Consider the following 57,671-nt stretch of genomic DNA (forward strand, 5'->3'; position numbering starts at 1 on the left):
GTAATGCAGTATCCGGTGACTGGCTGAATAAACGTGTTTTTACCTTATGCGCGGGCGGTGCTTACAGCGAGTATGTTGCCGTTGATGCCGCGCAAGTAATGCCGTTACCTGATGAAATGGCAATGGCAGAGGGCGCTGCTATCAGTGAAGTATACTTAACGGCTTTCTCTGCCTTATTTCAATTTGGTCAGCTCAAAGCGGGGCAAACGGCACTGATCCATGCGGGAGCTAGTGGTGTCGGAGGGGCGGCAATTCAAATGGCAAAACGCGCGGGTGCACAAGTAGTGATAACTGCAGGTAGCGATGAAAAGTGCGAACATGCCAAACAGCTTGGCGCAGACCACACCATTAATTATAAAACCACTGATTTTGTAGAGTACTTCAAAGCCAATAATTTACAGGCCAATACCATTGTTGATCCTGTCTCAGGACGCTATTTAAATAAAAATGCTGCAGTTGCAGCAATGGATTGCCAAATTGTGATGTTAGCCTTTTTAGATGCGCGCTTTGCTGAGGTTGACTTTGCAAGGCTGCTTAGCAAACGAATTTCCTTTCATGCATCAACTTTGCGTAACCGTTCAATTGAATTTAAACGTGATTTAAAAGAGCAGTTTATTTCGCGCTTTTATGATGACTTGGCCAACGGGCTGTTCGATTGCAATATCTATAAAACCTTAAATTGGCAAGAAGCAAATGAGGCTCACCGTATTTTAGGTAACAACGAAAACTCGGGAAAAGTGGTGATGTTAGTTGAATAACATCAATTTGCCCATATTATTGGTTTTATTAGTAGTTAAAAGTAAAGGTTAATATGAACCCTATTATTGCAATGCTCAAAGAGCACAATGTAAGTGACGAAAAAGTGCGTGAGCTGTTTCAAGCGTTTATGGAAAACCCAATGATGGCAATGGGTCTGGTTCAACAGTTGGGTATCCCACCAGAAAAGCTTCAACAGTTGATGGCATTAGTGATGACACAGCCACACCTTATTAAAGAAGCAGCTGAATCAGTAGGTATCAGTGATGATGAAGTTGAGCAGGCCAAAGCGCAGTTCAAAAATCAGCAGTCATAAAATTAAATGATACGAATATAAAAAAGGTTAGCTCTTCGGCTAACCTTTTTTGTTAATTACTGATACGAAAACACGTCGTCTAGTTTTTTATCAAACAGTTGAGCAATCTTAAAAGCCACCTCGAGCGACGGTGAGTATTTACCTTTTTCAATCGCTACTATGGTTTGCCTTGAAACTCCAACAGCCTCTGCCAATGCTTGCTGAGTCATTTCATTGTGATGAAATCGAAGTTCCCGAATGGTATTACTGAGCTGTTTTGTCATCTAGCTGTCTCTTCGATATAAATACGCTTTGCTGGCAATAGTAATAATTTCACTGACTAAAAAACCAATAATAAGAAAGTGCATAATATTATATAGATCTGAGACCTCAGGTAACAGCATGCGTCCAGATACGCGCTCAATTTGCGTCGCTAAAAATACACATATTAAGATAGTTGCAGAGCAAAACCAGTGACCAAGCTTGGTGCTTTTTAGGTCAATGAGCTTATCACGCTCATCATCCCCTAAGTCTGCTTCTTTGTGTTTAATACCAGCAAGTACAGATTGCATAATTATCTCTAGGATCACCGCAACTACGACAACCCTATACAAATAAGACACCATGGTCTCTTGGCTTAGAGCACCCGCGGCTTGTAGTGAATTAATACCTAACAGGTAATAGCTTAACAGGCCTAGGGTTACCACCAAGGTGCCCCAAATTGTCATTTCTTTGTAGCTCATTTTCTTCCACCCTATGTAAAAAATATTTGACTTGGTGTTAAGTAAACTACTCATTGCTTGCTGTGTCAAATATTTTTAACATCATGTATGGTATTTTTATCATTGACGCATTTCGTTACATTTAGTTAAGAACTAATTTGAACCGCTCAGACTCCTAATGACACAAACAATAAATAAGGAACGAATATGAACTGGCTTTTAAAGGTATGGAAAAATAACCGCTCATTGATTTTATTTATCTGCTTGATGAGTGTGTTTAGAAGTGCAGTGGCTGATTGGTATGAAGTGCCAACAGGTTCTATGAATCCGACCATCGTTGAAGGGGACCGTATTTTAACGGATAAAATGGCTTATGATCTGCGTGTACCATTTAGTCATATTTCGCTAATGCGTACTGATGAGCCAAAAGCCGGCGATATTATTGTATTTGATTCTAAGGCTGCAAATAACCGTTTGATAAAGCGTGTTATTGGCGTGCCGGGCGATACAGTGACTTTAGTCGATAATAAATTGATCATTAACGGTAAAGCACTTGATTATTTATTGGCTGATGACAAGCAACAGCAGCAAACACTGATTGAAAACCTTGCCGGTGTTCAGCATGCTATTCAGGTATCAAAAACGCCTTCGGTGATGCAGCATTTTGCACCTGTCGTTATTCCAAATGATATGTATCTAGCGATGGGCGATAACCGAGACCACAGTGCAGACTCGCGAGTGATTGGGCTAGTGCCTCGCAGTGAGTTATTAGGCAAAGCTAAAAGAGTCATAGTGTCACTTGATTATGATGATTATTACTTACCTCGAAAAGAGCGACTCTTGCATGATTTGTACATAGCACCCTAGATAAAAATCGTACAAAATTGGCAATTTATAATTTTATGTTTCAATATTAACGACATAAAAATAATAAGCCAAAAGGTAAAGTATGATAAATGATAAGTTTGCGAGATTAATTCGATCTTTTTTGTTACTCGTCTTTTCGATCAGTCTGGTTGCATGTGGTTCGAGCTCAAAAAACGAATCTACAAAAGTTGATGACACTAACAGCTCAACACCGGATACAGGTGTTGAGCTTGTCGATAACAGTGGTAGTGCTGACTATAAAATTATTATTTATGGCAATAGCCATAGTGCTAGATTAGGGGATTTGCTTGAACAGCTTATTTCCAGTGAGTTAACCAACTCTCAAGTTTCAACGCTTACCGTCAGTGGTCGTTTTTTAGATGAAATAGTGAACACATCGGGCAATGTTGAAAAGCTACAGCAAGCCAATTGGAGCCATGCTATTTTTCAAGGTCAAAAGTATTCTCAGTCTGGCTCTGTTAATTATTCTACAAGTGAGGCTGAGCGATTAATTGCCAGTGCAAAAGAGCTGGAAATTACACCTATTTTGTTTCCTGAGCATCCGCAAAGAGGTGATAGCAAAGAAGGGGAGCTTGTTTATCAATTGCATTTGTCGATTAGCGAAAAAGAGGCAAGCTGTGTTGCACCAATCGGCTTAGTTTGGGACAAAGCAATCGCCGCATTACCTGAGCTTAATTTTTACAGCGCAGATGGTAATCATGCATCAAACGCAGGGCACTTACTGACCGCGATGACTTTTTATGAAGTTATAACAGGTGAGCTTGCAGATACCCTAGCTTACAATGCTGCTTTTGCGATTACCGAACAGCAACACCAGCAGTTTGGGCAAATAATTACACAAGTGCTTGCTGAATATCCTGCATGCCCCAGCTCTTAAGCTAACAACATTAATCTAAAGCATTCATTAAATACAAAAAAACCGTTGTGTCTGAAACACAACGGTTCTTTATATTAACTAGCAATTGTGTAATTACATTACACGCATGCCAGGCTCTGAGCCTTCATCAGGGTTAAGAATATAAATTTCTTTTCCGCCAGGGCCTGCTGCTAATACCATGCCTTCAGACATACCAAAACGCATCTTACGAGGCTTAAGGTTTGCTACCATTACCGTTAGCTTGCCTTCGATGTCTTCTGGTGCATACGCCGATTTAATACCTGCGAATACTTGGCGCGTTTCGCCACCTAAATCTAAAGTTAGTTTTAATAACTTATCTGCGCCTTCAACGTGTTCTGCTTTAGCAATTTTTGCTACGCGTAAATCAACTTTCGCAAAATCATCAAATTCGATTTCTGGGCTGATAGGTTCTTTTGCGAGTGGGCTGTTTGGATCAATCTTGTCTTTTTCAGCAACTAGACTTTCTTTTGACTCTTCAATCATTTTGTTTACTTTATCCATTTCAACACGTTGCATTAACGGTTTGAACTTATTAATTGCGTGACCAACCAGCGCTGTTTGCGCGCCTTGCCATGTTAAACCGTCGTTTAAGAAGGCTTCAACGTTTGCAGCCATACCAGGTAGAACAGGTTTTAAGTAGGTGATAAGTACACGGAACATATTTAAACCAAGTGAGCATACATCGTGTGCTTCTTGTTGTTTTGTTTCGTCTTTAATTAACACCCATGGCGCTTTAGCGTCGATGAATTGGTTTGCTTTATCAGCAAGGGCCATGATTTCACGAATTGCACGGCTGTAATCACGGTTTTCGTAGTGATTTGCAATGCTTGCAGAAGCCGCTTGGAACTCACCTAATAGCGCTTCGTCCATTACGGTGTCGCTAAGCTTGCCGTCAAACTTCTTGGTGATGAAGCTTGCACAACGACTTGCAATATTAACCACTTTACCTACTAAGTCTGAGTTTACACGTAGTGCAAAGTCTTCAAGGTTTAAATCAAGGTCAGTAATGCCGTTGTTTAGTTTTGCTGCGTAGTAATAACGAAGATACTCAGGATCTAGGTTATCAAGGTAAGTGCGCGCCTTAACAAAAGTGCCTTTTGATTTAGACATCTTCGCGCCATTCACAGTTACAAAACCATGGGCAAATACATTTGTTGGCTTTCTGAATTTTGCGCCATCTAACATTGCAGGCCAGAATAAGCTGTGGAAATAGATGATATCTTTACCAATGAAGTGGTAAAGCTCTGCATCTGAGTCTTCGCTCCAGAATGCATCAAAATCAATCCCTTTTTTATCACACAGGTTTTTAAAGCTTGCCATGTAGCCGATTGGTGCATCGAGCCACACGTAGAAATATTTACCCGGTGCACCAGGGATTTCAAAACCAAAGTAAGGTGCGTCACGGCTGATATCCCACTGCTGTAGGCCATCTGCAAACCATTCATCAAGCTTGTTCGCCATTTCTTGTTGAATCGTGCCTGAGTGTAACCACTCTTTAAGCATGTCTTCAAAAGCAGGTAGGTCGAAGAAGTAATGCTCAGAATCTTTTAAAATTGGCTCAGCACCCGACATTACAGAGCGTGGGTTAATAAGCTCAGTTGGGCTGTAAGTTGCACCACAAGAATCACAGCTGTCACCGTTTTGATCTTCAGACTTACACGTTGGGCAAGTACCGGTTACAAAGCGATCAGGTAAGAAGATACCTTTCTCTGGGTCGAAAAGTTGAGAAATAGTATGCTTTTTAATGTGACCCGCTTCATTTAAACGGTTGTAGATTAACTCGCTGAAATGACGGTTTTCTTCACTGTGCGTGCTGTGATAATTATCAAACTCAATGTTGAAATCAGCAAAGTCACGTTGACGTTCAACACTCACGTTTTTAACCATCTCTTCTGGCGAGATCCCTTGCTTTTGCGCATTAAGCATAATTGGTGTGCCGTGAGCATCATCCGCGCAAACGTAATAGGTTTCATGACCTTGTTGTTTTTGGAAACGCGCCCAAATATCAGTTTGGATATATTCTAGTAAATGACCTAAGTGAGTCGGGCCATTGGCATAAGGTAATGCGCTAGTAATCAGGATCTTTCGCTGTGCCATAATCATTCCGAATTGAGATTAGTTCGATGCAAATATGCTCGAATATCATTATTTAATTCATTGTGAGTTGCTTATATGCAACCTAAAGCAATGATATTATCTAATTGTCTGGTTTTAATGCCTTGAATGTTACATAATTCCGCAGCACTTTTCATCAAAGAAACGCTAATTTATTGCTATGTTTGGACTGTCAAAACTATTCTCAAGTAAATCGGCTGAAAAAGCACCTATCATTGCTGCCTTAGCCGCTTATCGTAGTAGCGCATTTGCCATTGGTATTGAGCAAGATTGGCTCGAAGAGCTTAATCAAAACAGCGATAAAAGCTGGCAAGTCAAATTAAACCTCCCTTTTGCAGGCTTGGGCGAAATCAACGACATTGAAAAATTTGTCGCCGATAAACTATCAGTGCCTGTGTCAATTAGCGCTAAAGTGAAATTACCAAGCACATTTAGTTTTAAGCAAATCAAACATATTGTGCTCGTTGCTTCAGGAAAGGGGGGCGTTGGAAAGTCAACCACAGCGGTGAATCTTGCCTCAGCTTTAGAGCAAGAAGGTGCCAAAGTGGGTATTCTCGATGCCGATATTTATGGCCCGTCTATTCCACTGCTTCTGGGCCTACAAGGGGCTGAGCCTAAAACAGCCGATAATAAAAACTTACTTCCTTTTGAGGCGCATAACCTCAAAGCGCAATCGATTGGCTTTTTAGTACCAAGCGATGATGCAACCGTTTGGCGCGGACCAATGGCATCAGGTGCACTTAATCAATTAATGAACGAGACCGCTTGGGGAGAGCTTGATTATCTCATCGTTGATATGCCTCCAGGCACGGGTGATATTCAATTAACCATGAGCCAAAAAGTGCCAGCCAGTGGTGCGGTGATCATCACCACGCCTCAAGATTTAGCCCTAGCCGATGCACAAAAGGGCATTGCCATGTTCAATAAAGTGAACGTGCCTGTGCTTGGCTTAATTGAAAACATGAGCTACTTCTTATGTGGTCATTGTGGTGAGCCTAATCATGTATTTGGTAAAGATGGTGCCGTAAAATTAGCACATCGTCATGGTGTGCCTGTGCTGGCAAATATTCCACTGGCCATTGAAATTCGTGAAAGCTCGGAGCAGGGCGATTTAATTGCCAAAGACAACGCGGCTCAAATAAGCGAAACCTACAAAACCGCTGCCCGTGTACTTGCCAGTAGCTTGTATTATCAACAGGCGCACACAAGCGCAGTTGAAATAGTCATTACTGAAGATTGATTGTTGCAAAGATTTTGTTAATGGGTTTTTCTTATTAACAAAATCTTGGGTGGTTCTTTATCATTAACTTTGCTCTTAACCCCTCATTTAGCCGTATATAGCCTACATTTTCGTTAAATATGTCTAAAAACAAAATCGCCACAAATGTTAATATTTTATTGACGTTTTAATAACCTTATCATAGTCTAATGAAAGCGCTTACATTTACAGGGCTTTTTATTAACCTTTAAATGTAAGCGCTTACAATTGACTGGTTAGAATAATATTCATATAAATCAGTTGAGTACTAACAAACACATAATGTTAGGGTTCAATGCAATGAACAGATTCAAAACACACTTAACACAACTTACAATGGCGCTTTCAGTAGCGACATTAGCTGGCTGCGGCGGCTCTGCCACAGATACGAAAATTGATACTGTCAACCCAACTGAGCCTGTTTCAGACTGGGTGATGGTTTGGGAAGATAATTTTGATGGCGATGCTATCGATGACAAAAAATGGAGTTTCGAAATAAACTGTGCGGGTGGCGGTAATAACGAAAAACAATGTTATACCGACAGTGACGAAAACGCCTTTATTGCAGACGGTATTCTTAATATCGTTGCATTGCCTGCAGAAGAAGGGGCTGATAAGCCTTATACCTCTGCGCGTATTAATACTCGTTACAAAGCTGATTTTAAATATGGTCGCTTTGAAGTACGCGCAAAGCTGCCTAGTGGGCAAGGTTCTTGGCCTGCGTTTTGGATGATGCCTACCGATGAAGTTTATGGTGGATGGCCTCGTTCAGGAGAAATCGACATTGTTGAGTCGGTTAATTTAAAAGTACCAACCGAAGACGGTGTAGAATCAAATATCTACGGCACATTACATTACGGCCAAGAGTGGCCAAATAATGATAGCAGTGGCAAAGCTTATACCTTCGCGCAAGATTCTAATCCTGCTGATGACTTTCATACTTATGCTATCGAGTGGCAAGAGGGGGAAATTCGTTGGTACGTAGATGATTATTTATATGCTACACAGCGCCAATCAGAGTTACTTTACAATGCAAATGGTGAAGCTTTAGCTCTTAAACATAAGGGTTGGTACACAGAGTACTTTGATCAAACAACCGGAGAGTTAACGACTTTTTGGGATGCATCTCCTTACGATCAAGAGTTTTATTTAATCTTAAACTTTGCGGTAGGTGGTGATTGGCCTGAAAACGTTAATGCCCTGGGTGTTGATGCAACTGCATTCGAAAATGGTCAAACTTTTGAAGTTGACTATGTACGTGTTTACGAATGTGCACAAGACCCTGACACAGGTAAAGGTTGTGAAACCGTGCGCCCGGGTTACGACAACTTAGACGATGCACTTGTGCAAGGCAAAGCACCTGCTCCAACACCACCAAGTGATGGCACGGTAACGCCGCTGACTATTTTTGATAGCAGCTTTAACCCTAACTGGCCGGCATGGGACTGTTGTGGTGGCACAACGCCTGGGTTAGTTGAAGATGCAGACCGTGGTAATGTGGTTGAATTTAGTGTGGGTGCAGAGCCTACGGTAAATGGTTTTATTAGCCGTGATGCCTTTATTACCGATGAAAACGGTGAAGCCACTCCTTATGACGCAAGCGCTATGCTAGAAGACGGTTATGTGCGTTTTGATATGCAAGTGACTTCATTACCTTCTACTCCAGATGCACCTTGGCTTTTCAAAATTGAAAGTGATGAAGGTGCGACAGCCGTTGAGTTAAACCTGAGTGCTAGCACTGAAGGTGTTAGCCCTGTAGCTGGTAAGTGGCAAACTTATACCTTCCCACTGCAAACATTAGCTGATGCGGGTTTAAATGTATCGCTGATTGATGTGATCATGATTTTCCCTGCGTGGGGTCAAGGTGAAGGTGCAGTATACCGTGTTGATAATGTTGAAATTACCAATGGCGGCACAACAACATTGCCTTCATTAACCTTATTCACCGATGAAACGAATCTTGATTGGCCGCTGTGGGATTGTTGTGGTGGTTCAACACCTGTTGAAGTAGTCGACGACGAAGAACATAGTGTGACTGCTGAATTCTCGATTGGTGCAACACCTACCGTAATGGGCTTTATTAACCGTACTTCATCAGGTGGTAGTGGTACGCAGTTTGATGCATCAGCACTGGTTGATGATGGCATGTTGCAATTTGAGATGAAGATCACCTCTTTATCATCAACGCCAGATGCGCCTTGGCTGTTAAAAGTTGAGTCAAATGAAGGTGCAACAGCGGTTGAAGTTAACCTAAACACAAGCACAGAAGGCGTTGACCCTGTAGCGGGTGAATGGCAAACCTATACATTCCCGATCAGTACTTTATTAAACGCAGGTTTAGATGTAAGTGCGATTGATGTCATCATGATTTTCCCTGCATGGGGTCAAGGTGACGGTGCTGTTTACCGTGTTGACAATGCTCGGATCTATGCACCAGAGCAAGAATCTACAGCATCAGAGCTAACGCTATTTGCCGAAAACGTGGCAGATCTGTGGAGCATTTGGGATTGTTGTGCAGGGAGTACACCAACAGTCGAAACGGATGACGAAACCCATGGCTCAGTGGCAGAATTTCAAATTGGTTCTACCGCTACGGTAATGGGGTTCTTAGCTGATGATGGCGTGAGCTTTGATGCATCTCACTTATTATCTGAAGGTGTGGTTCGTTTTGAAATGAAGATCGTTTCAAACGCCAGCAACCAAGATGCTCAGTGGTTATTCAAAATTGAATCAAACGATGCAGGTCAAGCTGTGGAGCTTGCGTTAAGTGCAAGCCAAGAAGGTGTCGAGCCAGTTGTGGGTGAGTGGCAAACCTATACGTTTACACTTGCTGACTTACTCAGTGCAGGTCTTGATATTAGTGCAATCGACGTTGTCATGGTGTTCCCGTCATGGGGGATGGGTGAAGGTGCGGTTTACCGTATTGATAATGCAGTTATTTCAAACCCGTAATTAACATTGGCAACAAGTGATGGGTGCTGAATACGGCACTCAGTATCCATGACAACATATTGCAAAAGCAGGTAAATCATGAAAAGCACAAAATTTATTAAAACACCTCTTGCAGCGTCAGTTGCGATGATCTTAACTGCAGGGCTGGGCACTATGTCTGCTTATGCACAAGATGAACAAGAGAAAGCTGATAACGATATTGAAGTTATCGAAATTAAAGGTATTCGTGGCAGTATGATCCGCGCCATGGATATGAAACGTGATGCAACAGGTGTTGTAGATGCGATTTCAGCAGAAGAGATGGGTAAATTCCCAGATACTAACTTAGCTGAATCATTACAACGTATTACCGGTGTATCAGTGAGTCGTTCTAACGGCGAAGGTAGCGAAATTACGGTACGTGGTTTTGGTCCTGAGTTTAACCTCGTAATGCTGAATGGCCGTCAAATGCCAGGTACGGGTTACACCCGTTCTTACGCCCTTGAGAATATTGCCGCTGACGGTGTCAGTGCACTTGAAGTAGCGAAATCAGGGCAAGCAGATGTACCAAGTGGTGGTCTAGGTGCTACGGTAAATATTATTACTACGCGCCCATTAAATAGCCCTGGCGAGAAATTTAGCTCGTCTATTAAGGCTATTCACGATTCATCTAATGAGGCCGGTGATGATGTAACCCCAGAGTTTTCTGCAATGTACAGCAATACTTATGTTGATGATACATTTGGTTTTGCGGCATCATTCTCACATCAAGAACGTGATTTTCAACAGCAAAACGCCAATATTCAAGGTTGGCAAGCCAATGTTGATTTACCGACCCTTGATGAAGCTGACTACATTGACCCTCGTGCAGTCGATAGCGAAGGCAACCGTGTCGGTAATCATTTCTTTCCGAAAGACATGAACTACAGCATTGCTGATGTTGAACGTGAGCGCACTAATGGCCAAGTAACTTTACAGTACTCGCCAATTGAAAGCTTCACTGCAACGGTTGATTACACGGCGAGTCGTGCAATCACCGGTGTGAATACCGTGGGTTGGGGTATTTGGAATGAGTTTGGCAGTAACATTAACAGCTATGAGCTTGATGAAAATGGTACAGCGATTTATGCCGATATCAGTGGTAATGATGGTTCATTCACAGCAAGCCGTGGCACTACTGAAGTTAAAGCACGTTCAATTGGTTTAAACCTAGAGTGGCAAATTAACGACCAGTGGGAAGTTGAGTTCGATTATCACGATTCGAAAAACGAAACAGATAACGGCGCAGATGATGGCTTAGGTTCTGATGGTCAAATCATTCTTGGCTCAGATCAGTTACAGAGCAAAGTATATGATTATCGCACTGGTGAAGTTCCGCATGCCTACGTTAATTGGAACAATGGCACTACGGTGCTTGATCCAAGTGAGATTGATTCAAACTTCAGTCAGTTTATTTACTCGCCTGGTGAGTCTAATGTTGAGCAAGCTCAGCTTCATGCAACCTGGTTTAATGAAAGCTTTGAAATTCCACTTGTTAAAGTGAAATTCGGTGCTGCCAATACTAAGCAAACTATGGGCGGTTTTACTGCATGGAGTGGCTTACGTGGCGGCCCTGGTTTTAACCCATCATTCACCGAAATCTTCCCTGATGGCATGTTCACTTATCATGATACAGGCGACATGCTAGATCAATTCTCTGGTGGTGGTAGTGCCCTTGAACCAAATTACTATTACACCTATAGCTTTGAAGAAGCGTTAGCGCGTCAACTTGCTTATTTGAATGAAGACTTATTGGGTGATAATCAATACTCAATTGATCCATTCTTTGATGGTATCGACAGTGAAAGCTACGTAGAAGAGAAAACGCAAAGCTTCTATGTGAACAGCTTATGGGAGTTTGAATTATCTGATTACTTCGTACAGATTAACGCAGGTCTTCGTTATGAAGAAACAGATGTGATCAGTACGGTTCGTCAACGTGTTGAAAGCCAAGTTAACTGGGTGAGTGCATCTGAGTGGATCATGCAGTACGAAACTGGCGGTACAGATAACTTTTATCAAGAAGAAGGTAATTATGATATCTGGTTACCAAATATCGACGTAAAAGTTGAAATTACAGACGAGCTTGTTGGTCGTGTTTCATGGGGTAAAACCATGGCACGTGCGCCGCTGGGTAATTTGGCTGGTGGCCGTAGCTTAACGGGTAGCCCGAAACCAGGTTCGCGTACAGGTAGCCAAGGTAATACTGATCTGTTGCCATTTGAATCAACTAACCTCGATTTATCACTTGAGTACTACTACGGCGAAGGTAGCTATGCTTCGGTTGGTTACTTCAAAAAAGACGTAGATAACTTTATTCAAACGCAAATCACTGAAACAACCATTGATGGTTTATACGATATCTTAAATGGTCCTCGTTACCTTGAAGCTGTGGCATCTGTAGAAGCTCGTGGTGAGCAAGCTACAAGTGACGCTGTGTTCAATGAAATGCTGGCATTAGGTTATGGTAATGCAGATGGTGCTATTGAACCAACGAGTTCTGATCCACTGATGGTATGGAATATTTCTCAACCACAAAACACGGATAGTAAATCGGTTGATGGCTTTGAACTAGCTGTTCAACACTTATTTGGTGAAAGCGGCTTTGGTTTAGGGGTTAATGCTACGTTTGTTGATGGTGATGTTGAATTTGATGTAGCAAGTTTGACTCAACAAGCTCCTTTATCTGGCTTAAGTGACTCAGCTAACTTCCAAGCTTTTTACGATAAAGATGGTTTATCTGTGAAAGTGACTTACGCATGGCGTGACTCTTACTTAATTGGTGTTGGTCAAGCACAAGGCTCATCTGATGCGCCGCCACAATTTGGCGATACATATGGTCAGTGGGACTTGAGTGTTAACTACGACATTAACGAAAACACGACTGTTTTCTTTGAAGGTATAAACCTTAACAACGAAACTGAGCGTGGCTATGGCCGTTACGAAGAGCAGTTCTTATTTGCTCGTCAATATGGACCACGTTACACAATCGGTGCCCGTTATAGCTTTTAATATGTGATCTCAAAAGGAACAAAAGCCGCTCGTTGAGCGGCTTTTTATTATCTATTTTAATTAATTAATAATTATTGAAGCAACGCACAGTTGATTTGTGTAATATATGCCTCACTAAGTCCACTATAATTAGCTTTTCGTAGACGCAAAAGGTTTGTGTTTTTTGTTAAAGTTATCGTTTTTTCCAACTTTAAATCAAATGTTTAAGTTGTTTAGGTAGAATAATAAATGAGATTATCAGATACCCATATTCAGCAATATATTGACGAAGGCCGCATTGTTATAGAGCCAGCACCAAGTAATGAAATGATCTCGGGTGTCACGGTTGACCTGCGTTTGGGCAATAAGTTTCGTGTTTTCCAGGATCATACTGCTGCGTATGTTGATTTAAGTGGCCCTAAAGATCAGCTTAATAAGGCAATGGAATCAATCATGAGTGATGAAATTGTGCTTGATGAAGAAGAAGCTTTTTTCCTTCATCCAGGTGAATTAGCATTGGCTATTACTCATGAAAAAGTTACTTTACCAGCAGATATTGTTGGTTGGTTAGATGGTCGCTCGTCGTTAGCACGCCTTGGTTTGATGGTACATGTAACAGCGCATCGTATTGATCCAGGTTGGTCGGGTAATATCGTTTTAGAGTTTTATAACTCAGGCAAGCTGCCACTTGCGCTTCGTCCAATGATGAAAATTGGTGCCATGAGTTTTGAAACCATGACAAGCCCAGCACAGAACCCTTATAACACGCGTAAAGATGCTAAATATAAAGATCAAAATACGGCAGTAGCAAGCCGCATTAGTGACGATAATAAATAATCCTTCAACATGTGGTCTTTGGGCCACATATCATTATTTGTTAAACTTTTTACTTATTTGCATTCTCATAAATTGGCAATTTAAGCGTATTCATCCCATACTTTTAGCTGGTGTTTAAAGCACGGAGCTAAAATGCACTTTATTGGCAAGCTGATCCATCAGGTTATAAAAAATTTGCTCGTTTTACTGGGCTGCGTATTGCTTCATAGTGCCAGTATTAATGCTGCAAGCAATAACTTACCGGTATGGGTACTTGATTCAGAACAGCCTTTAGCCAAACTTAGTCAGACCCTTGAAGTATCACTGCAAAATGCTGAGCCTTTAAATACTTTAGAAAACAATACGGTTCGCCTCGCAGCACAAACCTCCTATTGGTTAATTATCGATTTACAGCAATTGCCTGAAAATAAAAACTATGTTGTTTATCTTAGTGAGCCTAACTTAACGTGGGCAAAGTTTTATCTGTTAGATGAAAATTATCAGTCCACCAATGATCAGCGGCTTGCTTCTCTAGAAAGTTTATCGAATGTGCGACCTCATTGGTTAATAGAGCACAGCCAAGGAGCTCGCTGGGCGCTAGTTAACTTCGTGCACAAAAGATCGCTAACATTAGAACTAGGTGTCGAAACAGCAAAAAGTTTTGAAGTTGACTTACATCAAACTATTTTGAGTTACGGTGCGATTTTAGGGGGGCTGATTTTGTGTATGTTTGTTTGTGGTGTTTACTTTTTTGTATCCCAGCGAACAAAATACTTAGTCCTAAATGCCTATTTTATATTGGTCACCATTGGGTTTTTAATCGATAACGGATTAATAAATTATCTAATTGGTGGTTTTAATTGGGAATCTAAATGGCCTGTTAATGAGTTCGCATTATGTTTTGTGAGCTATTTTTTATATCATTTTTTAGCGATCCATACCTATACAGCAAAGTTTAAAAAGGCCTGGCAAGCAATGATGCTGTGTTTATTCAGTGCAGCTTTATTGTCATCACTATTGCCTCATTTTAATCGTCAGTGGTTATTTATAGTCAGCTGTTTGGGCTTTTTGTGCTTTGCCTCTGTAATATTTTATAGTTTGATTAAGCGTAAGGGTAATCGTACTCATCTGCGTATTTTTATGCTTCTAATTATTGTTATTCAGGTGTTAAGTCTGTTTTTATGGAATGGATTTGGTATTGGCTACCATGGAATTCATAACACCATTTTATTGCTCACATCATTGGCGATCTGCTCCGTACTGTTATTAAAAGACCGTCAGCAAATTTCAGCATTTAGTTATTCGATGCTGCACGATGCGGATACGAAGCTACCAAATAAACAATTTTTACTCGCGCAAATGATGAAAAAAGTGTCGCAAAAGCAACATTTTTCAGTTTTATTATTTAAACCTCATGTACTCTCAAATGCACGTTCTACCTTTGGGTTTGAGCAAGCTAATATTTGTATCAATGAAAAACTAAGTATATTAAACATTCAGATGCAGACCATGAATACATTAAAGTTGGAAGTTCAAGCCACCAGAAGCACATGGCTTGCTCATATTGACGATAGTACATTTGGATGTTTGATCTTGGGCGAACTAGAATTAAGCCATATTGAGCAATTTGCCTGCATGATCCATGGTGTGTTTGAAGAGGGCCTTACTCATGAAGAAATTAACTTAGTCGACCGTGTTGATATTGGTGTTGCTTATTACCCGATGCATGGCAATACCGCGAAACAAATATTGCAATGTGCAATACAAGCAATGACTGAAAAGCGCCTACAAGGTGAACGTTGGCGTATGTTCGACTCAGAAAGTGCGCGGCTTTCTGAACAAAGGTTATCCATTGCGGCAGCGCTTAAAATTGCGATTGATGAAAATCAGCTAAGTTTGCACTTTCAACCGCAGATATGTTTGAAAACGGGCAAAGTAGTTGGCTGTGAAGCATTACTGCGCTGGACACATCCAATTTTTGGTATTGTTAGTCCTGAGATATTTATTCCAATTGCAGAGTCAGCAGGGGTGATCAATCAGCTAACAGAGTGGGTCGTTGAAAAGGGGGTTGAATGGCAAGCGAAGTTTTGCAAACTGATACCCGATCATGTTATTTCCATCAATATTTCTGCAAAGGATTTATTAAATAAAAATTTACCTGTGCTGCTAATTACCATTTTAAATGAGCAAAATGTGGCGGCTGAATCAGTGATGTTAGAGCTCACTGAATCAGCGACCTTAGAAGAAAGTAAAAAAATTAAAGCCATGCTTGATGATTACCGTTTAATAGGTTTAAAACTCGCTATTGATGATTTCGGTACAGGCTACTCATCACTTGCCTATTTAAGCCAACTTGGTTTTGATGAAGTCAAAATAGATAAACAATTTGTGTTAAATCTGCCGTTTTCGGTTAATGATCAAAGTATCTGTAAGGCAACCTGTGATATCGCCACTACTTTAGGTGCACATGTTGTTGCTGAGGGTATTGAAGATGAGCAAAGCCTCGCTATGTTACAAAGCTATGGTTGCCAGTTTGGACAGGGATATTATTTTTCAAAACCCCTTGCCGCAGATGATTATTTAGACTGGATAAGCAAGGTGCAAAAACTTGACCTTAATCTTGATGCAACAGCGAACCTAGCTGATTAAAATATTTAAGCAAGGCTTCAAAACAATTCATCGTATGCTGCTCATCCGGGTAGATTAAGCCACTTTTCGATAAGCCACTCACTAAAAAGCTATTTTTGATGTTAGGGTGGACGCTAATACACTTTTCAAAACAGCGGGCAGCTAGTTCCTCAGGCATACTCATATAAAGTTGCTTTACTTGCTTATCAAAAGCGATAGATTGTTTTACGAATTCATTTGGATTTTTACCAGAGTTATCTAAAAATACCTGATGATAAAACTCATTTAAGCGTTGATTAAGTGGATGACTCAAGTCTGGTGACTGTTCTAGCCACAGCGACGAACAGAATTGCATGCTCTTTCTGCCGCTAAATAAATGCTGACAAATATGATGGTCAAAAGCATGAAACCATTCATGGGCGAGTGCGCCACCGCCAGCATTTTTAGCCAGCGCAAGGGTTTGGCTGTGAGCATTATAATGAGCCTGCACACCTTTTTGTCCGCCATGACCAAAAGCAAAATTGAGTTTCCCTCTAAGGCCAATTGCCGTTGGCGGTAAAGTCAGTATTTGCGCAAGATCGGCTAAAGCATCGTAAATTAAATTCGCCGCTAATAGCCGTTCTTGCTTATTAACCCAATTACCAACCACCATAGTGCGAAAACCAAAGGTGTCGCGAATATCGTCAAAATCGACCTGATCATCAAAGCGATAATCGGGTCCCTTACGATGAAAACCTGCGCTTAGTCGTTTTGATACACGCATTAGAGATAGCGTGCCTTAACATCATCCGGCATATGCTGGGTTTGCTTATCGACCAGTGCTGTTAATAATCTGTATAGTGGTGTTACATCAATGCCTTCAATTAATTTAAGGCTATGAGCTACAGCTTCTAAAGTTGATAAACTATCTGCTCGAGGTGCTTTACGGATGACATATTTGTTTTGTGGTATGTGCTTAAAACTCACCGTTTGAAATGCACGGAGGCTAGGGGTTAATTGCAGCATTTTGTAGGCTTTTTTCCATGTACCATCAATTACGATTAAATGATTTAAAGACTGTTTGAAAGCATCTGTAGTGGCAGTGTGCTCATCTAGACTTAAGGCATCCTCAGTAGGGTAAAGAACCGCTGTTGTTGCTTTTGGCAATGTTGCAAGCTGTAAAAAGTCTTGCTCTGACTCACCAGCGATGATCTGGCAATTTTCTAAACCTAAATTCAGTAAATTGGCCGTATTTTTAGTGACTTTTTCCTCACTTGGGTGGCGTAATATAATGATTTTTAGTTTATTATTGATTATGCTTATTGAATCACATAAACAGGTTTTAATTGAAAAGCCACAATGTGAGCATAATTCTCTAGCCATAGATACTCTTGTATACATTTGAAGTCTCTTTAGTATACATGAGCTAGAGCTGTAATTTTGCATTTTTAAAGCAGACAGCTAAAATTGCGATTTAAATATTTGGTTTTATTAAGGGATAAAGATGACGACTATCACTATCGATGAAAGTGCGCTTGAAGGAATGGAGTCGCTACTGGGTGATCAATTTGCTGACACGCTTTCTTTTTGTTGTAGCGAGTTTCAAAGGTTAGGCTCTGAAGTGCACGCTAATCTTGGTTCAGACAACGAAGCTGCAGCGCGTCATGCTCATAGCTTAAAATCAAATGCTGCCCAATTTGGAGCCCAAAGTCTATCTGAGCTCGCTCAATCAATTGAGCATGCACTCAATGAAGGGAATGCTGATATAGCACAGCAAAACAGTGCAAGTATCGATCAGCAAGTTTCTGGCTCTGTAGAAAAATTACAAGCTTGGTTCGCTACTCGCTAAAAACTTGAATTTATTTCAGTTATAACCGCAAAAATCCTCTGGCGTGGTGGCCCCTTACTAGGTTAGTCTTAAGGTTAATTAGTAGAGGTAACCATGTCACAAATCAAAAAGAGTCACAAACTAGACGGTGTCTGTTATGACATACGTGGGCCTGTGCTTGCACAAGCTCGAAAAATGGAAGACGAAGGGCAAAAAGTATTAAAGCTAAACATTGGTAATCCAGCTGCCTTTGGCTTTGATATGCCTGAAGATATGCACAAAGATATCATTCGTAACTTATATTCAGCCCAAGGCTACTGTGACTCTAAAGGCCTCTACTCAGCCCGTGTGGCAGTCTATCAGCACTATCAGCAACGCGGCTTATATAACCTTGATGTCGATAATATTTATATCGGCAATGGGGTCAGCGAACTCATTCAAATGACCACGCAAGCACTACTTGATAATGACGATGAAGTGCTTATTCCTGCACCGGATTATCCGCTATGGACTGCATCGGTTAAATTAGCAGGGGGTAACCCTGTGCATTATCTTTGTGATGAAGAACAAGATTGGTTTCCTGATATTGCTGATATTAAATCGAAGATCACCTCAAAGACCAAAGCATTGGTGCTTATTAACCCAAATAACCCAACCGGTGCGGTATATAGCGATGATCTGTTGATGGAACTGATCAACATTGCTCGCGAGCATAAATTATTGTTATTGAGCGATGAAATTTACGAGAAAATCTTGTACGACGGTGTCAGCCACAGCTCAATTGGCGCACTGTGTGATGATGTACCAATTATCACCTTTAATGGCCTAGCAAAAACGTACCGCGCTGCGGGATTGCGAATGGGCTGGATGGTGCTAAGCGGTCGCACTAGCATGATGGACGACTTGAGTCGTGGCCTAGATATGCTGGCATCCATGCGCTTATGTGCCAATGTACCAGCACAATATGCTATTCAACAAGCTTTAGGTGGTGTGCAGTCAATCGATAACCTGATAAACCCAGGTGGTCGGCTTTATGTTCAGCGTGATATTGCATGGCGTGGTTTAAATGCCATTGATGGTATTAGCTGTAAAAAGCCTAAAGGGGCGCTTTACGCATTTGCGAAAGTAGATACCGCGCACTTTAATATTAAAGATGATGAGCGCATGATTTTAGATTTACTCAAAGCGGAGAAAATCTTATTAGTGCATGGCCGTGCATTTAATTGGCCAGATCCTGATCATTTCAGATTGGTGTTTTTACCAAACAAAGATGATTTAACAGAAGCCATGAGTAAGATGCAGCGATTTTTCGCTGATTATCGACAAAGCTAAAAAAAGCGAGCCGAGGCTCGCTTTTTTAATACGCTTTATCAACACGTACCGTGTTATCGGTGAGGTACACCAAGCGTACTTTATCACCTTGGTTAAACAGCATTTGGTTATCTTTGTCTTGCACAACCATAAACTGTTCGCCGCTTTCTACTTTGATCATCAATTCAACGAGCTGATATTGTATGACGCGACTGTTTTGTTGGCGGTTGTGAGCAACAGAGCCACCAATCATCGAACCTAAAATGGTTGCTACAGTGCGGCCACTGCCGCCACCAAACTGATTACCGATAACACCGCCAATAAGCGCACCACCAAAGGTTTCCCAGCCGTTGGTTCTGTCTTTGACCAGTTCTTGTTCGGTAATGGTTCGTACTGATTGTACTGAGCCAAATAACACCTGTTGTACTGGTACTGCTTTGTTACGCTGGTAGTCAGCATAACTAGGCGAGCTCAGTAATAAACAGCTTGCTAAGATTGCTACTAGGTATTTCATAAACCCTCCTGGCTACCAGCCAAAAGTTGATTTCTCACGTGTTTTACGGATTTCAGTTTCATCAGCCCACTCAACTAGCCCGCTTTTTAAATCCATTAAACGCATAGTGAATTTGTAATACACATCAGCCTTGTCAGCATTTGATTTAACAATGCTCGATAAGTTGCCGTATAACATATATTGCGCACCAACTTGCTGGCCAAAGGCAATAGCGGTATTTGGATCAACTAGTGGATCGACGTTTTGGAAATTAAGTTGTTCGCGCACAGCTTCAACACGGGTCATATCAACAAAGCGGAACTTACCACTGCGTAATAACTGTGTTGAGATTGAATCAGTAATTGATTCAGTATCAATATGCTCGCTCGTTTTGTTTTTAATACGCTCAACAAACACGATAGGGCGAGTATTTGCTGTCATGGTGCCAACCACAGGTGAAGCAAGTAACGAGTCTGTCATTTGGCTTGCTACTTTTTGTAGATCCGTTGAGCCAAAATTGATATCTGTGGTTTCAACAGCTTGCGCATCACCATAGCTAACAACGGCTTTATTAGCACAGCCAGATAGTAACAAAGCGCTTGTCATTGCAACGGCCGCAGCCGACTTAACAGAAAGTAATTTCATTGTAGTATCCTTAATCTTCAAATTCTTGTGCTTCTGTTGACACTTCACGCACTGCAAGCGAGAAGGTGACAGCATTTGCTGTCGGGGCTAGGCCCGGTAATTGAGTTTTAGCAAATCCAAATAAAGTAATGGGTTGCCAAGGTGAGTGGTTGCCACGAATAACAAAGCCATCAGCGTCATACCAAGTAAATTGATATTGTAAGTATTGAGACTTTTTATATTGGCTTGCCAGTGTCACAACCACATCAGTTAAGCCGTTCGTTTGGCGTGTTTTTACATCTGTAATGGCTAATTTCTTGCCAAGTTCAGGGTTATTAACAATCAGTTGTTGGTTATACTGTTGTGATGCCTGCTCAACCCCAATGCCAGAAGTGGTAGGGCGTGAGGAGCAAGCCGCAACAAGTAAAATGGTTAATAGTGGCACTAAGTATTTCATCATTGCTCCTAGAGTTGTACAACGTGTGTGTCGTAGTAGTTATTTATGGAAGTTAGAAAAATCAAGGTTAACCCTTGCTTACCAACCGTAAAAGTTATTTCGCCATGCCCTGGCACAGTTAAAGTGTGCTGACCTGTGGGCATTGGGTGCTGAGCAATGCTAAGTTGGCTTGGTAAAGTCAACCAGCTTCGTGTATCAGCTTGCTCAGATGCAACGTTATAAATGTTGGCTAAAATGTTACCAACATCGCCGCCACTTCTTGCTAACTCTGCACGTACCTTTTCTTTTGCTACCAGACGCATTACTTGTCGGGTTATTCTGCCAGCACTTTGATCCTTTAATGTCTTCGCCGCTAGCGCTTCGAGCCTAACAATGGGCGTCAGTGGCAAATTTTCGCCATCGAGAGTCACTGTTTTATCACTGGCCGCATAGGGCGCAGCGCGATAAACTGGCATGGCAACACTATAAAAGCGTGCATCGCCACGCGAAGTATAAATAGGTAACCGTAAATTAAACTCTTGCCTTGCTGGTATTAAACCTTGCTCTGCAATTACAATTACTTGGCCTGTGTTTGCTTGAGCTTGCTTTAATTTGCCAAAGCGTTTGCTAAATTCTTCAAAGTCCTGATCAAAACCTTGTTTTTTGGCAAGGCGTAACACTGCTTGCTGTAAGTAGCTATTCTCACTGTTTATTTCGAGCGCTTTCTTATAGTCGATATAGGCATCATCAAATTGTTTATCTGCCTCATAAAGTAGGGCCGATAAATAAAACGTAAAAGCATTTTGAAAGCCATTTTTGACATTACCAATTAACTCGGCCATATCAGGGTAGCCTTCAGCGGAGTTTTCCGCTTGTTCATCAAGTGCGGCTTGATTATCTTTTAGTGCATCTTCTTGCACTTTATTAGCGCGTCTAACTTCAACTAATGCAGATTCAAGTTGTTTATCAAATACATAACTCAGTGCTTTGTAGCTATGCAGCATGGTCATTTCATAGGCTGCTGGCTCATAACCAATCACTGAGTCATTGGTTAATAATGAATTTGTTTGCTCAAGGCCTGCACTTAGCTGTACTTTGGCTGCTTGACGCTTTTTTTCCATATTTTGATAAACAGCTTCAAAGGTCTCATTGGCCTGAGAATTTTGTTTAGCCAAAAACTCAAGACGGGCCGTTTCAAGCTGATTTAACAAATAGTTACTATGGCCTCGGCTGTTACTTGGCAAAAGCTGCTGAGCACTTGCTATGTTATTTTGAGAAACAGCTTGGCGCACAGGTCTTAGCTGCGTCGCATAATCTTGGAATAGATCAGTAATACCTATGGTACTGCAACCAGATAACAGTAAAGCAGCTCCAATAAATAAACGTCGATGCACTGAACACTCCTTTTAAACAATGTACTCAGATTAGCATACGCGGCTTAACCTTATATGATAAATTATGTAAAAAATCGTAAGTTAATAGACAACTTTCTGGTCTTTTTATTTTTTATGTTAAAGGAACACCGCATTTGTTAAGCACTGTACTGTATACCTTTATTGCACTTTGTGCGTTTGCAGCTAACTCTTTGCTGTGCCGAATGGCATTGCAAAGTGGTGATATTGATCCGTTAAGTTTTACCGTCATTCGCTTAGCGAGTGGGGCGTTTATGTTGCTTGGTATACTTTTATGGCAAACAACTCTATTGAGATCAAAATCACAATCAGCACAACCTTTAACCGATAAAGGTAACAATATCAGTGCGCTTAGTTTATTTGTTTACGCGCTGTGCTTTTCAGTTGCCTATGTTGATTTAAACACAGGCACAGGCGCACTTATCTTATTTTCGGCAGTGCAGTTAACCATGATAGGTCATAGTGTTTTAAATAAAGAGCCACTCAGTAAAGTGCAGTGGGGGGCTTTGTTTGTTGCTTTTGCGGGTTTTATTTACTTAATGCTGCCCTCAGCCACCGTACCTTCATTCATGCCTGCAATGCTCATGGCGTTAAGTGGTGTGGCGTGGGGTGTTTACAGTATTCGCGGAAAATCATGCAGCTCACCTTTGCAAGCAACCAGCTTTAACTTTCTAAGAAGTTTAATACTTGTGCCAATTTTAGTCTTTCTAGCCGTGGTTGATTGGCAGGGTATCACAGCAACTGGCGTTTATTTGGCGATAGCTTCAGGAGCGCTTGCATCTGGGCTTGGTTATAGCATTTGGTACATTGCACTACCTAGGCTTAAAAGTAGCCAAGCAGGTGTGGTACAGCTAACCGTGCCCGTGCTTGCCACATTAGCTGGGGTGGTGGTATTAGATGAGCAATTAACTGCGCGTTTAGTTGTAGCCAGCGCCTTAATTCTTGGCGCTGTACTGGTGTTTTTAATGGCTAAAAAGCGCAGTGTCTAGATTAGGGCTTATTAACATTTAATACGTAGCGTTCATACAGGGTGTTTAGTTCGGCTAGTATCGCTTGTTTGCCGCTAAGCTCACTTTGTTCAATACATTGCTGTAATGTTGCAACTGACAAATACTGCATCATCTTAGCAGCTGCACCAATATGACTAATATGCCAAGGCTCAGGGGCAACCCCACCTTTGTATTCTTGGTAAGGGCGATAAAAACCATACTTTTCTAGGTTATCGTCAAGCCATGTAGCAAGCTTGGCAAAGGGCCCTGTGGGCGAATACTCATCAGGGGTTAATTGCAGCTGATAATCATCGTCAATAGGGCGGGTATCGTAAATGTCGAGGTCGGTACCAAAGTGGTGCCTACTTGCCCCAGGGAGTGCTGAGTAAAGCATAATAGCGTGGCACTTTTCAGTATCACTTAGGCTTTTTAAATCTACTGCTTTTTGCTCAAGGGTGTAAACCGGTCGAAGGCCCTGAAATTTAGCATTCCAAATTGCACTTTGACGATAAAAATCGCGAAAGCTTGAGGCAATTGTCAGATCAATACCTGCTTCTTTTGCCCCTTGCTGCAGAGCTAAAAAATCATCGACAATATTACGATGCAAGCGATGATTTTGTAGCTCAACTAAATGTGAGCTACTCAACCCAGTGGCGCATTGCTTAAGCTCTGTTTGGTTCATGTAAGCAGCTGCTCTAAAATCACTTCGTAAATATCAGCAAGTTGAATTAAATCATCGGTGCTAACACATTCATCTACTTTATGAATGGTTTCATTACGCGGACCAAGCTCAATGACTTTGGCACCCGTTTGCGCGATAAAGCGACCATCAGAAGTACCGCCGGTGGTTTCAAGCGCGGTGTCGCGTCCAGTTACCTGCTTAATAGCGTGCACGGTGGCATCAACTAACGGGCCATGATCGGTTAAAAACGGCAGTCCATTTACAATCCAATTTAGCTCGTAATTGAGGTTGTGTTTCTCAACAATTTCTACGACTCGCTGTTGTAGCTGTTGGTGAGTTACTTCGGTGCTAAAGCGAAAGTTAAATTGAATCTCAAGTTCACCTGGGATCACATTACCAGCACCGGTGCCACCGTTAATATTCGAAACCTGAAAACTCGTTGCAGGGAAAAATTCGTTACCTTGATCCCACTCGGTTTGACTTAGCTCAGTTAACGCAGGAGCAGCTAAATGAATTGGGTTTTGCGCTAGATGCGGGTAAGCAACATGGCCTTGCACACCTTTCACTGTTAAAAAGCCAGTTAATGAACCGCGACGACCATTTTTTACCACATCGCCTAGCACATCACGTGAAGAAGGTTCGCCGACGAGGCATAAATCAATCTTCTCACCTCGTGCTTCAAGGGTATCGATAACACGGGTTGTGCCGTTGATAAACGGGCCTTCTTCATCAGACGTAATTAAAAACGAAATTGACCCTTTATGATCAGGGTGTTTAGCGACAAAACGCTCGGTGGCAACCACCATAGCAGCTAAAGAGCCTTTCATATCGGCTGCACCACGACCATGTAACATACCGTCTTTTACCAGTGCAGAAAAAGGCGGGTGCTGCCAATTTTTTTCAGGACCTGTTGGTACAACATCTGTGTGACCAGCAAAACAAAAATGCGGTGACGCATCTCCTTTACGAGCCCAAGTATTCAAGGTATCAGTGAAAAACAGTGATTCAATATTAAAGCCTAGTTTTTCAAGGCGTTCGTTCATTAACGCTTGGCAACCAGCATCTTCAGGCGTTACTGATTCACGCTGAATAAGCGCTTGAGCAAGTTCAATAACAGGGTGAGTCATTAGGCAAAAATCTCATCGTATTGAGGTGCTTTAAAACCTAAGTGGTATTGGCCGTTATGCACAAGTACCGGGCGCTTGATCATCGCAGGTTGCTCAATCAGCAATGCTAATGCAGATTCTTTATCTAGGTTTTGCTTTTGCTCATCAGATAATTGACGGTAAGTTGTGCCGCGTTTATTAACTAAATCTTGCCAATCAATGTGCGCTGCAAACTCATTAACTAGCTCAGCACTAATGCCGTCTTTACGGTAATCATGGAAAGTAAATTCTTGATTGTTATCAGTTAAATATTTCTTGGCTTTTTTGATTGTATCGCAATTGCTGATACCGTACATGATAGTCATAAATTCTACTTTTTAGTTACAGTGAGTAATGTGTCTACCCCAGCAGTGACCTGAGATAGTGAATAATATAGGGGTCCAAGGTGTTGGCTATTGAGAACACATAGGGTGCCAAGCATAGGGCTGCTCAGCTCGCGTAAATCAAAATAGGCCAATCGTTCACCTTGGTTAATTTTACTGCCGTTTAATTTAGCGATATTGGTGTGGTTGATATGTTCTTCAACCGATGAAAACGATAAGTTTAATAAAACTTTTAAACCGTTTTTTGCCTGTAAAATGTATTCTTTACCGGCATTTTTAACTTGTAATAAGGTGCCATCGAATGGCGCGATTATGTTGTGGCTGGTTAGTTCAACACTAATGCCTGGGCCAAGGGTGGCAAAACGAAAAAATGGCTCAGGGTGCTCGCTAATGCTTTTTACACGCCCAGTAAATGGGCTTTTAATGGCCATGCAGCGCGCTTTTCTGAGGCTGCGTTCGGGTAAGTATTGAACTTCGTTAGTCATGGCTTATTTAACATCACCTAGCACATGGTAACCGTCTTTTTTCAGAGCTGTAATGGCTTTGGCCATACTTTGCTTTTTCACCAATACATAATCGGTATCGTAAGTTGATAAAGCAAAAATCGAAATTGACGCTTTTGCTAGCACGCCAGAAATGTTCGCCATAATACCAGTTAACGAAAAACCAAGTGGGCCAATGACTTCAAGTGCTTGCCAGTCGGTTTCTTGGTCCAGACTGTCGAGCTGGAAACTACTTGGGCAGACAATAGACAGCTCATCAGCCGTTTTTGCAACAAAGAAAATAGCTTGTTTGAGTAAGGCTGGGTCAATCGTCGCATCGACATCTAAACTATGAATGGTAAGTTCTTCACTATGAAGTTGTAACGTTTGTTTTGACATCTGCGATCCTATCTTTGAAGCCTTTGAATTTATAGTATAGGTAAACAAAGTTAAGATAAAGCGCAATAATTTTGATTGCTGAGGTTTTACTCAATATCGCTGTTGAGGTTGTCCACAGATTCTGTGGATAAATATGGGAATAGGTCAGTATAAAGAAGCTAATAGGCTAATTTATAAAGGGTTTATAAATTAGCCTAAATTTTGAAGGGTTAATTTTCTAAGCTTTCAACTTGCTTAGCTTGAATCGCTGTAAGGGCAATGGTGTAAACAATATCGTCTACTAATGCACCTCGGCTCAAGTCATTTACCGGCTTACGCATACCTTGCAGCATAGGGCCAATACTAATTAAATCAGCACTACGTTGTACGGCTTTATAAGTTGTATTACCGGTATTTAAATCGGGGAATACAAACACTGTTGCTTTACCTGCAACCGGACTGTCTGGTGCTTTCTTAATTGCGACGTTTTCCATAATTGCAGCGTCGTACTGAAGCGGGCCATCAATCACTAAATCAGGACGCTTTTGCTGGGCAAGTTTAGTGGCTTCACGCACTTTTTCTACATCAGCACCTGAACCCGAAGTACCTGTACTGTAGCTGATCATTGCAACACGCGGTTCAATACCAAACGCAGCCGCTGAATCCGCTGACTGGATCGCGATATCGGCCAGTTGCTCTGCTGTTGGATCAGGGTTGATTGCACAGTCACCGTAAACCAGAACTTGATCAGGTAACAACATAAAGAACACTGACGATACCAACGATGAACCTGGTGCAGTTTTAATTAACTGTAGCGGTGGGCGAATCGTATTCGCTGTAGTGTTAACCGCACCCGACACTAGGCCATCTACTTTGCCTTGCTCAAGCATCATAGTACCAAGCACCACGTTATCCAGTAGTTGTTCTTGAGCAACTACTTCTGTTAAGCCTTTGTTTTTACGAATTTCAACCATAGGCGCAACGTAATCGTTGATCACATCACTTGGCTCAACAATAGTTACGTTATCGTTAAGCTCCACACCTTGTTGCTCAGCAATACGTAAAATCTCTTCTTTGTCACCAAGTAAAATTGTTTTTGCAATGCCACGTTGACCACAAATTGCCGCAGCTTTAATTGTGCGCGGCTCATTACCTTCTGGTAAAACAACCGTTTTATTCGCTTGACGAGCTTTGTCTGTCAGTAAGAAGCGAAACGCTGGTGGAGACATTTTACGAGTACGACCAACACTTTGTGCCAGGCTGTCTAACCAGTCAGAGTCAATATGGCTGGCGTTGTGATCTTTTACTTTATCGATACGTTGGTCATCATCACACGGTACTTCCATATTGAAGTTGTGCAGTAATAAAGATGTGCGCCATGTATCTTCTTCTGTAGCAAGAATTGGCAGGCCAGTATCCATCGCTTGTTCGCATAATTTCATGATGCGATCTTCAGGTTTAAAGCCACCGGTTAATAAAATAGCCCCAAGCTTGGTACCATTCATAGCCGATAAACAAGCGGCAACGAGTACATCAGAGCGATCGCCCGGAGTGACCAGTAATGCACCCGGGGTAAAGTGGCTTAAAATATTCGATACAGTACGAGCACAGAAAGTAACGCGACGTAAACGACGGTGAGCCATGTCGCCTTCATTAATAACTTCAGCCTTTAGGTATTCACATAAATCACGCACACGCGGCGCCACTAGGTCGAAATCCCACGGGATTGAACCTAATAACTTAAATGGGTGTTTTCTGAAAATAGGCAGTGATGCTAAACGGTTTAATTCGTTTTCAAGTTGCTCAGGCTCATGGGCTTCAACAAGGTCAGCACGGGCACGACCTTCGTCATCTAAAGGGGCATTAACTTTATTGAAAATACAACCTAACACGCGAGGGTGGTTAACACCGCCATAGTTGCCTGAGGCAATTTCTAAACGGTCTTCAATTTGGTCGTTGCTATCGTTACTAGGCGTTAAAACAAAAACAATATCAGCGCCCAGTGTTTGCGCGATTTCACGGTTTACACGGCCAGCATACGGCTGACGACGTGTAGGCACCATACCTTCGATAATAGCAATTTCGTCTTCTTTAATGGTACTTTCAAAGCGCTCTACGATTTCTTCTAGTAAGTCGTCGCCTTTACCATCACCAATCATTTGCTCTGCATAGCTAAGCTCAAATGGTGTCGGCGGATTAATTGGCGAGCCATGGGTGACAATTTGCGTCGACTTTTCAGGACCTGTATCGCCAGAACGCGGCTGTGCAATTGGCTTGAAAAAGTTCACTTTAAGCGCTTTTTGCTCAAGCGCACGCACTAAACCAACAGAAACAGATGTTAAACCAACCCCAGTCGAAATAGGGATCAACATAATTCTACGTGCCATTTACTTAACCCTCCTTTGCAATGCGGGCTGCATCGTTAGCAATAACCCATTCTTCGTTGGTTGGGATCACAAACGCTTTAGCATGCGTTTGGCCTTTTGAAATTAAGCCTTCTTTACCAAAACGTGCCGCTAAGTTTGCAGCTTCGTCACACTCAAGGCCTAAAAAGCCTAATTGGGTGATCACTTTGTCGCGAATGATATCTGAGTTTTCACCAATACCACCGGTGAAAATAAGCGCATCAAGGCGTTGTACAGGCACTAAGAATGCGGCGATTTGTTTTGCTAAACGGTAGCAGAAAATATCGAGTGCAAGGTTCGCTTGCGGGTGGCCTTCAACAGCGGCTTCTTCAATAGTGCGACAGTCATTTGATAGTTCACTAATACCTAATAAGCCACTTTGCTTATTAAGTAAGTCATCAATTTCTTGCACTGAATAATTAAGTTGCTGAGTTAAAAAGGTGAATAAACCCGGGTCGATGCTACCACTGCGGGTACCCATCACTAAGCCTTCAAGCGGTGTAAGGCCCATACTGGTATCAACGCTCTTACCATCTTTAATCGCACACACTGAACAACCATTACCTAAATGCGCACTGATCACATTGGTTTGCTCGCGCTCTTTGCCGAGCATTTTTGCCGCTTCACCTGCAACATAATAATGGCTTGTACCATGGAAGCCATAACGTCTTACGCCGTGCTCTTTATAAAGCGAGTAAGGCAGGGCGTATAAGTAAGCAATATTTGGCATGCTTTGGTGAAATGCCGTATCAAATACAGCAATTTGTGGCAGCGCTGAGAACGCTTGCTGTGCAGTGCGAATGCCTAATAAGTTGGCTGGGTTATGAAGTGGAGCAAGTGCGGCTGTTTTTTCGATAGCTGCAAGTACATCATCGTCGATAAGCACAGATTCAGTGAAATGCTCACCACCGTGTACAACACGATGACCCACAGCAATTAAATTATCTGCAAGGCCTAGCTCATTAACTAGCTTCACAAGCTCAGCAATTGCTGCATTGTGGGCTTGGCCCTTTGCAAGCTCAATAAGTTGTTTTTCACCATTATATTTATATTTGATTGAAGGCGTGTCTGAGCCAAGGCGCTCAGCTAAACCAGAAATAACTTCGTCAGAAGTGGCGGCATCTAAAATGGCAAATTTTAAACTTGAACTACCACAGTTCAGTACTAAAACATGTTGTGGTGAGCAAAGGGGCGTCGACATAGCTAGGTCCTAAAAGTACGATATCAGTCAGTGTATATTAAGGCTTGATAATTAGAATTCTTTGCCAGTATAGTAAATAAGTATTTTGTTGCTACACTTAACAAAGCTAGGCTGTAATTATACTAAAGTCTGGTTGACTTAAGCCGATAACATTTTATCTCATTTAGACTTTAAACGTTAGTCTCCTAACCATTAATTTGGTATTAAAACTAGGACAGGTTTTGCAGGGATTGTATCCGGGAGTGTGTTACACTCGGTTGTGAAACAAGTTGAAAACCCTAGGAGTGATGATGCAAAAAGGTGTCATGTCACAAGTGCAAACAGGTCGTCAATACGCTAAAAAATGGCCGATGCGACAAGAGCTCGCTCCATTGTTTGCCGAATTTAGAGTGATCAAGGCCACTGATCTGGCAATTACAGTGATGCCAATTTTGGCAATGCTGACCGTATTTATGCAAGTGAATTACTTAGGTAGTGATTATTTTCCACAAGCTATCACGATCGCGCTTTTCTTTTTATCACTACCGCTTCAAGGTTTGTTGTGGCTAGGCCGCCGTGCAGAAACCCGTTTAGAGCCAGCAATGCTAAGTTGGTATACCGAGCTGCACAGTAAAATGAAGGCGCATGGTTATCAGTCACAGTTAACGACTGAAAAACCACGCTACACTGATTTAGCTCAATTATTAAAAGATATGTTCGAAAAAATGGATAAAGCCTTCACTAAAGAACACTTCTAATCGCGAATAAACTGGCTCACATAAAACGATAACGTTACTTTTTGTGGGCCTTGCTGCTCAATCTGCTGCCAATGCTCCGGGCGAAACTTCCACGCAAACGGCGTCATCATAATTAAATGTTTAATCTCACCGACCGACAACAGCACCTGCTGTTCTAATAAATTTATCGACTCTTTGCTGAAGCCTGCTGGTGGTTCTATCTCTGTATGCGGTTTTACATCAGCATAAATAAACGCTTTTAACTCTTTAAGGTGCCAAGGGCCAGGGCTTGCAACAATTAAACTAGCTTGCGGCTTGGCAAGGCGAGCAAGTTCTTGTGCAAATAAAGGGGCAAACACACTAACAAGCACATCAGTCTGCGCATCTGCAAAAGGGGCTTGGCTAATCGACGCGACACTAAAATGCGCATTTTCGTAACGCTTAGCGGCGTATTTTACCGCGGGCTTAGATATATCAACACCATATACATCGGCACTCGACTGCGCTGCTATAGCTTGAGTATAAAAACCTTCACCACAGCCTAAATCAATCACTGAACTTGGTTCGAGAGATGCCACTAACTCAGCTAAAGCCTGCTGTAAAAACAAATAGTGTCCGGCACTTAAAAAAGCGCGGCGAGCCTGCACCATTTCAAGGTTATCGCCCGGTTGTTTCGACTTTTTATTTTGCACGGGAAGTAAATTGACATAACCCTCTTTGGCGATATCAAAACTGTGGTTATTGTCACAACGGTAAGTTTTGTCGTTTAGAGTAAGTTCAAGTTTGCAAATCGGGCAGTGATAGTAAAGACTCATGAGTCTAAATAGTCCTTATCATAAAAGGTTTTAACCCAATGAGGGCGATAGGTGATCATCAAGGTAATGGCCATGCCATTGAGCATTGCTTCAGGAAACCAAATTATGGCACACAGAATCAGATAGTTTTCTGAAATCTCAATAAAACTGTAATCACCAAGCAAGTAATAAAATACACCGCTGGTAAGTATTTTAATACAGGCGATAACAGCAGCGGTTAAAAACGCGCATAAAAAGATATAAATAAAAAAGTGTCTTGGTAAATAGGTATAGCAAATTACAAAGCACACATAGCTCAACGTAATTGGAATAAACGCTGTAAATAACAAATGCACAGGCAATAAACTGATTGGCAATTGTAAAACCAGCACTAACAACAAACTCGCCAAGGTACTTGCAAAAATAGCCAGCCGCCAACCTAAAATTAGGGTCACTGCAGTGACTCCTAAAATATGCAATTCGAGGCCTGGCAATATCCCCGCTTTAATGCGCCACAGTACCGCAAGTACTAAAGCACATGCGAGCACACCCACTTGTCTTATTGGCGTTGCCAACAATTGTGATGCGCTTTGCTTATCAAAGCTGAGCCAAAGTATTATAGCCACACAGCTCCACAAAGGGAGCTGCCATTGCAGTGTGTCTATCATGCGTTAAATGTTGACCAAATCGGCGCATGATCAGATGGTTTTTCGATACCACGTAATTCGTAATCGATACCAGACTCAGCACAACGCTCGGCAAGAGCAGGGGTTGCTAAGATCACATCAATGCGTAGACCGCGGTTGTCATCAAAACCTTTTGAGCGGTAATCAAACCACGAATATTGCTCGGTTTTTTCTGGGTAAAGTTCACGGAAAGTATCTTTAAAGCCCCAGTTTAATAACGTGCTTAACCATTCACGCTCTTCAGGTTGGAACGAACACTTACCTGTTTTTAACCAGCGCTTACGGTTTGGTTCACCAATACCAATGTCGAGATCGGTTGGTGAAATATTAATGTCGCCCATCACAATAACATCTTGCTCTGGCGTGTGGTTATCTTCTAAGTGAGTCATTAAATCTTTATAGAACTGACGCTTATAAGGGAATTTGGTTTCGTGGGCAATATTATCGCCTTGTGGGAAGTAGCCATTCATCACCGTTAGGTCACGACCATTTTCTTGTGTCACGGTAACACTGATCATACGACGCTGTGATTCGTCGGTATCGGTTGCAAAGCCTTTAACTACTGATTTCGGCTCTTGTTTACATAACATAGCCACGCCGTAATGCGCTTTTTGACCGTGAAAATAAACGTGATAACCCATTTTTTGCACATCTTCGAGAGGGAAGGCCTCATCATGTACTTTGATTTCTTGTAAGCCAATAATATCTGGTTGATGTTTATCAATTACGGCTTGCAATTGGTGTAAACGAGCGCGCAGGCCGTTAATGTTAAATGAGATTACCTTCATGGTGCACCTATTATTTTTGTTTCAGTGTTTAGCGCAATTCTATCATCAAACTAGGGCTTATTCATGAGCTAATTACGAAAATCAAATTGGGTAAATGTTGATCAATTGCTGCTTAATTTAAAAACATTGTTAACTCACTATTAATTATTAAATTAAATAAATAATTCAGTTGATCTGCTTATTTTTGTTTATATAATGCGCGCAAACCACCCGTTCATATTATGTACTATTTAAAGGTAAACCATGAAAAAACAATTAGTGATGCTTTCTCTTGCATGTATCTCATTTGGCTCATTAGCAAGCAACCCGCACTACTTTTCAGCTGATAACAGTATTGAATCGAAGTTATGTAGCTTAAGTGCAAACGAAGGGTTTACCGCTGCACGTAAAGAAGCAGCAAAGCATGGCATTTCAATGTCACGTTTTTCAAAAAGCATTTTATGTAACGGTACTGACATTCGTGAAATTGCAAAAAAAGCACAATCACAAGAAGTAGCAAAAGCAGCGATTGAAGTGTTTGCTAAAAATGAGCAAAAAGAAACTCAACTTTGCATCACTGCACTTAAAAAAGGTTTAACACCTGTGCGTGAAAAAATTGGCAACTTAAACACGTTAAAATGTAATGGCGAAGCAGTAACAGACTTCGTTAAGCGTTACCAAAACGCAGCTATCTAATAACGGCATTTTTGTTATTTGTAAAAAGCGCTCTTCGGAGCGCTTTTTTTATGAAAAAATTACAGCAACCTATGAAAAGCTTGCTAAATCATAGGCTTAACAGTAACTTAACTAGATTGTAAGTGCTTGATTTTAGTCAATAAGGCATTTTGGCATTCAACTTGAAATAGTCTAATTGAATCTAATCGACTACAAGGAAATGTCTTATGAAAAAGTTAACTTTAGCATCTACAATTTTAGCAGCACTAAGTCTTTCAGCATGTTCTGCAAGTAACTCTTTAGCAAAAATCGACAGCGATTTTGGCAGTCTAGATAATGACAATGACGGCTATATCTCTAAGGTAGAAGCTGACGATGATGCAATTTGGGAGCATTTTTCAAACATCGATACCAATATGGACGAGCAAATCAGCCGTACTGAATTTAATGCATACATGCAATTAAATACAGGCAAGGTGGCAGCTGATAGTGAGGTATCTGAATCAGCATTTAAAGCTGAAATCGCTAAATTTGACCCAATCGAAAATGACTTTAAATCGTTAGATAACGACAAAAATGGTTATGTTTCAATTGAAGAAGCCGATGACGACGATATCGCAAATCACTTTGGCTATATGGATAGCAACAAAGATAAGCGTATAAGCCGCACTGAGTTTGTTAATTACATTAGCAAATATGGCAGCGACGTTGCAGAAGATGATGCCCTTGAAATGGTTAAAAATAGCTAATTTCAATATTCATTCGTAAATATCCCCCAAAGCCAGTGTTTTACACTGGCTTTTTTACAATAATTTTTCCAACCTTGGCCGACTTCTGTCATAATAGAGCGTTAGTGATTTAAAATGACCTTTAGTAGTGATGGCCACAAAACGTATCAGTGATGAACAGTTAGTCGAAATCATAGAAGCCGCGATTTTTGTTGCTGGAAAACCTGTGTCTAAACGTCATTTAAAAGAGACAGTATTAGCTGATTTAAGCGTATCTATGCCGCGCATTAATAATGCAATTGAACAAATTCAAACGCATTATCAAACCCGAGGCATTAAGCTTGTTGCAGTAGGCAGCGGTTACAGGTTTCAAGCCTGCGCTAGTTTAGCGCCTTGGCTGGCAAACTTATGGCAAGAGCGCGCACCTAAATACTCACGAGCACTACTAGAAACGTTATCCTTGATTGCCTATAGACAACCTATTACCCGTGGTGAAATTGAACAAGTACGGGGGGTTGCTGTTGGCTCAGGAATAATTAAAACCTTATTAGAAAGAGAGTGGGTTAGGGTTGTTGGCCATAAAGAGGTGCCTGGACGCCCAGCGTTGTATGCCACAACATCCGCTTTCTTAGATTATTTTTCATTAGCTGGTTTAGATGAATTACCGCCGTTACCTGAACTTCAGGAGAGTAAAATCAACCAGCTATTGAGCGATCCTTCTGTGAGAGAACTATCTGAATGAGTAATGTAGAAACTGAAAAGTTACAAAAAGTATTAGCCCGTGCTGGCGTGGGTTCACGTCGTGAAATGGAAAAATATATCGATGCCAACCGCGTGAGCGTGAATGGTAAAGTGGCTCGTTTAGGCGACCGCGTAGAAGCAACCGATGTAATTCGTGTTGACGGTCACGTAGTGAAAATCGAAGACAAAGCCGACCGTATTTGTCGTGTGCTTATGTATAACAAACCAGAAGGTGAGTTATGTACGCGTAAAGACCCAGAAGGTCGTCGTACGGTATTTGACCGTTTACCACGTGTTGATGGCGAACGCTGGATTGCAGTTGGCCGATTAGATATTAATACCGCAGGTTTAATGCTGTTTACTAACGATGGTGAACTTGCTAACCGTTTAATGCACCCAAGCTACGAAGTAGAGCGTGAGTACTCAGCTCGTGTGTTTGGTGAAGTGACTAACGAAACGCTACGCACTCTAACAAAAGGCGTTGAGCTTGAAGATGGTCCTGCGAAATTCTTAAACATCAAACCTATGGGTGGTGAAGGTATCAACCGTTGGTTCAATGTCACTTTAACAGAAGGTCGTAACCGCGAAGTACGTCGTTTGTGGCAATCACAAGATGTTGAAGTATCGCGTCTTATCCGTATTCGTTACGGTAAGTTAGAGCTTGATAAGCGCTTGCCACAAGGTGGTTGGGCTGAACTTGATTTAGACACGGTTAACTATTTACGTAAAACAGTACAACTAGGCCGCGAAACGCAAACTAAGCTGTCGGTTATTCCTGAAAAGCGTAAAGACAAACGTGCCAAAATTAACCAAATCCGTAAGGCGGTTAAAAAGCACAATCAACGCGCTAAACAAACTAAGCGTCGTTAATCAGAAATATAATTGTTTGCAGATAAACTAATTTATTTGCAAACAGGCATAAAAAAAGCAGCGATATCGCTGCTTTTTTTGTTTCACAATGCTAATTCTTATTAAGCATTTTCAACTGCTGTACGTGGGTCAACATATTCCATGTTGAAAGCTTCAGCTACTTCTTTATAAGTAACTTGGCCTTTGATCACGTTTAAGCCTTTTAAGAAGTTAGCATCGTCAAGAAGCGCTTTCTTATAGCCTTTGTTAGCAAGGTTGATGATGAACGGTAATGTTGCATTGTTAAGTGCGAACGTAGAAGTACGTGGAACAGCACCTGGCATGTTAGCAACACAGTAGTGAACAACGTCATCAACGATGTAAGTAGGATCAGCGTGAGTTGTCGCTTTAGACGTTGCGATACAACCACCTTGGTCGATTGCAACGTCAACGATTGCAGAACCAGGCTTCATTGCTTTGATGTGCTCAGCTGTTACTAGTTTAGGCGCTGCTGCACCTGGGATTAGTACGCCACCGATAACAAGGTCAGCTTCTAATACGTGTTTTTCGAGTGCGTCAGCAGTAGAGTAGATAGCTTTAACTTTATTACCGAACTGTGCGTCTAATGCACGTAGTACGTCGATGTTACGGTCAAGAACAACAACGTCAGCACCTAGGCCAACAGCCATTTGCGCTGCGCTACGACCAACCATGCCGCCGCCGATAACAACAACTTTAGCTGGCTCAACACCTGGTACACCACCAAGTAACATACCACGACCGTGGTTTGATTTTTCAAGCGCTTGTGCACCAGCTTGGATAGACATACGACCAGCAACTTCACTCATAGGAGCTAGAAGAGGTAAACCGCCACGTGAATCAGTTACTGTTTCGTAAGCGATACACACTGCGCCACTTTTAACTAGGTCTTCAGTTTGTGGAAGATCCGGTGCTAAGTGAAGGTAAGTAAATAGAATTTGGTCTTCGCGTAACATTGCACGCTCAACAGCTTGTGGCTCTTTTACTTTAACGATCATTTCAGCTTTAGCAAAAACGTCTGCTGCTGTAGGTAAAATTTCAGCACCAGCTGCAACATAATCTTCGTTAGTGAAGCCAATGCCCATACCAGCATCAGTTTCAACAAACACTTGGTGGCCATGGTTTACTAGTTCACGAACACTCGCAGGAACCATACCTACACGGTATTCATGGTTTTTGATTTCTTTAGGTACACCAATAATCATAGTTTTTCGCCTTAATAGAACGGGATAAAATTTTTGACTATTATATTCATGACCAGCCAGTGTGTCTCACCTTTTTTAAGTGTCATTCTAGTGATATAATCTAAAAATATATTTTAAACAGTGCAAAACTCTGGTTTGGCTTATGCATCAATTACTCGACAGAATAGACCGTAAAATTTTAATGGAGTTACAGCTCGATGGTCGGATCTCTAACGTAGAGCTGGCAAGGCGTGTAGGATTAAGTGCCACCCCTTGTTTGGAGCGGGTAAAAAAGCTCGAAAGAGAGGGCTATATACTCGGATATAAAGCAGTAGTGGATCCTGCTAAGCTTGGCCAAGGTTTGTCGGTTTATGTAGAAGTAACCATCACTAAAACCTCACCAGATGTTTTTGAAGAGTTCAACGCTGCGGTTAAAAAGCACGACGAAATAATTGAATGCCATCTAGTATCGGGTAATTTCGACTTTTTATTAAAAACACGTGTAAATGATATGTCGGAATATCGAAATGTACTGGGTGATATTCTACTAAAACTACCAAATGTCAGTGAAAGCCGAACTTATGTGGTAATGGAAGAAGTAAAAGGTGAAGAAGGGGTCATTATTCGCCCATATATTGCCTAAACTGTTAAAATATACATTGAGTAACAAAAACTTGTTCATTATCAGTCCATCAAGGCTAAGATAAAGTGCATCAAACGGCATTTCCTGCTAAGGTATTTCACTGCTAATCGATCAGTAAAGAATAATAAGGAATAGGGAGCTATGCGCCTAAATGGTGTTCAAAGACTGTTAGAAACGGGGCTAATCATCAGCACCTTTGCTGCAGTATTTATTTTATGTGCATTAATCAGTTTTGATCCTGCGGACCCTTCATGGTCGCAAACCGGTGAATTTGTTAATGTTAAGAATATTACCGGCACAGCGGGAGCTTGGGTTGCAGATATCCTATTACTCACTTTTGGCTGGCTTGCTTATTTAGTGCCTGTTGCTATTCAATTGTTCGGTTATTTATTATTTAAACAACCACACCGTATTTTCCAGCTTGATTACACCACGCTTGCCTTACGTGTCATTGGTTTTGCGCTGTTTATTACTTCAGCGACTGCCATCAGCAGCATTAATTTTGATGATATTTATAACTTCTCATCTGGTGGGGTAGTGGGGGATGTTATTGCTACAGCAATGATGCCAACATTTAATTTTACTGGCACCTCAATTTTACTACTGTGTTTTTTCTTTGCCGGTTTAACCCTATTAACCGGTATTTCGTGGGTGCAATTTGTCGATTTTGTCGGCAAGTGGGTAATGAAAGCATTTTACTTTTTACGTGAGCAATTTTCTGCTTGGTTACATCGTGAAAAAGAAGCTGTTAAAGATATTGCCACGACAGAGCCAGACGCTAACTTTGTAGAGCCAGAAAACGAGCCAGCAATTAGCTTTAATGATGCAGATGAAGAAGAACCAAAGCCTACTAAGCCTAAGCAAAAGCCTGCTGAAAAAGCCGATGATGACTTTAAAGGCTTTGATGACCTAGACGATATTCTTGACCAAGAAATTGGCTTTAGTGCCCTTGATGATGAATCATTCGATACCGTATCGGCACTGAATGCGCTTGATCAGAGCCCAGTCGTTGAGCCAGAAAAACCTGTTACAACGGTTGTTTCGCCTGCGCGCCCTATGCCTAAACCAAAACCTGCATATGAGCCACCACCAACGGCAAAAGAAAAGTTCGAAGCACTGCTTGAAGAGCAGCCGCCTGCAAACCCGTTACCATCACTTGATTTACTAGACCGCCCAGATAAAGCGAAAAACCCATTATCTCAAGAAGAGCTTGATGGAATCTCGCGTTTAGTTGAAACCAAATTACTTGATTTTAACATTCAAGCTGCGGTTGTGGGTGTGTACCCAGGTCCGGTTGTAACACGCTTTGAGCTTGATTTAGCGCCGGGTATTAAAGTAGCTAAAATCACTGGCTTAGCGAAAGATTTAGCACGTTCGCTGTCTGCTGTAAGCGTACGTGTGGTAGAAGTTATTCCGGGTAAAACTTATGTTGGTTTAGAGCTGCCTAACAAACACCGTGAAATTGTGCGCTTAAGTGAAGTTATTAACGCGCCTAAGTTCGAATCAAACCCATCACCACTGACTATGGTGTTAGGTAAAGACATTGCTGGCGAGCCGGTATGTGCTGACCTTGGCAAAATGCCACATTTACTTGTTGCGGGTACCACAGGTTCAGGTAAGTCAGTGGGCGTTAATGTAATGATATTAAGCTTACTGTACAAATCGGGCCCTGATGATGTTCGTATGATCATGATCGACCCGAAAATGCTTGAACTTTCTGTGTACGAAGGCATCCCACATTTATTATGTGAAGTTGTTACCGACATGAAAGAAGCAGCCAATGCATTGCGTTGGTGTGTAGGCGAAATGGAACGTCGTTATAAGCTGATGTCGGCACTTGGGGTGCGTAACTTAAAAGGTTATAACCAAAAAGTATTGGATGCCAAAGAAGCGGGTCAACCGATTCTAGATCCACTGTTTAAAGACACCGACGGTATGGCCGATGGCCCTGAAGAGCTAGATAAACTACCAAGTATTGTGGTGGTCATTGACGAATTTGCCGACATGATGATGATCGTGGGTAAAAAAGTAGAAGAGCTGATTGCACGTATCGCGCAAAAAGCCCGTGCTGCAGGTATTCACTTAGTGCTAGCAACACAGCGCCCATCGGTTGACGTAATTACCGGTTTGATTAAAGCGAATATTCCAACCCGTATGGCGTTCCAAGTTTCAAGTAAAATTGACTCGCGTACCATTTTAGATCAGCAAGGTGCTGAAAACTTACTTGGTATGGGTGACATGCTTTACTTACCGCCGGGTACCAGTGTACCAGTGCGTGTGCATGGCGCGTTTGTTGACGACCACGAAGTACATGCGGTTGTAGACGATTGGAAAAAACGTGGTAAACCAAATTATATTGATGAAATTTTAAGTGGCGATGCCACAGAAGAAATTTTACTACCAGGAGAAACCAGTGAAGACGGTGATGAAGAGTCAGATCCGCTTTACGATGAAGCAGTATCATTTGTAATTGAAACCGGCAAAGTGTCGGTATCGAGTGTACAGCGTAAGCTCCGTGTAGGTTATAACCGCGCAGCACGCTTAGTTGAACAAATGGAAACATCAGGCATTGTTAGCGCACCAGGACATAACGGTGCCCGCGAAGTCTTAGTGCCAAATGGTGGAGCAAATTAATGAAAAAAATTAAATACCTAGCCCTAATTATGGGTTGTTTATTAAGCGGTCAAAGTTTTGCAGACGACAGCGAAGCGTTGCAACAGCAACTGGCTGCGATTAAAAGTTTTAAAGCAGAGTTTTCACAGCAGGTTACCGATTCGCAAGGCGAAGCTATCATGCAAGGTGAGGGGAATATTGCCCTTCAGCAGCCTATGATGATCCGTTGGCAACAGCAAAGCCCAGACGATACCTTGTTTGTATCAAATGGCGATAAAACGTATTACTTCGACAGCTTTGCTGAGCAAGTAACGATTATGAATACCCACAGCCTGATTGATTCAACACCGTTTGTATTGCTGACCTCAAAAGATCCAGAGCAGTGGGCTAAATACCAAGTTGTGGCAACCGATGCTGGCTTTAGTGTCACGCCAAACAAAGGCGTTGAGAGCCAAGTTGAAAAGCTAGACATTCGCTTTAATGCTAAAGAGCAAGGCCTCGCATCACTAACGGTATTAGACACCTCAGGTCAGCAGTCTTTATTTACCTTTAAAGATGCCAAAGTAAACGAAGAACTTGCAACTCAAACCTTTGAATTTACCATTCCTGAAGGCGTTGAAGTTGACGACCAAAGCCAAGGTGATTAAGGCTTGAGTAATCTCGGATTTAATTTTGGTCCTGATGTGCGCCCACTTGCGGCGCGCATGCGACCCGAAACACTCAATGACTACATAGGTCAGCAGCACCTTTTAAGCCCCGATAAACCTCTTTACCAAGCGATTCTTGCAGGTCGATGCCACAGCCTCATTTTGTGGGGGCCGCCAGGCGTTGGTAAAACCACGTTAGCGCAGATTATTGCAAACCATGCCGATGCCAGCCTTATTCAAATGTCGGCAGTCACAGCAGGTGTAAAAGACATTCGTGAGGCCGTAAGCGAAGCAAAAGCAAACCTTGCTGGTCGAGGGCAGCGCACCTTATTGTTTGTTGACGAAGTGCATCGCTTTAATAAATCTCAGCAAGATGCATTTTTACCACATATCGAAGATGGCACCTTTATTTTCGTAGGCGCGACCACCGAAAACCCATCATTTGCACTTAATAACGCGATACTGTCTCGTGCTCGTGTATATGTTTTAAAAGCACTTGAGCAAACTGATTTATTTAACGTAATTGAGCGCGCCTTACGTGAAGACGTAGAGCTCAGCCAAAAAAATATAGATATTGCCGATAACGCTAAGCAAGCGCTTTGCCAAGCAAGTGATGGCGATGCGCGTAAAGTGCTTAACCTGTTAGAACAAGCGGTTGACTTAATCACTGAGCAGCAGGGCAAATACCTTGTTGATCAACATGTGTTAAGCCAAGTTTTACCAACTCACTTAGCCAAGTACGACAAAGGCGGCGATGAGTTCTACGACTTGATTTCAGCGTTTCATAAGTCAGTGCGAGGTAGTTCACCTGATGGCGCTTTATATTGGTATTGCCGTATTTTAGCTGGCGGCGGTGACCCACTTTATGTAGCTCGGCGTTTATTAGCGATTGCTACAGAAGATATCGGTAATGCCGACCCGCGAGCAATGGAAGTCGCACTCAATGCGTGGGATATTTTTCAACGCGTTGGCCCAAGTGAAGGTGAGCGCGCTATTGCACAAGCCACCATTTATTTAGCCAGTGCCCCGAAAAGTAACGCTGTGTATATGGCGTTTAATCAAGCAATGCAAGATGCTAAAAATGAGCCGAGCCATCCGGTGCCAGAGCATCTACGTAATGCACCAACCAGCTTAATGAAAGACTTAGGTTATGGCGCTGAATATCGGTATGCACACAATGAGGAAGGTGCGTTTGCAGCAGGCGAAAAGTATTTCCCTGAGGCAATTAATAATCGCCAGTATTACTTCCCAACCGACCGCGGGCTTGAACAAAAAATAAAACAAAAGCTGGACTATTTAACCCAGCGCAACGAGCAAAGTGATATTAAACGTTATGAATAGTTTGAAACTTTACATGATGATTGCAATGGGTGGCGCTTCAGGGGCATGTTTACGCTATTTTCTTAGCGAAACCATGCTAAAACTGCTCGGTAGGGGATTCCCTTTTGGCACGTTGACAGTTAATATTCTTGGTTCATTGTTAATGGGCATTTTATACGGCTTGATTGAAAAAGAAATAATCGCTGTTAGCCCCGCTAAAACCTTAATTGGTATTGGCTTTTTAGGTGCATTGACCACCTTTTCAACATTCTCAATGGATTCGTTGTTGCTCTTGCAACAAGGTCACTTTTTTAAAATGGCCCTCAATATCACCTTAAACGTGGTGGTGTGTATATTTATGGCTTGGCTGGGCCTTCAGCTGGTAATGCAAAAAGGTTAAAAATCGAACATGTTAGATTCTAAATATTTACGTCAAGATATCGAACAAGCGGCTGCACGTTTAGCATCACGCGGTTACGAACTTGATACTGCAGCGGTAACTGCACTTGAAGAAAAACGCAAAACATTACAAGTAAAAACGCAAGAACTTCAAAGCGAGCGTAATGCAAGTTCCAAAGCTATCGGCCAAGCAAAAGCGAAAGGCGAGCACGAAAAAGCACAACAGCTGCTTGATTCAGTAAGTAACCTTGGCGATCAACTAGACAGCGTAAAAGCAGAGCAAGACGCAGTACTTGAAGAGCTTAAGCAAATTGCACTTGCTATTCCAAACTTACCTGATGAGTCTGTTCCTGTAGGTGAAGACGAAGATCAAAACGTTGAAATTTCAACCTGGGGTACGCCTAAGTCATACGACTTTGAAGTAAAAGATCACGTTGATGTTGGTCAAGACGTAAACGGCCTAGACTTTGAAATGGGCGTTAAAATCAGTGGCGCGCGTTTCACTGTTATGCGTGGTCAAGTTGCACGTATGCACCGTGCTCTTACGCAGTTCATGCTTGATACGCACACAGACAAAAACGGCTATACAGAAATGTATGTGCCTTACCTTGTTAATAGCGCAAGCTTATACGGCACAAGCCAATTACCTAAGTTTGCTGGTGACTTATTCCACACATTAGGTTTAGTGGATGACGACGGTCAGCAACAACCAGGTTTTAGCTTAATTCCTACAGCTGAAGTACCGCTTACGAACAGTGCTCGTGACGAAATTTACGACGAAAGCGACTTACCAATTCGTTTAACAGCGCATACGCCTTGTTTCCGTAGTGAAGCAGGCAGCTATGGCCGTGATACACGTGGTCTTATTCGTCAGCACCAATTCGACAAAGTTGAATTAGTACAACTAGTAAAACCAGAAGATTCAATGCAAGCGCTAGAAGAGCTAACAGGTCACGCTGAGCAAATCTTACAAGCATTAGAACTTCCATACCGTAAAGTGATTTTATGTACGGGTGATATGGGCTTTGGTGCAGCAAAAACTTATGATTTAGAAGTATGGTTACCTGCACAAAACACCTATCGCGAAATCTCATCATGCTCAAACATGGTTGATTTCCAAGCGCGTCGTATGCAAGCGCGTTTCCGTCGTCAAGGTGAGAAAAAGCCAGAGCTACTTCATACATTAAATGGTTCAGGTTTAGCAGTTGGTCGTACATTGGTAGCAATCTTAGAGAACTATCAACAAGCAGACGGCTCGATTGTTGTACCAGAAGTATTGCGCCCTTACATGGGTGGCTTAGAAGTTATTAAATAACGTTTAAGTTAATAACGTTTTAAAAACCGTATTTTGATCAGAAAATACGGTTTTTTTATGCCTAGCATTAATAATAATTGCGGTACACAGTATTTTTAGTAGACTAAAAAAAGTACTACAAGTTTAAAAACTAAACTACATAGTATTTTATTAAAATACACGAAGGACTGCTGTTATGAAAAGACTACTCGCCGTAGCATCCGCTGCTTTATATTTAGCAAGCTCTGTCGCTTTTGCTAAAGACAAACCCAATATTCTAATTATATTCCCGGATGATGTTGGCTGGCAAAATGTAAGTGCTTATGGACTTGGTACCATGGGTTATAAAACGCCAAACATCGATAAACTCGCCCACGAAGGCGCAATGTTTACCGACCATTACGCGCAACCATCGTGTACTGCAGGGCGCGCTGCACTTATTACAGGCCAATACCCAATTCGTAGTGGCATGACTACAGTGGGACGACCTGGCGCAGAGCTTGGTTTAAAAGCGGGTTCTTATACCCTTGCTGAGGTTTTAAAAGAGCAGGGTTATGCAACGGGGCAGTTTGGTAAAAATCACTTAGGTGATCGCAACGAGCACTTACCAACCGTGCATGGCTTTGATGAGTTTTTCGGGAATTTATATCACTTAAATACTCAAGAAGAGTTTGAGCAACGTGATTACCCGACAGATCCTGAATTCTTCAAAAAATATGGTACGCGAGGCGTTTTACATACTTACGCCACAAATGTAGATGACAAAACAGTTGATCCACGCTTTGGTAAAGTAGGTAAGCAAAAAATTAAAGATACTGGTCAGCTTTCTCGTGAGCGTATGAAAACCGTTGATAAAGAGTTTATGGACGCAAGCATAGACTTTATTAAACGAGCGAAAAAAGCAGACAAACCTTTCTTTGTTTGGTTTAACCCAAGCCGAATGCATATGTACACGCGTTTAAGTGATGAGAGCCGTTATTTAGCAGAAGAATACACCACAGAGCATGATTTATACGGCAGTGGTCTGATTGAACATGATCAACAAGTGGGCGAGTTAATGGCTGCACTAGATGATATGGGTGTGCTTGATAACACTATTGTTGTTTATTCTACAGATAATGGCCCGGAGCACAGTGCTCGATTACATGGTGGTACAACGCCTTTCCGTGGTGAGAAAATGACGACCTATGAAGGTGGTGTACGTGTGCCTATGATTGTTCGCTGGCCAGGTAAAGTACCTGCAAATACAGTATTAAACGGTATTCAATCGCACATGGATATTTACACAACGCTAGCTGCAGCAGCAGGTGAACCAAATATCGCGAAAAAAGCACTGAAAGAGCATAAGCAACCGATTGACGGCGTAAATAACCTGAATTACTGGCTTGGCAAAACTGACCAAAGCGCCCGTGATCACTTTTTCTACTATTACGAATCAAGTATAAAAGCGATTCGCTACAAGCAATGGAAGCTGCACTTTGAAACGAGCGAAAATTATTATGCTCCTTATGAGAAGCAAAAGTTCCCAATTTTCTATAACATACGTATGGATCCGTTTGAAAGCTTTGATGGTTTAACCGACCGCTCAGACATAGTGCAAGCTAAGCAATGGCTGAATGAGCCTGTGCAACATCTACTTGGCGAACACATAAAATCGCTATCAGAGTATCCACCACTGCAAAAAGCAGCAAGCTTCGACTTTAGCCAGCTAATGGAACAGTTGATGTCTGGTAAGCAGTAACACTCACTAAAGCGATTCATTGAGTTGTTAATTGAATCAAAAGCCGCATCGTGAAGCTAATAAGCTAACCGTGCGGCTTTCTGCTTTTGGCTAGAAGACAAGTGATAGTAAAGCTAAAGTCGATCTAAACTCGAACAACCAACGTATTCAAAGCATTAAGTTAATAGTGTGAAGTAATATGAGTGATAAACAAAAGCCTGTGCCAACATCACGCTTTGCAAGAGCGGCTCGGCTTGGTTCTTTAGCAGGTAAAGTTGCGAGTAATATGCTGTTTGAAGGCACAAAAGCATGGGCGACCGGCAAGCAAACATCACGACAAGAGTTATTGTTACAGCCAAAAAATATTCAGCGCTTTGCAGAGCAGCTTGCAAATCTTCGCGGGGCTGCAATGAAATTGGGGCAGCTGTTATCCATGGATAGTGGCGAATTACTTACTCCTGAGCTGTCAGCAATTTTAGCAAGGCTACGTTCAGAAGCGACGCCCATGCCACAAAAGCAGCTAGTTAAAGTAATGCGAGAGCATTGGGGCGATGCGTGGCTAGAACAATTATCGCATTTTGAACTCAGACCATTTGCTGCGGCATCAATTGGGCAAGTGCATATTGCTTACCGAGAATCGGGCGAAAAGTTAGCAGTTAAAGTGCAATACCCAGGTATTGCAAAAGGCATTGCCAGTGATGTTGATAACTTAGCTTACCTTCTCAAGCTCAGTGGCTTATTACCCAAAGAGGTAGAAATACAGCCTCTTATCGATGAAGCAAAACAGCAGCTTATTAACGAAGCTGACTACGAATTAGAAGCGAATTATTTAAGACGCTACAGCGAGTGTTTAAAAGGTGACGACAATTACCTTATCCCAACTGTGGTAGATTCGCTTAGTTCTTCTCAAGTTTTAGTCATGAGTTTTGTTGAAGGGCAAGAGCTAGATGAACTGGCAAGTAAAGAGCAAGCTTTACGTAATAAAGCGGTTGAACAGCTACTCAGCTTATTTTTACGCGAATTATTTAGCTTTAAACTAGTTCAAACTGATCCAAACTTTGCCAATTATCAGTATCAAATCGACAATCAACGCTTGGTGCTTTTAGACTTTGGCGCCACCCGCGAACTACCTCAGCATATTAGTGATGGCTACTTACAGTTATTATCTGCTGCGATTAATAACGATAGAGCAGGTGTGGCAACAGCTGCACAGCAAATTGGCTATTTTCAACAAGGGCTTGCTCAAGAATATATAGAAAATGTCGTTGATATATTTCTACTCGCCTGCGAGCCACTGCGCCACCAAGGAGAGTATGATTTTGCAAATAGCGACTTACCAAAACGCATAAAAGAACTCGGCCTAAAAATGAGTACCGCCTCAGAGCATTGGCACGCACCACCCGTAGATGCCTTGTTCGTTCACAGAAAACTAGCAGGCCTCTTTTTAATCGCTGCAAAGCTAGGTGCAAAAGTGAATGTGAACAGTATTTTTAAGGAGTTTGAAGTACAGAGAGATAATTAATTGAAAGGGAGTTTGGGGTAACTCATTTCTGGCCCAAGATGAGCGACGAGAGCATTTTCTTTTTCTGAATATCTTTAGTATCAATAAAAAATTAGAATTGGTAAAGCATTACGTTATTTGTTAAAAATAGATTTATTAATACATGAGTGTGACATCGGCAGAAAGATACGGGACGAGCGTACTATAAAATTGTTAGGGCACTATGAGATTCCTCACCATATTTTTAATCGTCGCTATTGCAGGCTGCTCTTCTAGCCTGAAAGTCATAGATGATGCTGACTCCGGTGAAGGTATTGTAATAATGAGCCGAAATGCAGAGATAATATTGGCAAAAGTAGTCTCATATCCTTCTAGAAGTTATTCATTTTATTTGGAAGAAATTAATAAGTTTTCGGGTAAATATTGTGGCAGCAATTATGAAGTTACTCTGAGAGATGACATGATTGTTGTCATTAGCTACGAATGTCGGTCTGGTCGTTGCGGAGAGACACCAAATCAAGCATATGTTTTTGAAATAACATGCCCTAACAAGGCCTTAAAGTCGGATTCTTAACAGTTGGCTCGGTTCCGCTTCGCTTCACAGTTTAGCCAACTATTAATCACCTCTTAAGGCGGCGTTATATGCCTATAGGAGCTAGATGAAACTTCTGTTGAAAATTGCCTTATCAGTTCTCACTTTACTGGTCGTGCTTTATTGGTCTAGCTTCTTTATTTTACCTGCTATCACAATCGTGAATTATTCGGGTGCAACCATATCTCAAGTGGAAATTGATTTACCAAATAGCCACTTAGATTTTGGTGCAATTTCTAACGGTGCAAGCAATACCCTTCATTATTCTCTGGCGCAACAGCAAGAGGGTGTATACAACTATACATTTATCACTGCAAATTCGGTTGCAAATCACGGTAGTTGCGGATACGTTACTAACAACGAAATAAATAAACGTGTTGTTATTTCTGTGCACAAAGACAATCGTGTCACATGCAATTAGGCATATAACAAAGGACGCAAAATAGCAGGCTTGCGTTCCTACGTCGCTAATATTAGCCTGCTATTTTGTGCCGGTTAGGCAAGCGTTGCTGTTATCCGAATATTTTAGAAAAGGATTTATTATGAGAGTTGGCTTTTTATTAATACCGTTAATTGTAAGTGGTTGTGCAGGCTTACCTAAGTATAAAGCTCCTTTAGCAAACCAGCCTACAGCGACACTAAAAATAAATCATGATTTCAATGCGCCTTTTCTTGGTTACTCTACATTTGTAAATGTTCACTCAGAAGAGGAATCATGTGGAAAATCGTTTGGTGCGGAAAGTGCAGCTCAATTAGTTATTTTGGATGACAGTAATCCTTTAATTTCGCCATTAAATCCAGATGGCGTAAATCTTGTTGCTGATAAAAAATACACCTTCATGATTATGTCTGTTGCAGGCATGAGCAATTGTACAACTTACGCTTCATTCAAGCCAAAAGCAGAGCAGAATTATGAAATAAACGTGTCGGGTAAGTTAGGTGCTTATGACTCATACTGTAAAGCTGAATTAGTCCGTATTGATGGAAAATCAAAAGAAGCTTCACCTACACAATTCGATTATTATGGTAATTGCAGAGAATCGAATAACTAACACATAACAAGGCACTCAACCAAGGACGCAGCAGAGCTTATCGTTATGTTTTAATGGAGGAGTGGTGAACTTAGGAAACTGGGATTGCGCAATTATCAAAAGCCTGTCATGGGTAGCCTTAGGAATAATACTAATAACTTTGGTTATGGGTTCACTACCTACAACCGATAGTGATATTGCTGGCTTATTTGTATCAAGTTTACTTTTTCTGGGTGTCTATTTACTTGTATCGTTGGTCGGGTGGCTATGCGTCGGCTTTCCTGTTCATTGGGTAATTTGTAAATATGCAAATGCTTCCTTCAAGATCTATATGGTAGTTAGTATTCTAGTAAGCTTAACGTTGTATTTTGTTGAAAGTCAGGATTCTGTATTATTTGCGCTGACTGCATTGTCCCAAGCAATGATATTTAGGTTCTATGTGTATAAGAAAACTTAACAAGCTGTTTAAGTGTGGGACTGCTAAAGCTTGGTTCGGTTTCGCTACCTTTGCATTTTAGCCAAACATTAATCAGCTCCTAACTGGGTGTTACCAAGGCCTTTCTTTTATAGAGCCGTCCTTCGTTTGTTCACAATAGCTTTTTTATTTCGTCAAAGTAAAGTGTTTGCATAGTCAGAAAAACGACCCAATCGCTCGTTTTTATCCTGAGGTAAAAGCGAAAACTCCTAAATTTTAATAACACTGGTAATTAGTTAACAAGTTTGTTAGAAATAATCAAATAAGAAAAACGAGCTACGCTGTGGTAGAAAAACGCGCGATTAGCTCGCTATAAACATGTTATGAGCCAGTAGGGATAGTCTCGTGAATTTAATCAAAAGATGGATAATTAAATCACTACTCAAAAAGCCTGCTCCAGATAGGATTCCTAGATCAGGTGAAAAAGCCAAGAATGTTGATTGCAATGTTGTCTATTTTAGAGCCAATGACGAGTCTTGGACTCTTTATTGTAAAAAAGTCGATTCGAAAGGCGTCACAGGTAAATATTGGATTAATAAAGAAGACTTCGGAGAATTATCCATTCCTTGGTCTTGGCTCACCGATTATGAAATAGATATAACGCATTTTTACGGCACATATGACTTACGGTATTCATCAGTTACGCAGTATCTTCTTGAGGGCATATTACCTTGGGATAAACTAAAAATTCTTATTGGTAAAGTTCAACAGTTTTTATTTAATAGAAAAGAGTTGGTTCGCTCTGAAAGAATAGAGACACTCAAGATAATTCTTGAGGAAACTATTGATAATAGGAGTTTCACTGTAAGTTCAGTTTCTTTATCTAGCCTTTTATACACTCAAAAATGGGTGTTTCATCCTGATAAATCTCGGCAACTTGCCTATAACGACTTGCTGTTAAGGTCGCTTGAAGAGAGTGGTGAGTTAACTTCGGTTCAACACGGCTTTAAATTGTCACCTAAAGCTCTAGTGACTATATCAGCATATGAAGAAGACCAAAAAAGACACAGAGACAATTTAGCTCAATCAACAGCTACAAAATGGTTAACGTTTGCATTAATTTTTGTAGGCCTAATTCAGGCAGGTGTTGCATATTATGGTGTGTATGTAAATGGCTCATAACAAGCTGTTTAACAAGGACAAAATACAGTTGGCTTTTGCTCCTTCGTCGCGTAATTTTAGCCAACTATATTTTGCCCATTAACAGGGCGTTATTACACATTTACAATGTGTAATGAAGATTTTCAATGCTTGATTGAATTCCTATTGGTTGGAAAAGCTTTTTACCTTGAGGGTACATAGCGTAAACTTCTCCAATATCAAGTATAAAATCAATATCTTGTTCTCTGTTTGATAAAACCTTTCCTAAGTATAAATTTGCTATATACAGGCCTGCGAGAGCCTGTAGTACGTTACCCAAATTAGCTTTATTGAAATGCTCTCTGCGTTCATGCTTTAAGCAATTATAGTCACTCCACCATGTTGGTGACTTGCCTTCGTTAAAATCTTCCCATGGGATAAATTGCAACTCGAACTCGAAAGATTGTACCTCTTCAGTTATCAGCCCTTTTTGATTTTCAACTACATAATCACGATAAATCGCTATGTTTGCTTCTTTAGATTTTTTAGAGGGGCAAATACTACATATTTCTTTGAGAACGACTTCTACCTCAGCACAAATAGCGAAATAGAGCTTAGCTAGCTCAATGGAATATGTCTTAAAGTTTTCACTGGAGAAGTGAATGTAACGTGACATTGCATATACATCTGATTCTAGCGAGAGATAATAACGCCAATGTAGATTTTGTTTCATTGATTCCATTTAAATTAGCCTTTTAGGCTAATTGCTCCACTTATCGATGACAGGTTACATGTCTCATTAATGTTAATTCTTTAACTCGAAAAATACCTTTGATCTTTAATTTCATCAAGGTAAAAGAGAACATACTTTAAAAAGTAAAATAAACTTACAGGAAAGTAAATTTAATTAACTTATTGAATAGAGTGTAGAAAAATGGTCGGCATAGCAGGATTTGAACCTGCGACCCCTGACACCCCATGACAGTGCGCTACCAAGCTGCGCTATATGCCGACGTTGCAAGCCATAGTACGGCTTTTTTTATAAAAATCAATATCCCCGCAGTTCGATTGCCTGTTAATTGTTCAGGCAATCGATATTAAATCAATGGACTAGAGGTTAATCTAGCCAATCGTTGATCGTTTTGTACATAAAGTCGCGTATTAATGGTTGAGCATCGGCATTAGGGTGCAGATTATCGTTTTGCATAAGTTCTGGACGGCCTGCAATGCTAAGCATGAAAAAGGGCATGAGCTCAGAATCTGTTTCATCGGCAATGGTTTTAAAGCTATCGGTGAAAAGTTTTGTGTAACGCGGGCCATAGTTTGGTGGAATTTGTACTTCCATTACGGCGGTTTTCGCCCCAATTTTTTGGCTTTTTGCAATTAAATCACGTAAGTTAGCTTGCAGGCGTTTAATAGGGAAACCTCGTAAACCATCGTTTCCGCCAAGCTCAATGAGTACATGAGTGGGTTCAAATTCGCTCAGTAACGCGTCGAGTCGCCTTAGAGCACCGCCTGTGGTTTCACCGCTAATACTGGCGTTTACTAGGTATACAGATTGGTCTTTTTCATCGTACTTATCTTGTAACAATTTAACCCAGCCTTGCTCTTGTTTAAGACCGTAAGCGGCGCTTAAACTGTCACCTAAAATTAAAATTGTGTTGTCAGCTGCTGCCGTAAGTGGTTTGATTACTAACAGTAAAACGAATATAAAACGTAGGATTGGATGCATCATATGTCAGCGCTTTCTCAATTAAACATCATTCAAGTTAAAGGACTTTCTAAAACGGTCACCACGGTTGAGGGCGACCTGACCATCCTCAGTGACATCAGCTTTAATGTCAAGTCGGGCGACTCAGTTGCTGTAGTAGGCACCTCAGGTTCGGGTAAGTCTACTTTATTAAGTTTATTGGCGGGCCTTGACCAATCTACCGGTGGTAGTATCCATTTAGATGGAGCCGCATTACACGAATTAGATGAAGAAGCACGCGCAGCACTTCGCGCTGAAAAAGTAGGTTTTGTGTTTCAGTCTTTCATGCTTGTACAAAGCTTAACAGCCCTTGAAAACGTAATGCTTCCCGCTGAACTTGCAGGAAGCAAAGACGCTAAACAACAAGCCCTTGAGCTACTTGAAAAAGTAGGTTTGAGCCATCGTGTTGGCCATTACCCATCGCAATTATCTGGTGGTGAGCAGCAACGTGTAGCAATTGCTCGTGCATTTATTGGCACTCCGAAAATCTTATTTGCCGATGAACCGTCAGCAAACCTTGATAGCAAAAACGGTAAGTTAATTGAGTCTCTATTATTTGAACTAAATAAAGAGCACGGCACGACACTTATTTTAGTAACCCATGATGAGCAGCTTGCACAAAAGTGCCAGCAAATTTTACATATTGAAGCAGGGCAGCTAGTAACTGTTAAAGAAAACGAAGGAGTGCAAGCGAATGTGGGCTAAATTAGCACTAAAACTGTTTTCACGTGAGTTTAAGCGTGGCGAATTAACAGTGATCAGTGCAGCAATAGCCTTAGCTGTTCTCACTGTTTTAACACTGTCTATGGTTACCGACCGCATTGGTCAAAGTATTGAAGAAAAAAGCAGCGCCTTTATTGCCGCTGACCGCGTTTTAGCAAGTAACCATGCTTTACCTGCTGAGTTTTTAGATAAAGCCAACCAAGAAAACTTACGCACCGCTAAAATAACTTACTTCGATACCATGTTATTTGCCGGTGACGAAATGCAACTTGGCTCGGTAAAAGCGGTATCAAACACCTATCCGTTAAAAGGCGAGTTAAAAGTAAAAACTAGCCTGACTGGTCAACCACAAGTAACTTCTGATATCCCAAGTCGTGGTGAAGTGTGGTTAAGTGAATCTGTGTTTTATGCGCTAAACATTAAAGTGGGCGATAAAGTAGAACTTGGTGCTGCTACGTTTACGGCTAGTCATGTTGTAGCCGAAGAGCCTGATGCACCCTTTAATGTGTTCTCGAGCAGCCAGCGAATCTTAATCAATGAAGCAGACATTGCTGTGACTGAGGTAATTCAGCCCGGCAGCCGAGTGTTTTACCGCCAACTTTATGCTGGCGACAAAGACAACTTAGATACCTTTTATGCGTGGTTAAAACCACAGATGAAAGAAAACCAGCGTTGGTATGGCGTTAAAGACCGCCAGTCACCTATTTCTAATAGTTTAAATCGTGCCGAAAGCTATTTATTGCTAGCTGGTTTACTTGGCATTATTTTAGCAGCTGTTGCTATTGCGGTATCGGCAAAACGTTATTGTGAGCGTCAGTACGACCCAGTTGCTATGATGAAAACGCTTGGCGGTAGCCGCGCTATGATCCGTAAAATCTATTTATTACATTTGAGCCTTGTATGTTCAATGTCGGTGATAGTCGGTTTACTGATTGGTTATGGTTTACAAGCGATTGCCACTGATTATTTAGCACAAACCATGGGTTCAGCACTGCCAAGTGCATCGGCAAAACCTTGGATCATTGCAATTAGCACGGGCGTGATTTGTGCGGTTATGTTTTCAATTAAACCGCTACTCGATTTATTTGATATTCCGCCGCTGCGTGTGCTTCGCCGTAACTTAGGCGACCGTTTATTAGTAAGTAAAGTGCACCTTACTATGTCGGCGCTTACTGTGTTTTTACTGATGTGGTTATTTAGTAACAACATCAAAATTAGTGCAATTTTGTTCCTTTCTACGGCATTTTTAATTGCGGTGTTATTTGGCTTATCAAAGGTTATTTTTGGTGGTGGTCGCAAACTTGGCTTGAGTCCGGGCAATAGTTGGTCATTGGCGATTGCGTCAATTCAAAAGCGTGCCAATGTGAATGCAGTACAATTAATTAGCTTTGCTTTGGCTATCAAGTTATTACTGTTTTTAATTGTACTTAAGAACGACATGATCTCGGATTGGCAGTCTCAGCTTCCTGAAAATGCCCCTAATTCATTTTTAGTGAACATTACTGAGCAAGAGTTAGAGCCTATTACTAGCTTCTTAGCGCAAAATGATATGCCCACGTCTGATTTCTATCCGGTTGTGCGTGGTCGCGTAAACGCTGTTAATGGCGAGCTGGTTGCCCGCGAAGTATCGCAAGAAGACAACGAAAAGAAAGACGAAGAAGCCCGCTCTGGTATTGGCCGTGAGTTAAACCTAACTTGGCGTAAAGACTTACCTAATCAAAACGAGCTTATCGACGGTGCATGGTTTAGTGAAAACTCAGTGGCCGAGGCATCGGTCGAAGAGTCGATGCTTGAACGCCTTGATGTAAAAATAGGCGATACACTTACTTTCCTAATTGGTGCGCAATCGTTTGACGCAAAAATTACCAGTGTACGTAAGGTTAATTGGACCACACTTAAACCTAACTTCTTTATTATTTTAAGCCCTGATGTGCTAGCGAGTTTCCCGGCTACTTATATTTCATCAGTGAATGTAAAAGCAGAGAAAAAACGTGAGTTTAATGAGCTAATGCGTCAATACCCAACGGTTAACGTGATAGATGTTGAAAGCTTCATTAAACAAATTCGCTCAACCATAGAGCAAGTATCGTTAGCGATTGGCTTTGTACTAGCGATTGTGGTTGCCTGTGGCGCTTTAGTACTTATTTCACAAGTACAAGCAAGTTTGGGTGAGCGAATGCAAGAGATTGTTATTTTGCGAACTTTAGGTGCGAAAGGGCGCTTAATTAAAAATGCCACCTTATATGAGTTTTTATTATTAGGCGTTACTGCAGGTTTAGTCGCTGCCATTGTCAGTGACATCGCTCTGTTAATAGTGCAAAAACAAATGTTCGATTTAGCAGGTAAGTTCCACCCTCATATTTGGGTTATTGGCCCAGCAGTCGGGGGCTTATTTGTGGCATGTTTAGGTTATTTGATGATAGCGCGCACAATGAGAAAAAATACCCAAGGCTTATTACGCTCGCTCGCGTAAATGTCTTAATTAAAGGTTGACTATAAAATGCTCGCAATTGCGGGCATTTTTTATGAATTGCAATTGGCTACTGGTAATTTATACAGTGCTCTGGCATTATTAACCGCAGATAATAATGATAATAGACGGTTCAGTTAGTTGGCGATTATTTTAGGGATTGATCCTGGTTCACGATTAACAGGGTACGGCGTGATTGCTCACCAAGGTGCTAAGTTCACTTATTTAGGCAGTGGCTGCATTAAATTGGCCGATCACGATTTTCCGATACGCTTAAAAATGATTTACCAAGGGATCAGTCAATTGGTAGAGCAATTCTCCCCAGACAGTTTTGCTATCGAAAAAGTGTTTATGGCACACAACCCAGACTCAGCGCTTAAACTCGGTCAAGCACGTGGCGCTGCTATCGTTGGTGCTTCAATGGCAGAGCTGCCAGTTTATGAATATTCAGCTCGGCAAATTAAGCAGGCCGTTGTAGGTAATGGCGGAGCCGATAAGTCTCAAGTACAGCATATGGTTAAAAACATTTTAAAGCTGCCAGGTACCCCTAAAGCCGATGCCGCAGATGCTTTAGCAATTGCTATTTGTCATGCACACTCAGAACAAAATTTAATAAAACTTGCGGGCAGTGCGAGCAAAACCGTAAGAGGACGATTAAGGAAGTAATATGATTGGTCGATTAAATGGCTTACTTGTTGAAAAGCAGCCACCAGAAATTCTTATCGAAGTAAGTGGTGTAGGCTACGAAGTGCAAATGCCCATGACTTGCTTTTATGATTTACCGGCAGTGGGTGAGCAAGCGATTATTTATACCCATTTTGTGGTACGTGAAGATGCCCAGCTATTATTTGGCTTTAACAACAAAACCGAACGCGCTTTATTTAGAGAGCTTTTAAAAGCTAATGGTGTAGGGCCAAAGCTTGGTCTAGCTATTTTATCGGGTATGTCGGCGCAGCAATTTGTAAGCTGTGTAAACAATGAAGATGCGACCACATTGGTCAAACTGCCGGGCGTTGGTAAAAAAACGGCTGAGCGTTTAGTGCTCGAAATGAAAGACCGGCTTAAAAATTGGGGTAATGACTTATTTACACCATTTAGCGATAATGCCGTCATTGAGCCATCAAGTGATGATACCCTAGTGGCAAATAATGCTGCTGATGATGCTGTATCAGCACTTGTGGCATTAGGCTATAAGCTACCGCAAGCACAAAAAGCGGTTAAAACAGTGAACAAACCAGATATGACGACTGAGGTTCTAATTAAAGAAGCTCTAAAATCAATGTTGTGAGTAAACCATGATTGAAGCAGATCGCTTAATAGATGCGAGTGAACAAAGTAACGAAGACAGTGTTGATCGTGCCATACGACCAAAACTGTTAACCGATTACACAGGCCAGCCGCATGTTAAGCAGCAAATGGAAATTTTTATTGAGGCTGCTCGCCATCGTGGCGAAGCGCTGGATCACTTATTAATATTTGGTCCACCGGGTCTTGGTAAAACCACACTTGCAAACATTGTTGCCAACGAGCTTAACGTTAATATTAAAACAACGTCGGGGCCAGTGCTTGAAAAAGCAGGGGATTTAGCCGCACTTTTAACGAACCTTGAAGAAGGTGACGTACTGTTTATTGACGAAATTCACCGTTTGAGCCCGCAAGTCGAAGAGATTTTGTATCCAGCAATGGAAGATTATCAGCTGGATATCATGATAGGTGAAGGCCCTGCAGCACGTTCAATAAAGCTTGATTTACCGCCATTTACTTTAATTGGCGCAACAACGCGTGCTGGCTCACTCACCTCACCACTTAGAGACCGTTTTGGCATCGTACAGCGATTAGAATTTTATTCGGTTGAAGACTTATCAAAAATTGTTGCCCGTTCAGCAAGCTTTTTAGACTTAACCATGTGTGATGAAGGTGCAACAGAAATCGCCAAGCGTTCACGCGGTACACCGCGCATAGCAAACCGTTTATTACGCCGCGTTCGTGATTACACCCAAGTGAAATCAGACGGTAAAGTGAATGCCACAGTTGCAGAGCAAGCCCTCGATATGATTGATGTTGATAAAAGCGGTTTTGACTACATGGATAGAAAATACCTGTTAGCTATTATCGAAAAATTTATGGGCGGCCCCGTTGGCCTTGATAACCTAGCGGCTGCAATTGGCGAAGAAAAAGAAACCATTGA

55 protein-coding genes and 1 tRNA gene (2 of these 56 cut by a window edge) are annotated in these 57,671 nt (G+C 41.6%); 33 read left to right on the forward strand and 23 right to left on the reverse strand.

Features of this window, described 5'->3' with window-relative positions:
- On the forward strand, positions 1-758 hold the 3' portion of the coding sequence (locus IMPJCBKJ_RS13620; RefSeq protein ID WP_166340697.1) for a zinc-binding dehydrogenase. It extends 205 nt beyond the left edge of the window; the window shows 758 of its 963 coding nt (coding positions 206-963); its start codon lies off the left edge, out of view; its stop codon occupies positions 756-758.
- 53 nt (positions 759-811) lie between these two features.
- Positions 812-1,072: a DUF2999 family protein gene (locus IMPJCBKJ_RS13625; RefSeq protein WP_054561248.1), complete on the forward strand. Its 261-nt coding sequence runs from the start codon at positions 812-814 to the stop codon at positions 1,070-1,072.
- A gap of 56 nt (positions 1,073-1,128) precedes the next feature.
- Here the strand turns inward: IMPJCBKJ_RS13625 and IMPJCBKJ_RS13630 are convergent, their stop codons facing one another.
- Positions 1,129-1,335, reverse strand: a complete 207-nt coding sequence (locus IMPJCBKJ_RS13630) for a helix-turn-helix transcriptional regulator (protein ID WP_054552938.1) — start codon at positions 1,333-1,335, stop codon at positions 1,129-1,131.
- Complete coding sequence (locus tag IMPJCBKJ_RS13635; RefSeq protein ID WP_166340698.1) at positions 1,336-1,794, reverse strand: hypothetical protein; 459 nt, start codon at positions 1,792-1,794, stop codon at positions 1,336-1,338.
- Between the two features lie 186 nt (positions 1,795-1,980).
- On the opposite strand from IMPJCBKJ_RS13635, the gene lepB reads away from it, so the two are divergent.
- Together lepB and IMPJCBKJ_RS13645 are read left to right on the forward strand one after the other, a co-directional pair.
- Entirely contained in the window at positions 1,981-2,640 is a 660-nt protein-coding gene (lepB, locus tag IMPJCBKJ_RS13640; RefSeq protein ID WP_166340699.1) for a signal peptidase I, read from the forward strand.
- 82 nt (positions 2,641-2,722) lie between these two features.
- Positions 2,723-3,538 (forward strand): hypothetical protein, encoded by an 816-nt coding sequence (locus IMPJCBKJ_RS13645; RefSeq protein WP_240921032.1) that lies wholly within the window; start codon positions 2,723-2,725, stop codon positions 3,536-3,538.
- A gap of 93 nt (positions 3,539-3,631) precedes the next feature.
- Here the strand turns inward: IMPJCBKJ_RS13645 and metG are convergent, their stop codons facing one another.
- Positions 3,632-5,656: a methionine--tRNA ligase gene (metG, locus tag IMPJCBKJ_RS13650; RefSeq protein WP_138600102.1), complete on the reverse strand. Its 2,025-nt coding sequence runs from the start codon at positions 5,654-5,656 to the stop codon at positions 3,632-3,634.
- Positions 5,657-5,834: 178 nt separating this feature from the next.
- Here metG and apbC point away from each other — a divergent pair, with 178 nt between their 5' ends.
- From apbC to IMPJCBKJ_RS13675, 5 genes are all read left to right on the forward strand, one after another.
- Positions 5,835-6,914 (forward strand): iron-sulfur cluster carrier protein ApbC, encoded by a 1,080-nt coding sequence (apbC, locus tag IMPJCBKJ_RS13655; protein ID WP_054552943.1) that lies wholly within the window; start codon positions 5,835-5,837, stop codon positions 6,912-6,914.
- A gap of 318 nt (positions 6,915-7,232) precedes the next feature.
- Complete coding sequence (locus IMPJCBKJ_RS13660; protein WP_166340700.1) at positions 7,233-9,884, forward strand: glycoside hydrolase family 16 protein; 2,652 nt, start codon at positions 7,233-7,235, stop codon at positions 9,882-9,884.
- Positions 9,885-9,962: 78 nt separating this feature from the next.
- A complete protein-coding gene (locus tag IMPJCBKJ_RS13665) occupies positions 9,963-12,914 on the forward strand; it encodes a TonB-dependent receptor (RefSeq protein WP_166340701.1) in 2,952 nt (983 codons plus the stop codon).
- 228 nt (positions 12,915-13,142) lie between these two features.
- Positions 13,143-13,730, forward strand: a complete 588-nt coding sequence (dcd, locus tag IMPJCBKJ_RS13670; RefSeq protein WP_138615771.1) for a dCTP deaminase — start codon at positions 13,143-13,145, stop codon at positions 13,728-13,730.
- A gap of 132 nt (positions 13,731-13,862) precedes the next feature.
- On the forward strand, positions 13,863-16,358 hold the full coding sequence (locus IMPJCBKJ_RS13675) for an EAL domain-containing protein (RefSeq protein WP_166340702.1): 2,496 nt from the start codon (positions 13,863-13,865) through the stop codon (positions 16,356-16,358).
- Here the strand turns inward: IMPJCBKJ_RS13675 and IMPJCBKJ_RS13680 are convergent.
- Together IMPJCBKJ_RS13680 and IMPJCBKJ_RS13685 are read right to left on the reverse strand one after the other, a co-directional pair.
- Positions 16,324-17,100, reverse strand: coding sequence for a CLCA_X family protein (locus tag IMPJCBKJ_RS13680; protein ID WP_166340703.1), 777 nt, complete (start codon positions 17,098-17,100; stop codon positions 16,324-16,326). The two genes, IMPJCBKJ_RS13675 and IMPJCBKJ_RS13680, sit on opposite strands and share 35 nt — an antisense overlap.
- A complete protein-coding gene (locus IMPJCBKJ_RS13685) occupies positions 17,100-17,699 on the reverse strand; it encodes a tRNA-uridine aminocarboxypropyltransferase (RefSeq protein WP_166340704.1) in 600 nt (199 codons plus the stop codon). The genes IMPJCBKJ_RS13680 and IMPJCBKJ_RS13685 overlap by 1 nt, the downstream gene beginning before the upstream one ends.
- A gap of 121 nt (positions 17,700-17,820) precedes the next feature.
- Between IMPJCBKJ_RS13685 and IMPJCBKJ_RS13690 the strand changes: the two genes are divergently transcribed.
- Positions 17,821-18,165: an Hpt domain-containing protein gene (locus tag IMPJCBKJ_RS13690; protein ID WP_054552950.1), complete on the forward strand. Its 345-nt coding sequence runs from the start codon at positions 17,821-17,823 to the stop codon at positions 18,163-18,165.
- Between the two features lie 93 nt (positions 18,166-18,258).
- On the forward strand, positions 18,259-19,476 hold the full coding sequence (locus IMPJCBKJ_RS13695; protein WP_138600096.1) for a pyridoxal phosphate-dependent aminotransferase: 1,218 nt from the start codon (positions 18,259-18,261) through the stop codon (positions 19,474-19,476).
- A 25-nt stretch (positions 19,477-19,501) separates the two neighbouring features.
- On the opposite strand, the gene IMPJCBKJ_RS13700 is transcribed toward IMPJCBKJ_RS13695, so the two are convergent.
- Genes IMPJCBKJ_RS13700 through IMPJCBKJ_RS13715 form a run of 4 tightly spaced genes read right to left on the reverse strand, consistent with a single transcriptional unit; the run spans position 19,502 to position 22,402 of the window.
- Complete coding sequence (locus IMPJCBKJ_RS13700) at positions 19,502-19,969, reverse strand: glycine zipper 2TM domain-containing protein (protein WP_166340705.1); 468 nt, start codon at positions 19,967-19,969, stop codon at positions 19,502-19,504.
- A 12-nt stretch (positions 19,970-19,981) separates the two neighbouring features.
- Positions 19,982-20,593 (reverse strand): penicillin-binding protein activator LpoB, encoded by a 612-nt coding sequence (gene lpoB, locus IMPJCBKJ_RS13705; RefSeq protein WP_054552953.1) that lies wholly within the window; start codon positions 20,591-20,593, stop codon positions 19,982-19,984.
- 10 nt (positions 20,594-20,603) lie between these two features.
- Positions 20,604-21,029: a YcfL family protein gene (locus IMPJCBKJ_RS13710; RefSeq protein WP_054552954.1), complete on the reverse strand. Its 426-nt coding sequence runs from the start codon at positions 21,027-21,029 to the stop codon at positions 20,604-20,606.
- 8 nt (positions 21,030-21,037) lie between these two features.
- The gene (locus tag IMPJCBKJ_RS13715; protein ID WP_054552955.1) at positions 21,038-22,402 is read right to left on the reverse strand and encodes a hypothetical protein; all 1,365 of its coding nucleotides are present in this window, start codon (positions 22,400-22,402) and stop codon (positions 21,038-21,040) included.
- 134 nt (positions 22,403-22,536) lie between these two features.
- On the opposite strand from IMPJCBKJ_RS13715, the gene IMPJCBKJ_RS13720 reads away from it, so the two are divergent.
- Positions 22,537-23,409 (forward strand): DMT family transporter, encoded by an 873-nt coding sequence (locus IMPJCBKJ_RS13720; protein ID WP_240921033.1) that lies wholly within the window; start codon positions 22,537-22,539, stop codon positions 23,407-23,409.
- 1 nt (position 23,410) lies between these two features.
- On the opposite strand, the gene IMPJCBKJ_RS13725 is transcribed toward IMPJCBKJ_RS13720, so the two are convergent.
- From IMPJCBKJ_RS13725 to IMPJCBKJ_RS13755, 7 genes are all read right to left on the reverse strand, one after another.
- Entirely contained in the window at positions 23,411-24,091 is a 681-nt protein-coding gene (locus tag IMPJCBKJ_RS13725; RefSeq protein WP_166340706.1) for a M15 family metallopeptidase, read from the reverse strand.
- Positions 24,088-25,218 carry a succinyl-diaminopimelate desuccinylase gene (dapE, locus tag IMPJCBKJ_RS13730; protein WP_166340707.1) on the reverse strand — a complete coding sequence of 377 codons (1,131 nt, stop codon included), beginning with the start codon at positions 25,216-25,218 and terminating at the stop codon, positions 24,088-24,090. The genes IMPJCBKJ_RS13725 and dapE overlap by 4 nt, the downstream gene beginning before the upstream one ends.
- Positions 25,218-25,562: an ArsC family reductase gene (locus IMPJCBKJ_RS13735; RefSeq protein WP_166340708.1), complete on the reverse strand. Its 345-nt coding sequence runs from the start codon at positions 25,560-25,562 to the stop codon at positions 25,218-25,220. The genes dapE and IMPJCBKJ_RS13735 overlap by 1 nt, the downstream gene beginning before the upstream one ends.
- Before the next feature lie 5 nt (positions 25,563-25,567).
- Positions 25,568-26,011 (reverse strand): PTS glucose transporter subunit IIA, encoded by a 444-nt coding sequence (locus IMPJCBKJ_RS13740; protein ID WP_240921034.1) that lies wholly within the window; start codon positions 26,009-26,011, stop codon positions 25,568-25,570.
- Between the two features lie 57 nt (positions 26,012-26,068).
- Entirely contained in the window at positions 26,069-26,461 is a 393-nt protein-coding gene (locus IMPJCBKJ_RS13745; RefSeq protein WP_166340709.1) for an ACT domain-containing protein, read from the reverse strand.
- A 209-nt stretch (positions 26,462-26,670) separates the two neighbouring features.
- Positions 26,671-28,827 carry a phosphate acetyltransferase gene (gene pta / locus IMPJCBKJ_RS13750; protein WP_138615758.1) on the reverse strand — a complete coding sequence of 719 codons (2,157 nt, stop codon included), beginning with the start codon at positions 28,825-28,827 and terminating at the stop codon, positions 26,671-26,673.
- 4 nt (positions 28,828-28,831) lie between these two features.
- The gene (locus tag IMPJCBKJ_RS13755) at positions 28,832-30,046 is read right to left on the reverse strand and encodes an acetate kinase (RefSeq protein WP_166340710.1); all 1,215 of its coding nucleotides are present in this window, start codon (positions 30,044-30,046) and stop codon (positions 28,832-28,834) included.
- A gap of 290 nt (positions 30,047-30,336) precedes the next feature.
- On the opposite strand from IMPJCBKJ_RS13755, the gene yfbV reads away from it, so the two are divergent.
- The gene (gene yfbV / locus IMPJCBKJ_RS13760; protein ID WP_054552963.1) at positions 30,337-30,783 is read left to right on the forward strand and encodes a terminus macrodomain insulation protein YfbV; all 447 of its coding nucleotides are present in this window, start codon (positions 30,337-30,339) and stop codon (positions 30,781-30,783) included.
- Here the strand turns inward: yfbV and IMPJCBKJ_RS13765 are convergent.
- Genes IMPJCBKJ_RS13765 through xthA form a run of 3 tightly spaced genes read right to left on the reverse strand, consistent with a single transcriptional unit; the run spans position 30,780 to position 33,030 of the window.
- On the reverse strand, positions 30,780-31,577 hold the full coding sequence (locus IMPJCBKJ_RS13765) for a putative RNA methyltransferase (RefSeq protein WP_166340711.1): 798 nt from the start codon (positions 31,575-31,577) through the stop codon (positions 30,780-30,782). The genes yfbV and IMPJCBKJ_RS13765 overlap by 4 nt on opposite strands.
- Complete coding sequence (locus IMPJCBKJ_RS13770) at positions 31,574-32,224, reverse strand: energy-coupling factor ABC transporter permease (protein WP_166340712.1); 651 nt, start codon at positions 32,222-32,224, stop codon at positions 31,574-31,576. The genes IMPJCBKJ_RS13765 and IMPJCBKJ_RS13770 overlap by 4 nt, the downstream gene beginning before the upstream one ends.
- The gene (gene xthA / locus IMPJCBKJ_RS13775) at positions 32,221-33,030 is read right to left on the reverse strand and encodes an exodeoxyribonuclease III (protein ID WP_166340713.1); all 810 of its coding nucleotides are present in this window, start codon (positions 33,028-33,030) and stop codon (positions 32,221-32,223) included. The genes IMPJCBKJ_RS13770 and xthA overlap by 4 nt, the downstream gene beginning before the upstream one ends.
- A gap of 243 nt (positions 33,031-33,273) precedes the next feature.
- On the opposite strand from xthA, the gene IMPJCBKJ_RS13780 reads away from it, so the two are divergent.
- From IMPJCBKJ_RS13780 to rluB, 4 genes are all read left to right on the forward strand, one after another.
- Positions 33,274-33,705: a hypothetical protein gene (locus tag IMPJCBKJ_RS13780; protein ID WP_054552966.1), complete on the forward strand. Its 432-nt coding sequence runs from the start codon at positions 33,274-33,276 to the stop codon at positions 33,703-33,705.
- 206 nt (positions 33,706-33,911) lie between these two features.
- A complete protein-coding gene (locus IMPJCBKJ_RS13785; RefSeq protein ID WP_138600085.1) occupies positions 33,912-34,433 on the forward strand; it encodes an EF-hand domain-containing protein in 522 nt (173 codons plus the stop codon).
- A gap of 130 nt (positions 34,434-34,563) precedes the next feature.
- Entirely contained in the window at positions 34,564-35,154 is a 591-nt protein-coding gene (scpB, locus tag IMPJCBKJ_RS13790) for an SMC-Scp complex subunit ScpB (protein ID WP_054552968.1), read from the forward strand.
- Positions 35,151-36,023 (forward strand): 23S rRNA pseudouridine(2605) synthase RluB, encoded by an 873-nt coding sequence (rluB, locus tag IMPJCBKJ_RS13795; protein WP_055198703.1) that lies wholly within the window; start codon positions 35,151-35,153, stop codon positions 36,021-36,023. The genes scpB and rluB overlap by 4 nt, the downstream gene beginning before the upstream one ends.
- Before the next feature lie 101 nt (positions 36,024-36,124).
- Here the strand turns inward: rluB and ald are convergent, their stop codons facing one another.
- On the reverse strand, positions 36,125-37,246 hold the full coding sequence (gene ald, locus IMPJCBKJ_RS13800) for an alanine dehydrogenase (protein WP_054552970.1): 1,122 nt from the start codon (positions 37,244-37,246) through the stop codon (positions 36,125-36,127).
- A 142-nt stretch (positions 37,247-37,388) separates the two neighbouring features.
- On the opposite strand from ald, the gene lrp reads away from it, so the two are divergent.
- From lrp to IMPJCBKJ_RS13855, 11 genes are all read left to right on the forward strand, one after another.
- The gene (gene lrp, locus IMPJCBKJ_RS13805) at positions 37,389-37,868 is read left to right on the forward strand and encodes a leucine-responsive transcriptional regulator Lrp (RefSeq protein ID WP_054552971.1); all 480 of its coding nucleotides are present in this window, start codon (positions 37,389-37,391) and stop codon (positions 37,866-37,868) included.
- Between the two features lie 141 nt (positions 37,869-38,009).
- A complete protein-coding gene (locus IMPJCBKJ_RS13810) occupies positions 38,010-40,502 on the forward strand; it encodes a DNA translocase FtsK 4TM domain-containing protein (RefSeq protein WP_166340714.1) in 2,493 nt (830 codons plus the stop codon).
- On the forward strand, positions 40,502-41,128 hold the full coding sequence (gene lolA / locus IMPJCBKJ_RS13815) for an outer membrane lipoprotein chaperone LolA (RefSeq protein ID WP_166340715.1): 627 nt from the start codon (positions 40,502-40,504) through the stop codon (positions 41,126-41,128). The genes IMPJCBKJ_RS13810 and lolA overlap by 1 nt, the downstream gene beginning before the upstream one ends.
- Positions 41,129-41,131: 3 nt before the next feature.
- Positions 41,132-42,469: a replication-associated recombination protein A gene (locus IMPJCBKJ_RS13820; protein WP_166340716.1), complete on the forward strand. Its 1,338-nt coding sequence runs from the start codon at positions 41,132-41,134 to the stop codon at positions 42,467-42,469.
- Positions 42,462-42,848, forward strand: coding sequence for a fluoride efflux transporter CrcB (gene crcB, locus IMPJCBKJ_RS13825; protein ID WP_082389253.1), 387 nt, complete (start codon positions 42,462-42,464; stop codon positions 42,846-42,848). Before IMPJCBKJ_RS13820 ends, crcB begins: the two co-directional genes overlap by 8 nt.
- Before the next feature lie 9 nt (positions 42,849-42,857).
- Positions 42,858-44,162, forward strand: coding sequence for a serine--tRNA ligase (gene serS, locus IMPJCBKJ_RS13830; RefSeq protein WP_166340717.1), 1,305 nt, complete (start codon positions 42,858-42,860; stop codon positions 44,160-44,162).
- A 175-nt stretch (positions 44,163-44,337) separates the two neighbouring features.
- Positions 44,338-45,882, forward strand: a complete 1,545-nt coding sequence (locus IMPJCBKJ_RS13835) for an arylsulfatase (RefSeq protein WP_166340718.1) — start codon at positions 44,338-44,340, stop codon at positions 45,880-45,882.
- A 178-nt stretch (positions 45,883-46,060) separates the two neighbouring features.
- Positions 46,061-47,383 carry an AarF/ABC1/UbiB kinase family protein gene (locus IMPJCBKJ_RS13840; protein ID WP_166340719.1) on the forward strand — a complete coding sequence of 441 codons (1,323 nt, stop codon included), beginning with the start codon at positions 46,061-46,063 and terminating at the stop codon, positions 47,381-47,383.
- 638 nt (positions 47,384-48,021) lie between these two features.
- Entirely contained in the window at positions 48,022-48,375 is a 354-nt protein-coding gene (locus IMPJCBKJ_RS13845; protein WP_166340720.1) for a hypothetical protein, read from the forward strand.
- 121 nt (positions 48,376-48,496) lie between these two features.
- Positions 48,497-49,006, forward strand: coding sequence for a hypothetical protein (locus tag IMPJCBKJ_RS13850; RefSeq protein ID WP_166340721.1), 510 nt, complete (start codon positions 48,497-48,499; stop codon positions 49,004-49,006).
- Between the two features lie 799 nt (positions 49,007-49,805).
- A complete protein-coding gene (locus IMPJCBKJ_RS13855; protein WP_166340722.1) occupies positions 49,806-50,582 on the forward strand; it encodes a hypothetical protein in 777 nt (258 codons plus the stop codon).
- 100 nt (positions 50,583-50,682) lie between these two features.
- Here IMPJCBKJ_RS13855 and IMPJCBKJ_RS13860 read toward each other — a convergent pair whose 3' ends face one another.
- From IMPJCBKJ_RS13860 to IMPJCBKJ_RS13870, 3 genes are all read right to left on the reverse strand, one after another.
- Positions 50,683-51,282, reverse strand: a complete 600-nt coding sequence (locus IMPJCBKJ_RS13860; protein ID WP_166340723.1) for a hypothetical protein — start codon at positions 51,280-51,282, stop codon at positions 50,683-50,685.
- Between the two features lie 193 nt (positions 51,283-51,475).
- Positions 51,476-51,552 (reverse strand) — tRNA-Pro (locus IMPJCBKJ_RS13865).
- 105 nt (positions 51,553-51,657) lie between these two features.
- Positions 51,658-52,275, reverse strand: coding sequence for an arylesterase (locus IMPJCBKJ_RS13870; RefSeq protein ID WP_054553006.1), 618 nt, complete (start codon positions 52,273-52,275; stop codon positions 51,658-51,660).
- Between IMPJCBKJ_RS13870 and IMPJCBKJ_RS13875 the strand changes: the two genes are divergently transcribed.
- The 5 genes from IMPJCBKJ_RS13875 to ruvB all read left to right on the forward strand — a co-directional run.
- Positions 52,276-52,995: an ABC transporter ATP-binding protein gene (locus IMPJCBKJ_RS13875; RefSeq protein ID WP_054553007.1), complete on the forward strand. Its 720-nt coding sequence runs from the start codon at positions 52,276-52,278 to the stop codon at positions 52,993-52,995.
- Complete coding sequence (locus IMPJCBKJ_RS13880; protein WP_166340724.1) at positions 52,985-55,486, forward strand: FtsX-like permease family protein; 2,502 nt, start codon at positions 52,985-52,987, stop codon at positions 55,484-55,486. Before IMPJCBKJ_RS13875 ends, IMPJCBKJ_RS13880 begins: the two co-directional genes overlap by 11 nt.
- A gap of 138 nt (positions 55,487-55,624) precedes the next feature.
- The gene (gene ruvC / locus IMPJCBKJ_RS13885) at positions 55,625-56,149 is read left to right on the forward strand and encodes a crossover junction endodeoxyribonuclease RuvC (protein ID WP_166340725.1); all 525 of its coding nucleotides are present in this window, start codon (positions 55,625-55,627) and stop codon (positions 56,147-56,149) included.
- Position 56,150: 1 nt separating this feature from the next.
- Entirely contained in the window at positions 56,151-56,771 is a 621-nt protein-coding gene (ruvA, locus tag IMPJCBKJ_RS13890) for a Holliday junction branch migration protein RuvA (RefSeq protein WP_054553010.1), read from the forward strand.
- A gap of 7 nt (positions 56,772-56,778) precedes the next feature.
- A protein-coding gene (gene ruvB / locus IMPJCBKJ_RS13895; RefSeq protein WP_054553011.1) for a Holliday junction branch migration DNA helicase RuvB crosses the window boundary here: on the forward strand, positions 56,779-57,671 show its 5' portion. Its footprint extends 112 nt past the window's final position; the window shows 893 of its 1,005 coding nt (coding positions 1-893); the start codon lies at positions 56,779-56,781; the stop codon falls past the right edge of the window.

Origin of the sequence: Pseudoalteromonas sp. MB47 (assembly GCF_011319765.1) — a bacterium.
Taxonomy (GTDB): Bacteria; Pseudomonadota; Gammaproteobacteria; order Enterobacterales; family Alteromonadaceae; genus Pseudoalteromonas; species Pseudoalteromonas simplex.

Excerpts from the sequence above, each read along its gene's own strand:
- scpB (WP_054552968.1), top strand. The coding sequence starts at position 34,564 with ATGGCCACAAAACGTATCAGTGATGAACAGTTAGTCGAAATCATAGAA.
- lrp (WP_054552971.1), top strand. The coding sequence starts at position 37,389 with ATGCATCAATTACTCGACAGAATAGACCGTAAAATTTTAATGGAGTTA.
- IMPJCBKJ_RS13780 (WP_054552966.1), top strand. The coding sequence starts at position 33,274 with ATGAAAAAACAATTAGTGATGCTTTCTCTTGCATGTATCTCATTTGGC.
- dapE (WP_166340707.1), bottom strand. The coding sequence starts at position 25,218 with ATGACTCACCCTGTTATTGAACTTGCTCAAGCGCTTATTCAGCGTGAA.
- dcd (WP_138615771.1), top strand. The coding sequence starts at position 13,143 with ATGAGATTATCAGATACCCATATTCAGCAATATATTGACGAAGGCCGC.
- IMPJCBKJ_RS13725 (WP_166340706.1), bottom strand. The coding sequence starts at position 24,091 with ATGAACCAAACAGAGCTTAAGCAATGCGCCACTGGGTTGAGTAGCTCA.
- IMPJCBKJ_RS13785 (WP_138600085.1), top strand. The coding sequence starts at position 33,912 with ATGAAAAAGTTAACTTTAGCATCTACAATTTTAGCAGCACTAAGTCTT.
- IMPJCBKJ_RS13765 (WP_166340711.1), bottom strand. The coding sequence starts at position 31,577 with ATGAGTCTTTACTATCACTGCCCGATTTGCAAACTTGAACTTACTCTA.
- IMPJCBKJ_RS13740 (WP_240921034.1), bottom strand. The coding sequence starts at position 26,011 with ATGGCCATTAAAAGCCCATTTACTGGGCGTGTAAAAAGCATTAGCGAG.
- apbC (WP_054552943.1), top strand. The coding sequence starts at position 5,835 with ATGTTTGGACTGTCAAAACTATTCTCAAGTAAATCGGCTGAAAAAGCA.
- IMPJCBKJ_RS13625 (WP_054561248.1), top strand. The coding sequence starts at position 812 with ATGAACCCTATTATTGCAATGCTCAAAGAGCACAATGTAAGTGACGAA.
- pta (WP_138615758.1), bottom strand. The coding sequence starts at position 28,827 with ATGGCACGTAGAATTATGTTGATCCCTATTTCGACTGGGGTTGGTTTA.
- crcB (WP_082389253.1), top strand. The coding sequence starts at position 42,462 with ATGAATAGTTTGAAACTTTACATGATGATTGCAATGGGTGGCGCTTCA.
- yfbV (WP_054552963.1), top strand. The coding sequence starts at position 30,337 with ATGCAAAAAGGTGTCATGTCACAAGTGCAAACAGGTCGTCAATACGCT.
- IMPJCBKJ_RS13850 (WP_166340721.1), top strand. The coding sequence starts at position 48,497 with ATGAGAGTTGGCTTTTTATTAATACCGTTAATTGTAAGTGGTTGTGCA.
- IMPJCBKJ_RS13860 (WP_166340723.1), bottom strand. The coding sequence starts at position 51,282 with ATGGAATCAATGAAACAAAATCTACATTGGCGTTATTATCTCTCGCTA.
- IMPJCBKJ_RS13660 (WP_166340700.1), top strand. The coding sequence starts at position 7,233 with ATGAACAGATTCAAAACACACTTAACACAACTTACAATGGCGCTTTCA.
- IMPJCBKJ_RS13675 (WP_166340702.1), top strand. The coding sequence starts at position 13,863 with ATGCACTTTATTGGCAAGCTGATCCATCAGGTTATAAAAAATTTGCTC.
- IMPJCBKJ_RS13745 (WP_166340709.1), bottom strand. The coding sequence starts at position 26,461 with ATGTCAAAACAAACGTTACAACTTCATAGTGAAGAACTTACCATTCAT.
- IMPJCBKJ_RS13770 (WP_166340712.1), bottom strand. The coding sequence starts at position 32,224 with ATGATAGACACACTGCAATGGCAGCTCCCTTTGTGGAGCTGTGTGGCT.
- IMPJCBKJ_RS13700 (WP_166340705.1), bottom strand. The coding sequence starts at position 19,969 with ATGAAATACCTAGTAGCAATCTTAGCAAGCTGTTTATTACTGAGCTCG.
- IMPJCBKJ_RS13810 (WP_166340714.1), top strand. The coding sequence starts at position 38,010 with ATGCGCCTAAATGGTGTTCAAAGACTGTTAGAAACGGGGCTAATCATC.
- lepB (WP_166340699.1), top strand. The coding sequence starts at position 1,981 with ATGAACTGGCTTTTAAAGGTATGGAAAAATAACCGCTCATTGATTTTA.
- metG (WP_138600102.1), bottom strand. The coding sequence starts at position 5,656 with ATGGCACAGCGAAAGATCCTGATTACTAGCGCATTACCTTATGCCAAT.
- rluB (WP_055198703.1), top strand. The coding sequence starts at position 35,151 with ATGAGTAATGTAGAAACTGAAAAGTTACAAAAAGTATTAGCCCGTGCT.
- IMPJCBKJ_RS13680 (WP_166340703.1), bottom strand. The coding sequence starts at position 17,100 with ATGCGTGTATCAAAACGACTAAGCGCAGGTTTTCATCGTAAGGGACCC.
- xthA (WP_166340713.1), bottom strand. The coding sequence starts at position 33,030 with ATGAAGGTAATCTCATTTAACATTAACGGCCTGCGCGCTCGTTTACAC.
- IMPJCBKJ_RS13665 (WP_166340701.1), top strand. The coding sequence starts at position 9,963 with ATGAAAAGCACAAAATTTATTAAAACACCTCTTGCAGCGTCAGTTGCG.
- IMPJCBKJ_RS13685 (WP_166340704.1), bottom strand. The coding sequence starts at position 17,699 with ATGGCTAGAGAATTATGCTCACATTGTGGCTTTTCAATTAAAACCTGT.
- lpoB (WP_054552953.1), bottom strand. The coding sequence starts at position 20,593 with ATGAAATTACTTTCTGTTAAGTCGGCTGCGGCCGTTGCAATGACAAGC.
- IMPJCBKJ_RS13755 (WP_166340710.1), bottom strand. The coding sequence starts at position 30,046 with ATGTCGACGCCCCTTTGCTCACCACAACATGTTTTAGTACTGAACTGT.
- IMPJCBKJ_RS13690 (WP_054552950.1), top strand. The coding sequence starts at position 17,821 with ATGACGACTATCACTATCGATGAAAGTGCGCTTGAAGGAATGGAGTCG.
- IMPJCBKJ_RS13645 (WP_240921032.1), top strand. The coding sequence starts at position 2,723 with ATGATAAATGATAAGTTTGCGAGATTAATTCGATCTTTTTTGTTACTC.
- ruvA (WP_054553010.1), top strand. The coding sequence starts at position 56,151 with ATGATTGGTCGATTAAATGGCTTACTTGTTGAAAAGCAGCCACCAGAA.
- IMPJCBKJ_RS13735 (WP_166340708.1), bottom strand. The coding sequence starts at position 25,562 with ATGACTATCATGTACGGTATCAGCAATTGCGATACAATCAAAAAAGCC.
- ald (WP_054552970.1), bottom strand. The coding sequence starts at position 37,246 with ATGATTATTGGTGTACCTAAAGAAATCAAAAACCATGAATACCGTGTA.
- IMPJCBKJ_RS13695 (WP_138600096.1), top strand. The coding sequence starts at position 18,259 with ATGTCACAAATCAAAAAGAGTCACAAACTAGACGGTGTCTGTTATGAC.
- lolA (WP_166340715.1), top strand. The coding sequence starts at position 40,502 with ATGAAAAAAATTAAATACCTAGCCCTAATTATGGGTTGTTTATTAAGC.
- IMPJCBKJ_RS13840 (WP_166340719.1), top strand. The coding sequence starts at position 46,061 with ATGAGTGATAAACAAAAGCCTGTGCCAACATCACGCTTTGCAAGAGCG.
- IMPJCBKJ_RS13845 (WP_166340720.1), top strand. The coding sequence starts at position 48,022 with ATGAAACTTCTGTTGAAAATTGCCTTATCAGTTCTCACTTTACTGGTC.
- IMPJCBKJ_RS13835 (WP_166340718.1), top strand. The coding sequence starts at position 44,338 with ATGAAAAGACTACTCGCCGTAGCATCCGCTGCTTTATATTTAGCAAGC.
- IMPJCBKJ_RS13635 (WP_166340698.1), bottom strand. The coding sequence starts at position 1,794 with ATGAGCTACAAAGAAATGACAATTTGGGGCACCTTGGTGGTAACCCTA.
- IMPJCBKJ_RS13875 (WP_054553007.1), top strand. The coding sequence starts at position 52,276 with ATGTCAGCGCTTTCTCAATTAAACATCATTCAAGTTAAAGGACTTTCT.
- IMPJCBKJ_RS13870 (WP_054553006.1), bottom strand. The coding sequence starts at position 52,275 with ATGATGCATCCAATCCTACGTTTTATATTCGTTTTACTGTTAGTAATC.
- serS (WP_166340717.1), top strand. The coding sequence starts at position 42,858 with ATGTTAGATTCTAAATATTTACGTCAAGATATCGAACAAGCGGCTGCA.
- IMPJCBKJ_RS13880 (WP_166340724.1), top strand. The coding sequence starts at position 52,985 with ATGTGGGCTAAATTAGCACTAAAACTGTTTTCACGTGAGTTTAAGCGT.
- IMPJCBKJ_RS13630 (WP_054552938.1), bottom strand. The coding sequence starts at position 1,335 with ATGACAAAACAGCTCAGTAATACCATTCGGGAACTTCGATTTCATCAC.
- IMPJCBKJ_RS13710 (WP_054552954.1), bottom strand. The coding sequence starts at position 21,029 with ATGAAATACTTAGTGCCACTATTAACCATTTTACTTGTTGCGGCTTGC.